The sequence below is a fragment of the Tenacibaculum xiamenense genome (assembly GCF_964513065.1).
Classification (GTDB): domain Bacteria; phylum Bacteroidota; class Bacteroidia; order Flavobacteriales; family Flavobacteriaceae; genus Polaribacter; species Polaribacter xiamenense.
Genome location: NZ_CAZEQU010000010.1, coordinates 173,015 through 230,685 on the forward strand (window position 1 = coordinate 173,015; position 57,671 = coordinate 230,685).

Here is a 57,671-nt window from a genome sequence, read left to right on the forward strand (position 1 = left end):
TACACTTTTAGTTTACGGAAGATTTTACCGTAGTTTCAACCTTCTCTAGTAATTCATTAAATGGTAAACTATCTACCTTTATAGGTTCATGGGTAGTTATGGTAATTGGACTTCCTATTCCCAATGGATATTTTCCGTATTTAAACACTTTCCAAGAATTATTTATGGTCAAGGGAACCACATACGCTTCAGGATTGTATTTTACCAACATTTTTAAACCATTAGGTGCAAAATTCTTCGGTTTTCCTGTTCTACTTCTTGTTCCTTCAGGAAATATTACCGCTGACCATTTGTTTTTGTTTATCCTTTTAGCAAACTTACCCAATTCAGCCAAAGCCTGCTTTCCATCTTTTCTATCGATTAAGGCGGCACCTCCATGACGTAGGTTAAATGATACACTTGGTATTCCTTTACCTAATTCTTTTTTTGAGACAAATTTTGGCCAGTGTTTTCGAAAATGCCAAATAATTGGCGGTATGTCAAACAAACTTTGGTGGTTTGCTACAAATAATAATGTGGTGTTTTCAGGTAGTTTTTTATGGTTGATAAATTTCACTGGGTTTCCTAAAATTAGGAGTGATTTGACCAAAAACCAATTCATAATATTAACTACTTTTTGATGCCCTTTACTTCCAAAAAGCTTTAATCCAAGCCATTGTATTGGATGAAATATTAACAACAATAAAAAAAACACCAATGCAAATATTGGCGATAGGAGGTAACTAATTATTTTCACTTTTAATAGTTGAACTTAACTCAAGTTTCACATTGAACTTATCTAAAATAGCTTAACGATATTGCTTGAATCTCGTGATTATTTACAAAAATAAAAAATCCTGCCGAGGCAGGACTATTTTTTTAAGGTAAACCCTCAATATATGACTATTTTATAGTACATAGTTAAGATTGAAACCAATTACTCCATGGAATTCTTGATAATACTAGTACTAAAGCAATTCCGTAGAAAATAGCGAATGACTTGAATTTATCTTCACTTTTTACCTTTTTCTTGTGTTTTGACCATCCTATAGTAATTAATACAATAGCAATAATCATTGTTACAGGATGTTCAACAGCCAATAATCTTGCTGCCGATGCTTTCATTACCTCACCTCCATTAGCTTTTAAAGCTTTATACCAAGGAGACATAAAATACCACCCTAACCCAATTAACAATTGGATATGACTTGTAATTAATGTAAACAACCCTAAACGGAATTCTTTGTGAGTAAATTCTTTTTTCTGGATTAATCCTATTATTGCATTCACAACGGTATAAATTAATACAGCCAATACAATATATGCCCAATAGGAATGAACGGTTTTCATCATGCTTTTGCTAGTTTTAGTTCTTGCAAATTTACTGAATTTTGATCATTAAGGAAGCCTTAATATATAATATGAGTTAAAACAAAAAACCACCTCAAATGAGGTGGCTTTATAATATCTAATAATATTTTCTTAGAATTTATATCTAACAGAGAAGTTCCAAGTTGTACCAAATCCAAAAAATACTTTGTTGTCAGTATTTACTCCTCTAAAAGTATCAAAGTTTCCTCTACGACCAACAGCATAGTTTGTTGCAGATTCAGCAATGTACTCTTCATCGAATAAGTTGTTTACATTCAATCTGAAGTTTAAAGATTGATTTTTCTCTTTATTTACAACCCACTTGTAAGACATTCCTAAATCAGAAATTGTATATCCAGGTAACTGGATTGCTGGATCTAATTCTGTAGCATCATCGTTTAATGAATCATCAATTACTAAAGCAGAGAATAATCTGTCATTAAAACGTTGGTTATAATCGATTTTAAAGTTTTTCCAAGGCTTAACCTCGATACCGATTCTTGCCGTAGTTTGAGGTGAATTACCAACTTTTACATCATTTACATCTAAATCGATAGTACCAATTTGATTTTGGTCTTGATCAAATGCTGTACCAGTAATTCTATCTTGATATGTCCAGTCACCATAAGAGAACATACCTAAAAGCTTAACATCTTCAGTAACGTTATAAGAGAAATCTAATTCAACACCAGTATGTAACTGAGTAATACCTAATAAGTTTGCATTACCCTCATCACCTGTTGAGTTCTCAAAACCAATGTTAATGAATCTATCACTCCACTGAGTTCTATATAAGTTTAAGTTTGCTTGGAATCTTGGTGTAGTATAACCGTATCCTAATTCAAAACCTAATACCTTTTCATTTGTATAATCAGGGTTAAGATCGTTTCTGAAGTTTAAGAAGATCGCATCAAAAAATGGTTGTTTAGAATACCACCCAGCATTAGCGAAAACGTTGTGCTCTTCATCAATGTTCCAGTTGATACCTCCTTTAATATTTCCTCCCCAGATGTTAACCCAATCAGTTTCCTGAGCAGGATCTGAATCTAAGTAATTGAAGTAATCAATTCTTTTGAATCCTTGATTTGATAAACCTCCTTGGAAGAAAGCAGAAATATCATCGTTTTTATATTCTAACTGAGTAAATGCTCCATACCAACGTACTCTACCATCATTATGATAGTTAATTTTTTCTTCATCGTCAGTGCTTCTGAAAACATTCCATAAACTACTAATATCTGAACTATATTCAGTTGTTAATACATTTAAAGGTTGGTTAATATTATCGTTATCTCTATATCCATCAGCACCTAATAAGTTATCAATTCTTCTATAGTGAATTCCTGTATAAGAACGTAAGTCAATTCCAAAATCTAAAGTTAAATTCTCATTTAATTCAGTATTGAAGTTTGATAAAAGTCCATACCAGTTATGTGAATTTATAGAAGCTCTACGAATAGCACCGTTTCTTCTTTCTAATCCGGCTGGAATATCACCTGAACTTAATTCATCATCATTTACGATAAATGTTCCTGTAGTTGGGTCAGCAACGTTAGCATAAGAATAACCGCTAGCAAAGTTTCCTCCTTGACCAGAGTTTGCTTTAACAATCTCATCCCATTGAACAAGACCTGTAGCTGGATCTCTAAATCTACTTGAACTAGCAAAGTTTCCTCCCAAACGACCAATATCTCCAGTTCCTCCTCCACGTCCGAAAGATACATAAGCAGATGTTGATAAAGAAGACTTATCATTAATTTCCCAGTTCCAGTTTATCGAAGTAAGTGGTTTGTGGTAAAAATTCTTTCTCCAGTTAAACTCCTCACCATTTAAATAACCATGGTTGTAGTTATATTTAGTTCCATATTGTAAATAATCATCTAACGTAGCCATGTTAAAGAAACTTGTTGTTCTTTGGTTGTGCGTTTGAGGTGCTCCAGTTAACATGAATTGTAAATCATGATCTCCATCTCCTAACTCCCAACCTAAACCTACGAAATAATTATATCCTTGGAACTCTGTTCCATTTACATAACCATCTCCAGAAGTTCTACTTAATAAGAAAGAAGCAGCAAAACCGTTCTCGTTTTTACCAGTAGAATATGAAGCTAATGTTTTTAAGTAGTTGTCATTACCATAAGAAGCAAGAATTGTTCCTCCTTCTTTTTTATCAGTCGTTTTAGTAACAATATTTATAGTACCTCCAACTGAAGAAATTGCCAATTTAGAAGACCCTAAACCTCTTTGAACCTGCATTGCAGTAGTTACATCAGATAAACCAGCCCAGTTAGACCAGAATACTCTTCCGTTTTCCATGTCGTTCACAGGTACTCCGTTAATTAATACCGCAATATTTTCTTGAGAAAAACCACGAATATCAATTCTTGCATCTCCAAAACCACCTCCAGATTTAGTAGCGTATACAGAAGGCGTATTGTTTAATATTTCAGGAAATTCTAACGATCCTAACTTCTCTTGAATTTCAGAAGCCTTTATCGTAGAAACAGCTACAGGAGTTTCTCTTCCTTTAGCTACATCAATTAACCCTGTAACAACAACCTCCCCAAGAATATTAGAAGGCTCTAATTTAATTGTTCCCAAGTTACTTGAAGTATATGAAACCTCTTTTGTTTCATAACCGATGAATGAAACTAAAACTGTTCCTGAGTTTGATTTCGCATTTAAAATAAATTTACCGTCGAAATCGGTTGCAGCACCATTTGTAGTCCCCTTTACTACAACATTTGCTCCTGGTAATGGTTCACCCGCTTCGTCAACCACGGTACCAGTGATTCTGGTTTGTCCTAAAATAGTAGCCGTTACAAAAAATAACGCTACCATTAAAACGTTTTTAAGTTTTCTCATTGTCTAATCTAATTGTTATTAAATAGCTTGAGCAAAATTCTAATTTTTACTCATTCCCAATATTAACTTAATGTTAAGTTTTTTAACATTATTTTAAGTTTACAAAATAACTAATTTTTAGGACTTTAGCATTTTTTTTGCTAATTCTTTACCAAGTTCCACCCCAAATTGGTCAAAAGAGTACACATTCCATAAAACCCCTTGCACGAACACTTTATGCTCATACATTGAAATCAACATTCCTAAGGTTTTTGGGGTTAACTTTTTGATGGTAATTGCCGTTGAAGGTTTGTTTCCTGAAAAAACTTTATAGGGAAGTAAACGTGCTAAATCATCCAGCTTTCCATTTACCTTTAAATCTAAATGTGCTTCCTCTCTGGTTTTACCAAAAGCAAGCGCTTCTATTTGACCATAAAAATTGGCCATCAGTTTATTATGATGATCATTATCGCCATACAATGATTCTTCAAAACCAATAAAATCTGCTGGAATTATCTTGGTTCCTTGGTGCAATAGTTGCATAAACGAATGTTGCATATTTGTTCCAACACTTCCCCAAACAATGGTTCCTGTTTGATACGTAACTTCTTCACCATTTCTATCAACTCCTTTTCCATTACTTTCCATAAAAGCCTGTTGCAAATACTCAGGTAAATCTTTTAAATAGTGAGAATAACTAAAAATAGCTTCCGATTCACAATTCAAAAAGTTGTTATACCAAACACTTAATAATGATAATAAAACAGGAATATTCTGGTCAAAATCTGAAGTTCTAAAATGAATATCCATTTTTTCAGCTCCATCTAATAACTCTCTGAACTTGTCAAAACCTAAGGACAAACTAATACTAAGTCCAACAGCAGACCACAAAGAGAAACGTCCACCTACCCAATCCCACATTGGGAATATATTTTTTTTGTCTATTCCGAAATTTACAACGGCATCAATATTTGTTGACACTGCCACAAAATGTTTGGCTACATCAAAAACGGTTGCCGATTTTAAAAACCAATCTCTTATCGTATTAGCATTTGTTATGGTTTCTTGAGTTGTAAAAGTTTTAGAAACAATTACAAATAGAGTTGTTTCAGGGTTTATTTTTTTTAAAATTTCCTGAACATGATCGCCATCAACATTTGAAACAAAATGAGTGTTTAGTTTGTTTTGATAATATTTTAAGGACTCCACCACCATTCGAGGACCAAAATCAGAACCTCCAATTCCAATATTTACTATATCGGTTATTGGTTTGTCAGTATATCCTTTCCATTTACCTGAAATCACTTTTCCTGAAAAAGCTTTAATCTTTCTTAAGGCTGTTCTAATTTGAGGTTTAACATCTTTACCATTAACAATTACGGGCTCTTCAGAATTACTTCGTAAAGCAGTATGCAACACGGCTCTTCCTTCGGTTACGTTTATAATGTCTCCTGTAAAGTATTTTTCTATAGCATCTTTTAAATCGACATCATTAGCCAACGATAACAGATTGCTTAGTGTTTCTTTAGAAACTAAATTTTTTGAAAGATCTATATTGAAATCATCAAATTTATAAACAAACCCTTTCCCTCTTTCTTCATCCTCCTGAAAAAGTCGTCTTAAATTATAATGCTTTGCATTTTCGTAATGAGTTTCTAGGTTTTTCCAAGCTTCGGTTTTAGTCGGGTTAATATTCTTTAATGCCATGTGTTTTAATTAGTTGCTAGATTATCTTGCCCCAAAAATATAGAATCTACCTTTTTTACAAAATAAATACTGTCTAATTGTTTTTTAAATGGTTCTATATATTTAAAATATCGAGGTTTAATAGTATCTGCCAAAGGTTTTGCCGAAGGAAGTTTTTCTCTGAAAGGGTCAACTTGCACTCGATTTTTCCAAAAACGATAACACACATGAGGTCCACTAGTATTTCCTGTCATACCAACCCAACCAATAATATCTCCTTGTTTTACATAATCACCCACACGAACCTTCCTTCTTTTCATATGTAAATATTGAGTTGTATATGTACTATTATGCTTTACTTTTACATAATTTCCATTCCCTCCTCTTCTCGCCGACTCAACAACAGTTCCACTTGCGGTAGTCATAATTGGTGTTCCATAGGGCGCAGCAAAATCTGTTCCTCTATGAGGTCTAATTTTATTTCCGTAAAGTTTAATCCTTCTTCGCAAATTAAACCTCGAAGAAATTCTGTATTGGAATTTTATTGGAGACTTTAAGAAAGTGCTTCTCAGCATATTTCCTTTTTCATCATAATAATCCGCTTCGTTTTTAATGGTATCAGCAATAAATTTATAGGCATATAAATCTTCTCCTTTATGATTAAACAAAGCTGCCTTTACCTCACCATAACCAACAAAGACTGTATCATTGATAAACTTTTCTTCATAAATAAGTTTGAAATTGTCTCCTTTCTGAAGGCGATAAAAATCTAAGGTCCAAGCATAAATATCAGCAACTGTATTGGTTAATGAGGCATGCAAACCCAAACTATCCATTGTTACGGAAAGGTTCGAATTAATTTCACCTGCTATCTCTTTTTCTATAACTTTTATTTTCTTTTTATGCTTGAAAGCAGAAATAATGGAGTCCTTAAAGTCAATAATAGTTGCTTGCACTCTGTTGTGTTTATAAATAAAAACCTGTGCTTTTTGAAGTGAGTCCTTTGATGTTAAAATCGTGTATGGTTTACCAGTTCTGACTCTTCTAACATCAAACGTATCTTTTATAGTAGTAGCAATCTTGTTAATTTTAGGGTACATCACGTGATGTCTATCTAAAATAACACCAAAACTTTCGCCCTTTTTAATGGTGTCGTTAACCATATTAAACTTATCCAAATTATACCCAAAAAACATAATGGGCTCGGGCTTTTTTACTTCTTTTATTTCAGTAATTTCCTTTTTATCTTCTTTTTTACAAGATAAAGTAATGCATAAAGTGAGTAGTAGTAGGTATGTTATTTGTTTCAAAAAGAGCTGTTTTTTATGACCATTCTCGCAAAAATACAAATATTTACATTTGATTTTTACATTTTAACAACTCATAAACAACTTATTACTTGGTAAATGTAATCTCGAAAGGATTAGCCAAGCCTTTATATGCCTCTAATTCTGCTCTTAAAGACCCTACAGCTAAAGAGGCCTTCATCTTAATTGGTATTTTATTATCATCAGCAGTAATCCAAACAGTAACACTTTCTTTGGCCTTAAACACTCTTCCTGCTTGTACTAATGGACGGAATTTTTGAGTTTTTACTTTTCCAAATTTAGTTTTTAACGTTTCATACCCTAAAAACCTCAACTTAAACGGATAACTCTTATCATCAAAAAACATAGATACTTTTATTTCCTCTCCTTTTTTCATACTTTTTGTATCATGATTTCTCAAAAAGTAAAATGTCGAAATCATATCTTGAGGGCTTCTTACAGATATAATACTATCTTTTTGTTTAATAAAATCCTGAACGTAGGCAGTGTTATTATCGTAATTAAAGGTTATATTTCTTTTCTTCTTATAACCTCCTTCATCAATATCCCTAACAAATAAATAAGGTTTTACATTTTTTGGTGTAAAGTAACTTTCATATCTATCATTCACCTTAAAGAACCAACTAATCATGCCGGAAGTCCATCCTTTTCCAATTGCATGAATTACTTTTTTTCCTTTAAGTGTTTTATTTTTTAACTCTAAAGTAGCGGTTCCTGCTCTCAAAAAACCACTATAACTCATTCTATATTTTAGCCACTCTCCTCCCTTAAACGCAGTAGGTACTTCTTGGGCGCTCATATTTAACACCAAACATAATAAAGCTAAAAAAGTAATATATTTTTTCATCTGTATTTTTTTATCGTTCCACATGAAACAAAATATTTAATTCCATGGTCTTCAAACTTATGAATTTTGATAAACAATTTCTATTCCATTCTTTTCAAAATTCCAAAACTTACCAATATTATAACATTAAAAAGCTCTTTCAAGTATAAAAACCAAACATTTATACCTAAAAAACAAACACTTAAGACATTTACACAAATCAAGCTTCATCGATTCAATAATTTTATCGAGCTTCTTTTAATTTACTCTACTACAATAAGATCGAAGTTTTTATAAAAACTTCTAGCTATTTCTAACCAAAATAAATAACGAAAATTTCAAATTATGAAAACAGATCAATCTGTAGTATCAAACCCTGTCATTCCTTTTTTAAATAAAATTCTTGAAGGTTTAGTTCCTAAAATTAATACAATTGTTGACAAACTAATTGTTTCCGAAGGTTATGATCCTTGGAAAAATATCGATAGTGGCAAAGTAAGTCCTGGTAGTATTAACTTAGGAATATGTAGTGCAACAGTATACGCCGAATACTATTTAAAAAACCTTACAGGTTTGAGTTCTTTAGAAATCACAGAAGCGGAGGTTGTTTCTCTTAATTCTATAGCTGAAGAGCTTGCTAAACACCCAAACCAAAATGAAGTTCCCGCCATAAAAAAGGCCATGGGCTTTTCTAATTTACAAAATAATAGTAGTGATGATCTTTCCGGGAATATTGCTATTGAAGCTCGTCTAAACAAAAGTCTTTCTTTACAGTTGGGTGGTTCTGTAGGAGCCAAATGTGGTTTTATACACCCTTCTGTTGGTCTTGGTGGCTCTATTTCCGTTAATAGTATAACTGGAAGTGGAAGCGGTAACATATCTGTAAGTGCTGAATCAGGAAAGGTTTGCTTATCTAAAATTCAAATAGAAAATTTATCATTTGACTTTTCTAATATTGATGTAAGCATTAATGGCTTGGGCATTTTTAATGTAATTCTAGATCCATTAGTTAACTTATTCAAAGGAGTAATTAAGGATAAAGTATTGCCTCAAATTGAGAGTTTAGTTAAATCAAAATTAAATGATGTAATCTCAGGAGAATTGCCTCAATGTTTGGATTTATAAAAAAATACTCCAGACTATAACTAATATAGTCTGGAGTTTTAAGTTGTATTCAAGAGTTTCCACTTTAGAATGTACCCCAATTTTTAAGCTCTTCTTCGCTCCATAAATATGGAAAGAAAATTCGTCTTTGATATTTTGGATGTAAATATTTTCTCCAGTTACTACCTCCTGTAGCCTCTAATGCTGTATCGTCACCTCCTAAATACTTTCCAGCAGCATTGTAATGAGCCATTACCCATTTAACATTAACGGTATAGTCGTAATGACGCATGGCTTCGATTAGTTCTTTATTTTCTTTAGTTTCTTTTGGTAATTGCTTAAACTTTGCAGACAAGTTACAGTCTCTGTAATCTTCCATAAAGTCAATGAACTCTCCCATATACTTTTTCTCAAAAAGTTTTAGCAACGTTGTCTTTTGACCAGTCGTGTAATTCTTTCCAGCCGCCTGCCAATACAAATGATCATAGGCATTTTTAAAAGATGAGCTTCTATCAATTGTATCTCTAAATCGAGAATCAATTAAATTAATTAATTCAGTTGATGCAAACTCAACCTTTCTATATTGAGCACTCTGAAAACCACTTGCAGGAGTTAAAGCGTTTCTAAATTTTAAATATTGTTCAACATCCATTCCGTCAGCCATTACTGAAAACGAACTACAAAGCATGTCAAAATATCTGCTGATTCTTGTTAAATGTTTCGAAAATTTTTCTGCAGAAATTTCATCAGATTTAGCAACCTGATCAATTTCCCATAAAATCATTTTAAACAACAACTCATTTACTTGATGGTACATAATAAAAACCATCTCATCTGGCTCTGTTGTTCTAGGTATTTGTAAGCCTAATAAAGCGTCTGTTTGTATGTAATCCCAATAAGTAATTGGTTTACTCCAAAGAAGCCCCTCTAACATAGTTTCTGTAGAGACCCCTAGCTCATTATATTTATCATCAATGGCCTTTAATAATTCCTCTTTGTTCATGTTTCAAAATTACAATAATTGTTAATCATTTACTCGCTTACGAGCATTTAAATATTTGCCAAACTTCTAATTTTAACTGAATCATTTTCTTCAGTAGAAAACATTTGGCATTTCTCATATGTAGTAATATGATTAAGAAAAAGGAGATTTTATGTTTATATATCGATCCATTCTTTTTGAAAACAAAAAGCCAAGAAACTAAATATTATTTAATTCTTGGCTTTATTTTCTTACATTCTATAATTGTTATAGAGTTCCTCTTAATTGTTGCTCTCTTTCAATAGATTCAAACAACGCTTTAAAGTTTCCAGCTCCAAATCCACGAGCTCCCATTCTTTGGATAATTTCAAAGAATAAAGTCGGTCTATCTTCTACTGGCTTGGTAAATATCTGTAATAAATACCCTTCTTCATCCGCATCAACCAAAATAGATAACTCCTGTAATTTAGCTATATCTTCTTTCATTATTTCCATATGAACTCCTAACCTTTCAGGAATCATATCATAATATGATTGAGGTGGTGGTGGCAAAAACTCTACTCCATTTGCTTTTAGCTGAGCAACTGTTTTGATAATATCATCCGTTGCTACTGCTATATGCTGCACACCTTCTCCTTCGTAAAAGTCTAAATACTCCTCAATCTGAGAACGCTTCGCTGCTTTCGCTGGTTCATTAATTGGAAATTTCACCCTTCCATTTCCATTACTCATTACTTTACTCATAAGTGCTGAATACTCTGTATGAATTTGCTTATCATCAAACGATAAAAAGTTTTCAAACCCCATTACATCTTCATACCATTTTACCCAAGTATTCATTTGACCCCATCCAACATTTCCTACCATGTGATCAATATATTTTAAACCTGCACTTGGTGGATTGTAATCTGGATTCCAATCAATAAACCCTGGCATAAAAGTTCCTTTATAATTTTTACGCTCAACAAACATATGCACTGTTTCTCCATATGTATAAATTCCTGAACGTACTACTTCTCCGTGTTCGTCTTTTTCAACTGTTGGCTCCATGTAAGACTTCGCTCCTCTTTTTGTTGTTTCTTCCCAAGCCGAACGAGCATCTTCAACCCATAACGCAACAACCTTTACACCATCACCATGCTTAACAATATGGTCATTCACTGGAGATTTACTGTTCAATGGAGTTGTTAATACCAAACGTATTTTATCTTGAACCAAAACATAGCTTACTTCATCTTTCGATCCAGTTTCTAAACCTTTATATGCTAAAGATTGGAAACCAAAAGCTGTTTTATAAAAATGTGCAGATTGCTTTGCATTACCTACATAAAATTCAACGTAATCTGTTCCTAAAAGTGGAAGGAAATCTTGAGCTCCTTCAAATATTTTTTCTAAACCGTAGTTTACTGATTTTATTTCTTTTGACATGTGTTCTTAAATTTGATGTTTTTGTTAATTAGAAAATAATCTTTCTAAAACTAATTGTACAAAGAGTAAGATTACTCTAACCAAGATTTATAATAATCTTCATCAGCTATTTTCATAGCTTCCTCTGTTACCATTAATGGCTTAAATGTATCAACCATTACTGCTAACTCCTCAGTCTCTTTTTCTCCTATACTTCTTTCAGCCGCACCAGGATGTGGTCCGTGAGGAATTCCTGCTGGGTGCAATGAAATATGCCCAGGAGCGATATCATTTCTACTCATAAAGTCTCCATCAACATAATATAGAACTTCATCAGAATCGATATTACTGTGGTTATAAGGAGCTGGAATTGAGTCAGGGTGATAATCGTATAAACGTGGTACAAAGCTACAGATTACAAATCCGGCACTTTCAAAAGTTTGGTGAATTGGAGGTGGTAAATGAATTCTACCTGTAATTGGCTCAAAATCATGAATAGAAAAAGCATAAGGATAGTTAAAACCATCGTACCCAACTACATCAAAAGGATGAGAAGCATAAACCATTTCAATAATCTCGTTCTTCTTCTTAATTTTAATTAAGAAATCTCCTTTTTCGTTATGAGTTTCCAATTCTTCAGGACGACGAATATCACGTTCACAATAAGGGGAATGTTCTAATAACTGCCCAAACCAGTTACGGTAACGCTTTGGTGTATATACTGGACTATAAGACTCTACGATAAACAAACGATTATCTTCATCGTTGAAATCTAGTTTGTAAATCATTCCTCTTGGAATTACTAAATAGTCTCCATATTTGAACTCAATGTTACCTAACATTGTACGTAACTTACCAGATCCTTTGTGTATAAAAATCACCTCATCAGCATCCGTGTTTTTGTAGAAATAATCTTCTGTAGATTTTCTAGGTGCTGATAAAATCACATTACAATCACTATTGGTAAGTACAACTTTTCTACTCTCTAAATAATCGTCAAATTGAGGTACTTGAAAACCTCTAAAACGATATGATTGAATATTGTTTTCTTTGGCAACTTTCGGCGCAACACTATATTGCTTCTTAATTTCCTTGACCATAGTAGGTCTATACTCATGATACATATTTGTAGACATACCATCAAATCCAATAGTACCAAAAAGTTGCTCGTAGTATAAATCGCCATTCTCCTTACGGAATTGTGTGTGGCGTTTTGGTGGAATTTTTCCTAATTTATGATAAAAAGGCATAATTTTTTCGATTTAAAGATTATTATTTATTGTATTTCTCTTTAAATCAATGTCACTCTGGATTTCTCTTAATGAGAAACTTCAAAAGTATTAATAAGCCCTCGTAAGCCTTACAAGCCATCATAATTTTGTATTCTTCTTACAAATATACAGATTTATTCAATGTTTTCTTAAGCAATTCAGCATCAATAGATCACAGTTTTTTATTTAAAACCACTCTAAACAACAGTGATCTAGCCAGAAACAATGATCGGTAATATTATTATTTAAATTTATTCTAAATAAATTTTGCCGTTAAAAGATATTGAAATAGTTTTGCGGTTAATTTTAAATTAATCTAAATAAAATGAAAGGAACAATTTCTGCTATTCTATTTTTTTTAGTAATAGCAAAATCCGTTGCTCAAGGGGGGCAAGTAAGTGGGGTAATTGTTGATAACAACGACCTACCTGTAGTGGGTGCCAATGTACTCGTTAAAAACACTTCCAAAGGAACTCAAACCGATATAGACGGTAATTTTGAATTAACTATTACATCTTTTGAAAATGTAGAATTAATTATTTCTTCAATAGGGTTTAAAACCAAAGTAATACCTGTTAACAAATCAGAAAACTTAAGAATTACTCTATATGAAGGAAATGAAATCTTAAATGAAGTCGTAATTGATACTGATCGAAAAAACAAATTCTCTCGTAAACAAACAGCTTATGTTGCAAAGTTACCTTTAAAAAATATTGAAAACTCTCAAGTATATAGTACCGTAACAAACCAACTTTTAATATCTCAATCAGTAGTAAGTTTTGAAGAAGCCTTAAAGAACACAACAGGTGTTGAAAAATTATGGTCTTCAACTGGTAGAGGTGGCGATGGAGCGGGTTTTTACTCAATTAGAGGGTTTTCTGTTCAACCGCAATTAGTAAACGGTGTACCAGGAATAACTAATGGATTTATTAATCCAGATAATGTTGAGCGTATCGAAGTAGTAAAAGGACCTTCTGCAACATTATTCGGAAGCACAGTTACATCATACGGTGGTTTGATTAATATAGTAACTAAAAAGCCTTATAAAGGTACTGGAGGAAATATCACTGTTGGAGCTGGTTCTTTCGGATTCAGTAAAGTTACTGTAGACTTCAATACCAACTTAGAAAGTAATGAAAACATATCATTACGTTTTAACGCTGGATACCAAACTGAAGACAGTTTTCAAGATGCTGGATTTAGAAAAGCATTGTTCTTAGCTCCAGCTTTATCATACAAGGTAAATGATAGATTAACTCTTAACTTCAACTATGAGTTATCTTCAACTGACCAAACAAACCAAACATTTTTGTTCTTTAATAGATCAGCACAATTGCCTTTTAGCAATATCGAGGAACTTAATTACGATCGAGAAAAATCATTAACTAACAATGATATTTCTATAAAAAACCCAACTCAAAACTATAGAGGTGAAATTGCTTATAAAATTTCAGACAAATGGTCTTCTCAAACGGTTGTTGCTGGAGGTAATGCAAAATCAGATGGAATTTATACATACCTATGGAATCTAGCCGATTGGTCAGTTCCAACAAATCCTAGAGTTTTACCTGCTTTTAGTTTGAATGCTCAAAGATCAGATTCTGAAACGAATACATTTAACTTACAACAAAATTTCTCTGGTGATTTCAAAATCGGAACGGTTCGTAACAGAGTTGTTATTGGATTAGATTATTTAGAATCTCAAACATTAGACAGAAGTTCAGGGTGGGCTTTAATCAATGTAAATTCTCCTCAAGGAGATTTATTAAGTGGTTTACCTGCTAGTGCCGCTAATGTTAATACACTTTTAAGCGGTGTTGCAAACATCGATACAGATATTAATCAAAATATATTAAGTGGATATATCTCTGATGTTGTAAACGTATTACCAGAGTTATCGTTCATGGCAGGAGTTCGTTTCGACAGATTTAACTATAAAGGAGACGCTAATGATCCTTCTGATGACGACAAAGAATATGTTGAATCTACCTTCTCTCCAAAATTCGGAGTTGTTTACCAACCTATCTTAAACAAATTATCTGTTTTTGCTAACTACCAAAACGGTTTTACTTATGTTAATCCAGAAATTGTTCCAATCGATATTTCAAATCCATCTGCAGGAACAAGAATTCAATCGTTCGAATTAGAACAAGCAAACCAGTTTGAGTTTGGAGTAAAAACAAACTTATTCAACAACAAATTAGAAACAAGTGTTAGTTATTACGACATTACTGTTGATAATAAGGTTATGGGTTTTGGTGCTAACAAGCAACAAGATGGAAAAATAAATAGTAAAGGTATTGAGTTAGAAGTAAGCGCAAACCCTGTTGATGGTTTAAACCTTAGAGGAGGTTTCAGTTATAACGATAACAAACTTTTAGAATCAGCATCAAGACCTGATTTGATTGGAAGAAGAATTGCAGAAGCTGGTCCAACTACATCGTATAACTTCTGGAGTGACTATAAATTTAAACATGGAATTGCAAAAAACTTTGGTTTAGGTTTCGGGTTTAATGGAGTAAGTGATTATGATACCATGATAGATTATCCTGCATCTGGTGGTTTCGATTTACCAGCCTATACAATTTTTAATGCCTCAGTTTATTATGAAGTTGAAAAAGTAAGAGTTAGTCTTAAAGCAAATAATTTAACTGATAAAGAATACTATAGAGGTTGGAGTACATTAACTCCTCAGGCACCAAGAGTTCTTCTAGGAACCTTAACCTATAAATTCTAATTAACCATTTATTGATCTAATAAAACTCGTTAAATAGCAGACCCCAGAATATTTCTTCTGGGGTTTTTCTATACTAGAAATAGAGCAAACTTTTAAAAAGCAATAATCTCTATCAAAAGTGACTTACATATTCGCACCTAAAAGTCAGGCAATCAAAACAAAACATTTTCTTTATTTAAATTTAATCTAAACAAACTTTGTTTTTACCTCGTCATAAAGTATTTTTGTAGACTTAATCATTTATTAAATCTAAATAAATAAAATGAAAGGACTTTTAAACGCCATTACTTTTTTATTAATAATGGCTAATACTGTAGCTCAGCAGGGGGAAATTGGAGGTACAGTTGTTGACAACAACAACGACCCTATACCGGGGGTTAATGTTTCAATTTTAGGAACTAAGCTTGGAACACAAACCAATATTGATGGTTATTTTGAAATTAAAAATGTGCCAAATGGATCACAAGAAATCGAAATTTCATATGTTGGTTTTAAAACTAAAACTCTTTCAGTTACAGCTCCTTCTAGTAACTTAAAAGTAGTATTATACGAAGGAAATGAAATACTGCAAGAGGTTCAAGTCGTTGGTAGAAACAATCAGTTTTCACGTAAAAAAACTGCATACGTTTCAAAATTACCTTTGAAAGACCTTGAAAACTCTCAAGTTTATACTACAGTTACTTCTGAGCTTTTAGACTCTCAAGTTGTAACTAATATTGACGATGCTTTAAATAATGCTACTGGAATTAGCAAATTATGGGAAGCTACTGGACGTGCACCTGGAGAAGGAACTGGTTATTTCGCTTCACGTGGTTTTGCTACACAGCCTCAACTTGTTGACGGTATGCCTGGTTTTACATTAAGTGCTGTTGACCCTTCTTATATCGAAAGAATTGAAGTAGTTAAAGGGCCTTCTGCAACATTATTTGGAAGTACAGCAACTTCATTAGGAGGGCTTATTAATGTAGTTACAAAGAAACCTTATGAAGGATTTGGTGGAAGTGTTTCTTACACGACTGGTTCATTTGGAACACATAGAGTTTCTGCGGATATTAATACTCCATTAGGAGGCAAAGGTGGTCCTTATTTCAGATTAAACACCTCATATTTGACCCAAGATAGTTTTCAGGATGCTGGATTTAGAAATACATTTTTCGTAGCGCCTTCGATTTCATATAGAGTAAATAATAAGTTAAATGTTTCTTTTGGTCTTGAATATGCAAGAACAAAACAAACGAATCCATCAATGTTATTCTTAAGAAGAGGAGTTCCTTTATTAGCTAAGAATACTGACGAGTTAAATATTGATCCTAAAAAATCATTTACATCAAACGATATTCATTTAACAAGTCCAACATTTAATACAAGAACTATTATTGATTATAAAATTTCAGATCAATGGACTTCTCAATCTATTTTTGCAAGTAGTTATTCTGAAGCAAAAGGATATTACCAATACCTAATTGATGGTGGTGCATTAGCTTTTCTTCGATTAAACAGTTTACTTACTGATCCAAATCTTCAAACATTATCTCCTATTTTAACACCACTTGTTCAACCAATGTTAACAGAGGCAAATGGGTTGTTACAAACTGAAGCGTTTACTCGTATTTTCGATAAACGCGATGCGAATGCTTCAAATTATAATTTCCAACAAAACTTTATTGGAGATTTTAAAGTTGGTGAGTTAAGAAATAGATTGGTTGTTGGTTTAGACTTCGTAAGCAGATCTCAGCATTCAAGAGTACAAACTGGAAATCCAGTAGTAACTACAACATCTAATTTTCCTCAATTGTTAGGGTTCTTTGCTGATCCACAATCAGTATTCCCTTTAATTCCAGATAATGCTGTTCCTACGTTAAACGCAACTGGACAACAAATCGCAGCTGGTTTTAACGCATTCCCTTATTTCGATGCTTTCATCAGCGCACAAGGAAATGTTATTCCGTCTAGCTTTACACCGGGTGCTACATATTCTCCTTCTACTGAGAATTTAGAACAAGTTTTCGGACAAATTCCAGTAAATAGTGTAAGAACAAACTCAAAAACCTACGCAGCGTATGTTTCTGATGTATTAAATGTTACAAAAGACTTAACGGTAAACTTAGGTTTACGTTTAGATCACTTTGAACAAAATGGTAACGAAGCAACGCCAGATGATGATTATTCTAAAACTACATTATCTCCACAAGTTGGATTTGTATACCAAGCGATACCAAGAAAATTATCGCTTTTCTCAAACTATCAAACAGGATTTATAAATGTTGACCCAGTTATCAATGTTGATGGAAGTACTACCAATTTCCAACCTGTTAAAGCAAACCAATTTGAAGGGGGAGTTAAAACCAACTTATTTAATGGAAAATTAAACCTTGGCGCAAGTTATTATCATATAACTGTAAATAATAGAACAACAACTGACCCACAAGCTATTCTATTAGTAAATCAGATAGATTTAAAAGAAATAGTAAGTAAAGGAGTAGAGTTTGAAGTAAACGCAAACCCTTTAAATGGTCTTAACTTAAGAGCATCTTATTCTTATAATGATAGTCAAATAACGGATCCTACTAGTGAAATTGCTGGAAGATCTGTTACTGAATTATTAAATAGAAGACCAGAAGAAGCGGGTCCTCAAACCGTATACAATTTTTGGGCTGACTATAAATTCCAAGAAGGAAGCTTCTTAGAAAATCTTGGGTTGGGTGCTGGTTTCAATGGAGCATCAGAACATCATACCATTAATAACGCTATTACTGGACAATTTACACTTCCTAGCTATACCGTTTTTAATGCTGGAGCATATTACGACGCTGAAAAATTCAGAATCGGATTAAAAGTAAACAATTTAACAGACGAAGTTTATTATAAAGGTTGGAGTACTGTAAATGCGCAAGCTTCTCGCGCCTTCTTAGGTACACTTACCTACAAGTTTTAACAAAAATCGGACTCCGAATATTCATATTCGGAGTCATTTTACTATTACTAACAAAATGATAAACCTACTTATTATAATTACTCTTATTGGATGTTATGCAATTTATAGCACTTCGCAAAAAACATTTGTGCCACAAAAAACACATGTTGAAAGTTGGATGCAAAACAATCGAAGTCTTTCAAAAATCATAGGATTAATTAATCTTATGGTTTCGTTGTTTATAGCCATTTCTCTATTTGGGCGAACTTCTGGTATTTTAATATGGATTCTTATTACTATGACATTACTCAGTTTATTAATTGTATTGGTTCCAACAAAAAAAATAACCCTTATTGACATATCCTTCATTTTCGCCATTTGTTTAATCTTAGAAAATCTACTTTAACTATGCCTGCTAATCAAAAATTCTTAACCAAATCACCATGGCAACAATTCGCTAAAATTTCCGCTGGGATATTAGGCGGTTATATTATTACAGCCATACTACATATGATACTTGCTATCTGGGTTCCTTTACATAATGAAGTTCTTATTACTTCCATTTTTACACTATTTATTGTTTGGTGCATTTTACTAATTGTACCCTATTTGTTTAAAAATGGCTGGAAAGCTTGGGGTATTTATGGAGTATCTATTATTCTACTCTATGCCTTATACTTTATTGCAAATAAAGCCAACCCGTTTATATAATGAGTGCAAGAAATTACAACGTATTTTTTAACACACATACCATTAGTGGTATTGTGATAAGCATTGCATTATATGTAATTTTTTTCGCTGGAGCTTTCTCTCTTTTTAAAGAAGAAATTCAAGTTTGGGAGGAAGGCAATCCTATTAGCTATACCAAGAGAAACGACATTAACTTTGATAAGATACTTGACAGCTTAAATAATCGATACGAGCTGCATGGAAGAGACTTAAGACTAATTCTAGGTGAAAAGTCGGATAAAATGTACTTATCTATGGGAGCGAGTAAAGATTCACTAGCTTCCGAAAAAGGTAAACAGCCAAATTATTTTTATGTAAATATAAATACTGTTGAAACTGAATCTTATCTTGAGCAATATAGTTTGGGAGAGTTTCTTTTTCGCCTTCATTTTTTCCAGCAATTACCAACCATAGGTATTTACCTAGCTGGCCTTGTTTCTTTTTTCTTTTTATTTGCTATTGTAACTGGTATTATTGTTCATTGGAAGAAAATAATTCCAAATTTTTTCACCTTTAATCCAAAAGCAATCTTAAAGAAAGTTTGGACAGATGCTCACACTGCTTTAGGTGTTATTGGATTACCCTTTCAATTTATTTTCGCAGTTACAGGAGCTTATTTCGGTATTGGAATTCTTGTGTTATTGCCCGCCAATTTCTTATACAATGGTGACCAAGTCAAATTAATGGACCACTTACGCCCAGAACGAAAAAGCTATGAATGGATTGCTCCATCAGACCAAGAAGTTCCTAGTTTTAACAGTTTCGCTAAGAAAACAATTGACGAATGGGGCAACTTTCACTTAACAAATGCCTACATTAAAAACTATGGTGGCGTTAATATGAAATATATAATGATTGGTGAGTTAGAAAGTCACGATCGTTTTATTGGAACAGGAAGGGTTACTTATGATGTAAACTCAGGTAAAATAGATGCTATTAAAAACCCAAATCGTTTAAATTATGCGGAAGACATTCAACGTGTTGTAAGCAGGTTACACTTTGCAGATTTTGGTGGTACTTCATTGAGAATAATCTACTTTATTCTTGCCTTTATAACCTGTTTCGTCATTATTACTGGAGTACTTATTTGGATAGAAGCTCGTAATAAAAAAAGTATGAGCTTAGCACAACGTTTGTATACCGCTAAAGTCGGTCATATTTATCTTGCCATATGCCTATCTCTACTTCCCGTTACGGCATTAGCTTTTTTATTTGTGAAACTCTCTAATGGATATTTTGCAGATAAACAAAATGCTATTTACTATTTCTATTTTATTACTTGGTTATTATTTACCCTGTTTTACAGGTTTAAAAGAGACAATTACTTTACAAACAAATCAACATTATTATTAGGCGGTATTTTTGGTTTATTAGTCCCTATAAGTAATGGTATCATTTCTGGTAATTGGATTTGGAATACCTATATGAACAACCAGTTCGATATTTTGTTTATCGACTTGATTTGGATTGTTATTTCTTCACTTGCTCTTATTATTTACTTTAAAATAAAACCAAGTATCAAGGAGAAAAGTGCCTTTACTTTTGCTCCAATTGATTATAAAAACCTAAAGGCTTTAAAAGAGGAAGAGGCCCTAAAAAAGCAAATCCCTCAAGATGAAACTTTAATTAACGATAAAAACTACATACCTATGAGAACTAAAATTTCTCTTTTATGGATATTTATTGCCATTGGATTTATTCTACATCATGTTTACGGACTCGCTCTGATATATTTCAAAGAATCCGTTTTAATTGAAGGTAGCACTGGAGAAACACCTTTTTGGGCGCATCAGTGGAGAATTTTAATGGAAGGACTAGCATTAACTTTTGGATTATTAAGTTTAGAAATTTCTAAGAAGTGGTTTATACAAATCTCTTATGTATGGGCAATAATCGTTGGATTATTTAACGTTTACCATGTTATTACCGCGATTATTTATGAGGCTTCTAACATATCTGAAATTTTGATTTTACTGTTATTGGTTATTGCGAGTATATTCTTAATTAAGAATATTAATCAATGGCGTAAGAATTAATTTAATACCATAAGTGAACTATGGAACTTACAAAGGAAGAACTTCAAGAATTGGAAAATCAATTAAGTTGCCCAACCGGAAATAAAGGAATAGAAACGGCAACTTTAATGAATGACACAAACATTGGTATGACAAAATCGTCAATCGATGCGCTCCAACTCGTTAATAACGATGTGGTTCTGGAGCTTGGACATGGTAATTGTGGTCATCTCAATTATTTACTAGAAAAAGCTGAGAAGCTGAGCTACACAGGTTTAGAAATTTCTGAAACCATGAAACTTGAAGCTGAAAAACAAATTCGTGGTAAAGAATTATCTTCTGAGGTTTCCTTCAAATTATATGATGGAAAAAAGATTCCTATTGAAGATAAATCCATTCATAAAATATTTACGGTAAACACTTTGTATTTCTGGAAAAACCCTATTGAGTTTTTAAAAGAAATTTCAAGGGTGCTTTCTGAAAATGGTATTTGCATCGTAACCTTTGCTCAAAAAGGTTTCATGCAAAAACTTCCTTTCGTAGGAGATAAATTTAGATTATACAATACAACAGATTTGGAGCTATTGCTAAAAAACTCACCTTTAACAATTAGTGAATTAATTCACCAAACAGAAAAAGTTAAAACTAAAACAAACACACTAGTTGACAGAGATTTTACAATAGCTATTTTAAAACATAGATTATGAGCAAAACAATAGGATTAATTTACGGATCAGATACAGGAATGACCGAAGAAATCACTCACAATATTGTCGATGAGTGGAGCAATACTGAAATAAAGGTTATCGAGGTAAGCAATGCCTCAGTGACTGACTTTGAGGAGTTCGATTTTTTAATACTTGGTTTATCTACTTGGTATGACGGAGATCTTCAAAGTGACTGGGAAAGTTATTTCGATGAATTTAAAACTATTGATTTCACCGGTAAAACTGTTGCTCTTTTTGGTTTAGGAGATCAATATGGCTATGGTGAGTTTTTTATCGATGGTGTAGGCATGCTCGCGGAGGTAGTACTTGAAAATGGAGGAAAAATCATTGGGCACTGGCCTATTGAAGGTTACGATTTCACCGAATCAAAAGCTGAAATAGAAGGTAAAGATTTATTTTACGGACTCGCTATTGACGAAGATAACCAGCCAGAATTAACGCAAGACCGTGTAAAAGAGTGGTTAAATCAATTGCAAGAAGAAGGCTCTTTTAATTAAAAAATTATATCATTAACCCCAACCATTTACGTTGTTAATAATTCCTTTTACGTTATGATTTGATTGAGCAACTGAAATAATTTTGCGGCAATAGTCTGCATATGAAAAATTTCAAAAAAATTTCTCGTTCAATACATGAATGGTTGGGGATAACTTCAGGTTTAATTGTTTTTATTGTTTCTTTATCAGGAACACTATTTGTGTTTTGTGATGAAGTTATAAGTATCAGTGCTGGGGAAGCAAAATATGTCCAGTATGATGGTACTACAAACAAGAAGTCGTTTGAGGAGTTACTAAATAATTTCAATGAAAAATACCCCGAAAGGGAACTCTTTTATTTTGACGATTATAAAGACTCTAACAGAAGTTTTAGAATTGCTTCTCATAAAAAACTAAAGGACTTTACCTTCACTTATGCAAACCCGTATACAGGTGAGTTTATAAAGGATTCTAGGTCTTATTGGGTGTTCTTCTATATTGCTGCAAAGATTCATTCTCAAATTTTATTAAACAAAACAGGACAAACAATTGTAGGAATATCCACAATTATTTTCTTTTTTGAGCTAATAACTGGTTTGATTTTATGGTTTCCGAAAAGGTGGAATAAAAAATCAAAACAAGCCTCTTTTACCATAAAAAAAGGAACTAAATGGAAACGTAAAGTATACGATTTACACAAAGTACTTGGCTTTTATGTGTTAATACCCGCGCTATTAATAACAGTTACAGGCTTAATTATGTCTTTTAAAATATTAAATGATGTAACTCAAGAAGTTTTTGGTGGCACTCCTAATGGACATGAATTGGCTGAGAAATACTATCCAAAATTTGAAGAAGGAAAGCAATTAGTTTCACTAAATACCATTGTTAATAATTTATACCTATTAAACCCAACTTCCAATCAAGTTAGAATAGGATTTCCTTTTTCAAAAGAGACAAAACCCTATTATTTTGGTGTAGCAGCCGAGGAGATAGGTTTAAAAACATGGAAAAATGGTCATGCCATTTTAATAAACGGCTATACTGGATATCCCTTAGAAATGCCAGAGAAAATAGCTAAACACGAAGTCATTGAACAAACAATTTTTGATCTTCATTGCGGTTTCTGGATGGGAATGACTGGTAAAATTATTACGTTTTTATCTGGGTTAATCTGTACCAGTTTACCTGTTACTGGATTTATCTTTTGGTTCAGCAGAAAAAGAAAAAGAAAAACTTCTAAAAAACATCAAAATTAAATAGATATGAAGTAGTACAAATCCATTTTAGGTAACAGCTTTTATAATTCCTAATGAAAAAGCTCTATCAACATAAACAACATAGAATTGGTGTAAAATAAATGCCGTACCCGTAACAATACCACTATGAATATTATAGTAGCGTGAAGACCATTAAAAAACCCTTATTGCTTTAACCAATAGTATTGAGTAGGGTCTACTCAAATAAGTTTTTTCATTGTTTAGTATATTGATTCCTTATATTAGGAATCAGTATGCTTTTTTGTTTTTAAAAAAATGAAATGATACATTAATCCTACCAAAATACTTCCCCCTACAACATTTCCTAATAAAACAGGAATTAAGTTATTCAACATCCCTGAAATGCTTAATTCTTTTGTTAGTATATCTATTTCATAAGAGTTTTGAAGTAATAATCCCATTGGAATTATAAACAAGTTGGCAATACTATGTTCAAATCCTGCTGCGACAAATAAAGTTATTGGAAAAACAATTGCTAAAATTTTATCTGTAACAGTTTTTCCTCCCATAGCCATCCAAACCCCTAGACAAACTAAAATATTGCATAACAAACCTCTAAAAAAAGCGGTAGTAAAAGGCAATGAACATTTTGCTTCAGCCATTTTCACATAAGCTTTTGCTATAGTCCCGTTATTCATTTCAAAATGCCCTGAGAGGTAAATCATGAATACCAAACTTAATGCTCCGATCATATTACTAAAAAAAATGATCACCCAATTTCGAATCATTTGCTTTGTGGTAACCCTTTTCTCTGCCCAAGCAATTGCAATTAAATTATTACCCGTAAAAAGCTCGGCACCAGCTACAACTACTAAAATCAGTCCCAATGAAAAAACGAACCCTCCAAAGATTTGTTTCGTTGCGAAACTGAAGGTTTCATCTGATTTAACAATAGTATAAAACAAAGCCCCTAGTCCAATAAAGGCACCAGCTAATATTCCTAATAAAAAACTAATGATAAAAGGCTTTTTAACCTTCTTTACGCTAGAATTTAAAGTTTGTTGTACAATTTCTTCTGGAGTATATGCACGTGTAGACATTCGTCTTCAATTTTGCTTAGCTCTCTGGAGCCAGTTCAACTTCTAATCCATCCAATTCTGGAGTCATTTGAATTTGACATCCTAAACGACTATTATCTTGAACATCAAAAGCTTCAGCAAGCATTGCATCTTCATCATCAGTCATTTCAGGCAGTTCATGGTCAGAGTTCACATAACATTGACAAGAGGCACACATTGCCATTCCACCGCAAATTCCGATGGTTCCTTCAGGTGCTAGTTCGTATGAACGAACCACTTCCATTAAATTCATTGCCATGTCGGTAGGTGCTATTACCTCGTGAGTAACACCATCTCTATCTGTTATTTTAATTGTGATATCTTGATTATCCATGATATATTGCTAATATATGCTGTTTTAAAAAAGTTGCTCTAAAGGAATTATGGCGACAAAAATAATCAAAATAATGGCTAAAACTCTTAACCAAGTAGCAGGAGTTTTATCCTTAAACTGCAATTTTATGATTTCGAACCTCAAAAAGTCACTTGAACTTGTAAAAACAGGTTGTTTTAATGCGTGTTTATAGAGCTCTTTTCTTTTTTGTGGATATTCAAGATACTTCAAATAATAAGTTAACAGTACCAAAACGGCTAAGATTAATACATCCATGTTTCTAGCAAAATATTCCATAGTAATTACGTTTATATAGTATTTTCTTGTTCTTTTAATTTTTTTCTTAAAACCTTTGCTCTTTTATCTTCTCCATCATGACTCCACCCTGGTGAATTAAAAATGTAGTTAAGTTTATCACTCCACTTATCCGCTCGCTGAACATCTTTCCAAATAGCAGTATATTCATGAGTAGCCACCTTCATTGGATTGAAAGTTTCAATATTAACAGTAAGTCCATAAACAGGCTTATCCAGTTCCTTTATTTCTTCAGAGAAAGTACCAAATAACCGATCCCAAATAATCAATACTCCTGCATGATTGCAATCTAAATATCTAATATTTGAAGCGTGATGAACACGGTGATGAGAAGGTGTATTAAATATAAACTCAATTATTTTCGGAAGCTTGTCAATTAACTCCGTATGAACAAAAAATTGATAAATTAAACTAACTCCCATCATGGTAAAAATCATTAATGGGTCAATTCCTAATAATGGAATCCAAATCCAAAAAAAGAACTTATGAATTCGCTCTCCTACTCCTTGTCGCAGTGCAGTTCCAAGATTCATATATATAGAAGAATGATGTGAAACATGACCTGCCCATAGTAGTCGTACTTCATGGTTCAATCGATGAAACCAATAATACGAAATATCATCAGCAAAAAATAATAATAACCAAGCCCACCATTGACGTTGAACAACATCTTTGAGTGGGCTTATTTCATGTAAATAGAAAAATGCGACAAATGCCAAAACTTTCGGAATAAACTCTACAATTCCAGAAAAAAGCATCATTAAAAGCGATACTCCAGTATCTTTGCCATAGTACTTTTCTTTTGCAAATTGATACTCTACCAGTATACAAATAAAAAAAAGAGGTAAAGCAAAGTACAATAATTTGTCTTGCGACAATTGTGCTACATAATCTAAGATATTCACGGGTTTAAATTTTATTAATTAGCTGGTCTTAATATAATTATTAAAATTAAAACCTTGAATACCTGTTCAATTTTTTTTAGTTGATTGCTTTAACAACAGCCTTTGGAGCCTCTTTTTTAGTTCCATCAAAACCTTCAACTCCACCTACAGTAGTATACTTCATTACATATTTTTTGTCTGGGTGTATACGTTGATAAGCACTCTGACACATTAATGTTGCTTCATGGAATCCACATAAAATCAACTTTAATTTACCAGGGTATGTGTTTACATCACCAATAGCATAAATACCAGGAACATTAGTCTGGTAATCTAAAGCGTTATTCACCTTTATTGCATTCTTTTCAATTTCTAATCCCCAATTTGCAATAGGTCCTAACTTAGGAGCCAAACCAAATAAAGGAATAAAGTGATCAGTTTTTATTGTAAAAGGCTCTTTATCTTTTTGTTCTACCAACGCTCCTTCAACTTTACCATCTCCGACAATTCCTTTAACTTCAGCTGGAGTTATTAAGTTTATTTTTCCTTCGTTCTTCAACTCTTGAACTTTATCAACAGAATCTAAAGCACCTCTGAACTCATTTCTACGGTGAATTAAGGTTACTGATTTTGCCACATCTGTTAAAAAGATTGACCAGTCTAATGCGGAATCTCCTCCTCCGGCAATTACTACATCTTTATCTCGATATAATTCTGGTTCTTTAATCATGTATTCAACTCCTTTGTCTTCGAAATCTGCAATATTTGGAATTGGAGGTTTTCTTGGCTCAAAACTACCCAAACCACCTGCTATGGCTACAACAGGAGCTTGATGTTTTGTACCTTTATTAGTTGTTACGATAAACGTTCCATCTTCCTGCTTTTCAACAGTATCAGCTCTTTCACCAAGAGTAAAACCAGGTTCAAATTGCTTAATTTGTTCCATTAATTTATCCGTTAAATCTCCGGCTAAAATTTCTGGATAAGCTGGTATATCGTAAATAGGTTTTTTAGGATAAATCTCGGAACATTGCCCTCCTGGTTGTGGTAAAGCATCAATAAGATGGCAACGTAATTTAAGTAATCCTGCTTCAAAAACGGTGAATAATCCAGTAGGACCGGCACCGATAATTAATATATCTGTTTTAATCATTTGTTGTACTAAAATATTCTTTTTTATACTGAGATTCCTGTCTTAAAAAATTAAGACAGGAATATTTTTTATTAGCAATAGCCCATGCAACTGCCAGTTCAATACAGCAAAAACAAATACTTATATTACAACCTGTATTGACTAATCTATTCTTTTCAAACGATATTTTTCTAATTTTAGAATAGAAGAATATCTTTTCAGAAAGCAAAGAAAGCAGTTAAGCTACGTTTATTACTTCTTTTATTTCTGGAGCATATTTTTTAATGGTTGCCTCCACCCCATTTTTCAATGTCATTTGGTTTACTGAACAACCACTGCATGCTCCTTCTAACTGTACTTTCACTGTGTCTTCCTCAATAGATAGAAGTTTGATGTTTCCACCGTCACTTACTAAAAAAGGACGAATTTCTTCTAAAGCTTTCTCTACGTTGTTTTTCGTTTCCGCTGATGCCATAACACCCCCACTTAACCTTCTCCTTAGAGAAGCAACTCAAACCGGGTATTTGAGTTTTTAGTTAAACAAATTTTCTACTAATATTTTCTCTATAAAAATACACTTTATTTCGTACTACAACCACTCATTGTTGTAATTCTTACAACTTCCGTTGGTGGAAGGTTTGCATTTCTTTTTAATAATTGAGAAACCATTTCCTTAGTAACACTTTCAAAAGCATTTGATAAAGGAGTATTTTCCTGTAATGCTACAGGGTGTCCAACATCACCTGCTTCTCTAATACTTTGAACTAATGGAATTTCTCCTAAAAAGCTAGTTTCAATATCTTCTGCCAAATCTTTCGCTCCACCTTGTCCAAAAATGTAATATTTGTTATTTGGTAGTTCTTCAGGTGTAAAATACGCCATGTTTTCAACAATTCCTAATACAGGAACGTTAATACTTTCTTGTTGGAACATTGCTACTCCTTTTTTAGCATCTGCTAAAGCTATATTTTGAGGTGTACTTACAACAACAGCTCCGTTAATTGGCACTGCTTGAACAATTGATAAGTGAACATCTCCCGTTCCTGGAGGTAAATCGATTAACAAGAAATCCAACTCTCCCCAATCTGCATCAAATATTAATTGTTTTAATGCTTTTGAGGCCATTGGTCCTCTCCATATAACCGCCTGATTTGGGCTAGTAAAGAAACCTAATGATAATAGTTTTACACCATAGTTCTCTACAGGTTTCATTTTTGAGCGTCCATTAACGTTTGTAGCCAAAGGCTTCTCTTGTTCTACATCAAACATTAAATGTTGCGACGGTCCATAAACATCGGCATCTAAAACTCCAACCTTAAAGCCCATTTTTGCTAAAGAAACAGCTACATTAGAGGTAATTGTAGATTTTCCTACACCTCCTTTTCCAGAAGCTATTGCAATTATATTTTTAATATTTGGAATTTCTTTTCCTCTAATTTGAGTTGGGTCTTCTTTTGTTTCAACCTCAACTTTTACGTTAACTTTTACCTCAAGCTTTTGATTAACATGCTCATGAATAGCTTTTATAATTTCAACCTCTACCTTTTTCTTTGCTTGTAGAGTAGGGTTGCTAATGGTTACATCAACCACAACCTCTTCACCAAACACAACGACATTCTTTATGTTTTCGTTTTCAACTAAACTTTTTCCCTCACCTGGAGCTGTTATTGTTTCTAACGCTTTGTATATATCTTGTTTCTTAAAACTCATTTCTGCTATTCGCTTTATATAACTAGTCCTACACTAATTTTTAATACATTCTTATAGTTTACAAAGATACGCTATAACACTTAGACTTTAAAGTCTTTACATTGGTAATATTTATTGGTTAATTACTCTTATTTATAACGCTTATTTTGGCTTTAAGTTTTGGCCGAAAACAAGTTGCATATTTTTTTTATATCTTAACTAGCGATGGAACTTATAAATCAAATAAACACTTTTGCTTATCCTTTTGCTATTCCCTTTTTTATTTTACTACTTTTTATTGAAATTTACTTAGGATATAAAGACAAAAAACAAACGCATAAAAAACAAGATTCATTAACTAGTATAAGTACCGGAATTATATTTTTCGGAATAAGCTTATTAACAAAATCAATAAAACTTATTATCTTTTTCTGGATATACGATAGCTTCAGCTTTTTTAAGATTGACTACACCCATTGGCTAAGTTGGACTATTCTTTTCTTTTTAGATGATTTTACCTTTTATTGGGGACACAGAATAGCGCATACTGTTTCTTTTTACTGGGCAAGTCATGTAGTACATCATTCTTCTGAAAAATTTAATCTTTCAACTGCCGTAAGAAAAACTTGGACTTATGATGTTACTGGACATTTCTTATTTTGGTTTTGGCTACCTTTATTAGGTTTTCATCCGTTACAAGTATTTGCGGTTAAAACATTGAATTTTATTTATCAATATTGGATTCACACCGAAAAAATTAACAAGCTTCCTGCGTGGTTTGAGTTTGTTTTCAATACCCCCTCCCACCACAGAGTTCATCATGGTTCCGATTTAAAGTATTTGGATAAAAATCATGCTGGAGTATTAATTATTTGGGATAGAATATTTGGAACCTTCCAAGCTGAAGAAGAACGACCTACTTACGGATTGTCTTCTAATATTAAAACATATAATTTAATCGATGTCGAATTTCATGAATGGAAAAACATGCTGAAACGTGTTCGAAAAAGTAATAGCTTTAAAACCGCTTTACAATATTTAACTAAGCCTCCAGGTTGGAGCCATGACAAAAGCACCTTAACTACTAAAGAGTTAAGAGAAAAAACCTCAAATAAAAAATAAGTTTATAATTCTGTATTCGGATCCCAAAAAACTTCGTTAAAGTTTTGTATTTGATTATCGACAACCTCAATTCCTTCACTTTCCAGTAATTGCTGCATTAAATTTGTTCCTTGAAAATGATGTTTGCCAGTTAATATTCCTTTTCTATTTACCACTCTATGAGCCGGAACTTCTTCCTCTAAAGACCCAGAATTATTCATTGCCCATCCTACCATTCTAGCAGAGCGTGCTGCACCTAAATACTTTGCAATAGCACCATAACTAGTTACTCTTCCATAGGGAATTAACCTGGCTACTTTATATACTTTTTCAAAAAAATTATCTGAATCTCCCATAGGCTAAAAATACAACATTATGGCAGAATAGCATGCAACCGCTCCAGTGGTTCCTCCTATAAATAAGTTAAAGTATTTTACCTTTTCCAACAATTTATATTGGTATTTATTTGCTAAGATAACATATGCTATTAATGCCATATATACTCCCAAAACGGTTCCTGCAGTATAAATAATCAATGAAACAATATCGTTCATAATATATCCTTGAGAATTATAATAACTATACCCAACAATAAAAAAAGGAATAGCAAACATGTTAATTAAAGAGAGAGTAAGCCCGAGAAAGAAACTATTCTTTTTGATTTCTTTGTGATTTGAGCCCTTTTTGCTTAGTCCTTTATAAATAAAAACCAACGAGATTAAAACGAAAACGACAATAGCAACTTTCTTTAATATTACCAGTAAACTGGGCACTTGCTTTAAATAAGAAACAATTAACAATGCTATAAACAATTGAATAGCCACTACCAATGCCACTCCTAAAACAAACTGTTTTGCAGCAGCTTTACTTCTTTGCAATCTAATTTTGCTAGCGGTAATATTGAGCATACTTGGAGGAAGGTATCCTAAAAAAGCCGTTACAAATCCAAGTAACAAATACAATAAAATCATTATAGAGTGTTAATACTTCACTCTAAATTTGACGTATGTAATTGGCTTTCCTTGCTCTAAATATTGTTTTTCGTAAAAAGTTTGAGTACTAATAACCTCTTCAGGAGAGTAATGGTTCTTATAAACATCGTGATTTGCATGCAGTACTTCATGCCTTTCTCCATGTAACAATCCTAGTGTATACCCATGCATAAATTCACTATCTGTTTTTAAATTGATAGTACCTTCAGCCGTTAAAATATGATGGTATTTTTTAAGAAATTCTGAATTGGTAAGACGATGTTTTGTCCTTTTATATTTTATTTGAGGATCTGGGAAGGTGATCCATATTTCAGAAACTTCATTTTCAGCAAAAATAAAATCTATTAATTCTATTTGAGTTCTAATGAAAGCAACGTTATTCATGTCGTTTTCAATAGCGGTTTTTGCTCCTCTCCAAAAACGAGCCCCTTTTATATCAATTCCGATAAAGTTTTTATCAGGATTTTTTTCTGCTAAGGCAATTGTGTATTCTCCTTTACCACAACCCAATTCCAATACAATCGGATTATCATTTTTGAAAAAAGTACTCCACTTTCCTTTGTACTGAAAATCAGAAACAACTTCTTCTCTAGTAGGCTGAATTACATTATCAAACGTTTCATTTTCCTTGAAACGTTTTAATTTATTTTTACTTCCCAAATGTAAGTGAATTAAGCTCTGTCTTCTGTTCCTTCACGCTTAAATTTTAGCGCTTGACTCATCCAGTATCCTAATAATAAGATAAGTATTAATAAAAACACCCAGTTGATAGCGTTAGAAGTCCACCATCCAGCATCTCCTTTTGCTAAAGTAAGACGAATCCATTCAAATGGCTTGAATAACATTCCAAATAAATCTCCAATTAATCTAAAAATATTTAATCCTAACATAACTTGATTATCTTTACGACTGCAAAAATAATAAAACAATCGATGTTAGCCAATTTTTTCAGCAAATCTAAACCTGTTAATTTTGTAGTACTCTTCTTACTATTTTTAGTCTACTTTGGTATCACCTTATTTTTGAAGAATATTTCATTTTTTTCTGCTGGAAAAGAAGTATTTCTGTTTGTTGTTGTATTTTCTATTTACAACTTTATTATTTTAAAAAACGAGGTCACTTTTGACAACAGTTTTGCCTTTCTCTTTTATGTCATACTCATAGGCTTCTTTATAAAGTATATTGAGATAAACTCTATTTTTTACGCCAACTTAATCTGCTTATTACTTTTCAGAAAAGCATATAGTATACAAACTTCTAAAAAGGTGTATCAAAAGCTTTTTGATGCTGGATTATGGTTAGGTATTTCATTTATTCTTGAGCCATATACTTTTATATTCATTTTCTTACTTTATATAGCGATATATCTGCACAATCAAATTAATTATAGAACCTTAATTATCCCTGTTTTAGGTTATTTGGTTCCTGTTTTTTTATATTATGCTTATTGTTTTTGGTATGATCGTACCGAACAATTTTCAAGTCTTTTTTCTTGGAAAATTGTATTTGACTACAACTTATACTCCTCAAGAAACTTTCTATTTTCCATCTTTTTTATTGGAATATTTACATTTTTGTCCATCATACTTAAATCACCAAGAACCCTATCCATACTTAATAAATTCAGGAAAAATTGGATACTTATTTTAGTACATCTTATTCTTTCTGGAGTTGTGTTTTTGCAGGTTCCTGAACGAACTGGTGTAGAGTTTATGTACCTTTTGTTTCCAACTTCAGTTGTTCTTGCAAATGGTATTGAGCTAATAAAAAAAAGGTGGTTAGCCGATATTTTTATTCTGCTTTTCTTGATTTCTTCGTTTGTATTGGTGTTTGCTTAAAACAGCTTGTTACATTTTTGCTCCAAAGGCTAAATCTCCAGCATCACCAAGACCAGGAACAATATAACCTTTATCATTTAAATCCTTATCAATTGCAGCAATCCAAAGCTCCGTATTTTTGGGAAAGTTTTCTTTTACATGAGCCACACCCTCTTCCGAGCCAATTACAGAAACAATATGTATTTTTTTAGGAGTACCATATTTTAAGACACCTTCAAGCACAGCTACTAAAGATTTCCCTGTTGCTAACATTGGATCAATTAGTAATAAAGTTTTATTTTCGATAGATGGAGACGCAAAATATTCAACAACTATTTCAAAGTTTTCATCATTTGTTGGGTGATGACGATACGCAGAAATAAATGCATTTTCTGCATCATCAAAGTAGTTTAAAATTCCTTGATGCAAAGGAAGTCCAGCTCTAAGAATGGAACATAAAACTAAATCGCTTTCAGGAATCGCTATTTCTTTTTTACCTAATGGTGTTGTTGTAACAATTTCCGTATAATTTAATTTTTTACTTAACTCATATCCCAAAATTTCACCAATTCTTTCGATATTCCTACGAAAGCGCATTGCATCTTTTTGAATAGAAACATCTCTAATTTCAGCTAAAAATTTGTTTAGAATTGAATTTTCTTGAGATATGTGATGTATGTTCATTTAAAATCTTCTTTAGGAGTGATTAGGCTAAGTTAAAAAGCTTCTTTGAAAATTACGAGACTGAATCGATTTATTTTACAAATTGCTTCAGAAAATCAATTAGACCTTCTTTATTTTCAATATGGCTCATATGACCATCTGGAAATTGAATAAGTTTCGTTTTGGTTCTTTTTGCTTCTTCCGCTACAACATGATAATTCAAAACAGGGTCCTTCTCACCTACAATAATAGCCCTCTTTTCAATTAGCGTTAAAACTCTTTCATTATTTACTCTCAACATCATTCCTTCGTTAGCAGCCATATACCCTCTTACCGAAGTTTGTTTAGCTTGCTCCAAAACCTCCTTAATTTCTTCTGAAAATTTTTCCTTTGAACCTTCAGCAAACAAATTCGGTATTGCAGCTTGAATTAATTTCGAAAGATTTTTCTTTGCTATTTCATTCGCTCCTTTACGAATTCTTTTTCGTTCCTCGGAATCTTCTTGTGAAGTGGAGTTCATCAAACAAATTCCTTTTATATTTTTAGGAAATAGTTTTGCAAACTCTAATGCAACATATCCCCCCATTGAATGACCTATAAAATAGGATTTACGAATTCGAAGTTTTTTCAATACAACTTCAATAGCTTGCGCCATTTCTTTCATTGAATGTACATAACCAATACTCTCTGTTTTTCCATGTCCCAGCAAATCAATAGTAATAACACGATTCCTTTTTAAAAGAGCTTCCGATACTTCTTTCCACATAGACTGATTTTCTAAAAATCCATGCAATAGTACCACAGCACTTCCTTTTCCTTGGTCAGTATAAAAAACTTCTGATTCCTTATATTTTACAATCATTTTTAACCTATATTCGGACAAAGATAAATTTGTTACCGTATGAACAAAACTAAAGAAGTATTTATAATTGGGTTTGCTTTATTTTCAATGTTTTTTGGAGCTGGAAATCTTATTCTACCTCCTTCTTTAGGTAAAAGTGCGAGTGATTCATGGTTTTTAGTAACAATAGGTTTTTTTCTTACCGCTGTTATTATTCCGTTTTTAGGAATTTTAGCTCATGCAAAACTTCAAGGAACGATGTATGATTTTGGTAAAAAAGTAGCCCCACTTTTTAGTACCATTTATTGCATTGTGGTTTATATTATTTCCGTTGCCTTACCAGCTCCTAGAACTGCTTCGGTAACACATGAAATGGCCATTGAACCATACTTTGAAATCAATTCTTTAATTACAAGTTTTATTTATTTTTCGTTAGTCTTTGTTTTCACCTTAAACAGGTCAAAAGTATTAGAATTGCTAGGTAAGTTTTTAACTCCACTTATTATTTTTATTTTGCTAGCGATCATTTTTATTGGAATATTCAATCCTCCAGGAAATATGATTGCCAGTGAGTTTTCAACACCTTTGGTTAGTGGTATTTTAGAAGGATATCAAACTTTTGATGCTATTGGTGCTATCGTTGTAGGAGGTGTGCTTGTAATTTCCATGAACTTTAAAAAAGATGCTTCATTCAAGCTAAAACAACGTTTCATTACCAAAGCAGGAATTATTGCTGGGTTAGGCTTGTTAATCATTTACGCTGGCTTAATTTTTAACGGTGCTTTATTTAGCGGAGTTTTTAAAAAAGGAGCAACAAGAGCAGAAGTTCTTTCTTCATTGAGTATGCAAACATTAGGCAATATTGGTTCGACTTTATTGAGCGTTTTGGTTGCCTTAGCCTGTTTTACTACTGCAGTTGGAATTATAACCGGAACTGCCGATTATTTTAAGGGGCTGTTTAAAAATTCACCTAGAGCCTATTTTATAACAGCATTAGTGGCATGTATTTTAGGTGTGGCTATGGGACAGCTTGATGTTCATAAAATAATTGTTGTTGCAATTCCTGCATTAATGTTTATTTATCCCATAACCATTATGCTTATTATTTTAAATGTATTACCGGTAAAATTAGCGAGTTCATTAAGCTTTAAACTTGTGATAATCATCACCTTTATTTTTAGTATTCCTGACTTTCTACAGTTTTTTATAGATGCTGAAACATTAGCGCCAATTAAAAATACAATACCATTAGCACAGCACCATTTAGGATGGGTAATCCCTGCCTTTGTCGTGTTAGTTTTGGTTAATATTTATGAACACTTACAACCAACAAAAAAACTCACTTAAAAGTGAGTTTCTATATTTTTTATTTGAACTAAATTTTAGTTAAATCGATACCCGACGTTTACTCCCACTCTTGGCACAACTGCATAAGAATCTGAAGTAAACATGTTTCTACCAATTCCGACATAAGCACCAACTACTAAACCTCCGTTAGAAACATATTTTGAACCCGCAGCAATTCCTATGGCTCCATCTGTATACTCTCTTGAATCCTTTGTTCCAGAATTAATGCCTAAGAATATTTCTCCAAAATGATTCCAGTTTCTGTTACTTGTAAAATAGTGACGAAAATAAGGTGTAAACATTTGATCTTCATTATATCTGAAATCGGCACTTTCCTTCTCAAAATTAAAAAGTGCTGACAAACCTACCGACGACTGATCGCTAATGTAATATTCGTAAGAAAGTTCTAAGGTTTTTAATATAATTCCATCAGCAATATCAATTTTTACTTCCTGCTGAGCGTTTGCAAATGTACCTGCAAATAATACAAGGGCTACAATTAGTTTTTTCATCTGTTACTTTTTTTATTTTTGATTTTGTTTTTATCTTATTTAAAGACTTATTCTCCGCAATTATTGTACCACAAAAATACTTAAAAAATGGCTTTTAATTGTACAGTTCCTGAATGTATTGTGGATGAACCTTCACTTTTTCTTCCAAAGTAATTTAACGACAGATTTAAAATCGATGTTATCTTTTGGTTCCATAGTAAGTTCCAGGTATAGTTTCTTCCAACCTGCAACCCTTCTAACATCTGATATCCTACAGGAGAATTTGCATTCCCGTTAAAATTATTGATAAACATATTGGCATCTGCTGATAGTTGATTTTTCTTTGGGCTTAGGAAAAAATATGATACTCCTAGCTTCTGTAGCTGTAACTTTTCAAAATCTTGTTCAATATTTTCTTTGTCTTTTAAATGATAGAAAAAAGAAAACTTATGGTCTTTATTATATAGAAAGGTTAGTTTAGGCTGTACTTCTTTAATCTGAATATTATAATTTCTATTGGCTAAATTTTCGGTTTGCAATCGATTTTCAGAAAGTGCTCCCTGCGCTTCAAACAACCAAAATTTGGTTAGTTTATGTTGAAACTCTAGTTGATGAATGAGCGAGTTGTTTTCTTGAGTTCCTATTGAAAACTGCTGTTTGTTTCTTGATTTTCCATAAGAATAGGTCCAACTATACTTTTGTAAACTTCTATTAAAATAAAAGTTATTCCTTATGTTAAATGTGAGCCCTAACAATTCATCTCCATCCATATGAAAGGGGTTCCAATGAAATCTACCCTCTTCTTTTAATCGTTCGTTATCAATGGTAACATAGGTTTGATTGTAAAAATGTGATAACAGCCTACTCATACCTTTTTTAGCTTTCCAAATTTGAGGATTCAGTGTAACAGACTGTTTCCATTTTACGCGCTGTGTTGGTACAAATCGAATATTAGGAAGAGCCACTCGTAAATATGTGGCTTGATCTTGAAACTGCGCCACTTCAAACTCATTAAATTGTTGCTCTCCATCATTATTATAATCAATCCAAGTATAGTATCCCTGACCTGGCTCGGTTTTTATGTATACAAAATCTTGTCGCGCAATATTTCCTGAAGTAGTTTCATAACTAGTACCAAGGGTTAAAAAGTTATTGAAAAAACGTTGGTTATAAGCTATCCTAGAATTAAGTGCTTCTTCGTTTTCTTGAAACTTATTATTGGTAATTCTGTAGTTTGCATAAACCGATAAATTGGTTCTTTTGTTTTGAATAAGTTTGCTATTTACATAAAAGGTTTTTCGGTTATTTATCTGTGTAAACGCATTTGACTTTATACTATCATTTGTCCGATAGTTTACTCCTACTTTCACAAATACTTTGGTTGAATCTCCTATTCCATAAAATCCTTCAACTTCATTAAAACGATGACTTAAACCATCGAAATTGTTTGTTTCTGTCAATTTTCGCGAATTCGATTCAAGATTTACTAATCCTCCTAACCACGATTTGCGAAAGCTCCTTATCACTTTCGATTTTATTCTGTAAAAATTATCATTTCTTGAATTCGTAGCGTTGCTCAACCAACTTCCATCTAACCAAAAATTAGTTTTCTCCTTTTTTATGTTGGTTTGAATAACATGTTTATTTCCTGAAAAGTTATTCGAAAAAGAAAGGTGCTGAAACTCGTAAGCCAATGTCGTATTCTTTTTATTATCAAAAGTCAATCTTGCCCCTAGCTCATGTTGATCTCCAATTCTATTTTCTAAATTCCAATCTCTGTTAAATTCGACCGCTTGAAAACGTTGTACTGTTTGAAAATTATTCTGAATGAACTTATAATTGATCTTACTCGAAATATTCCATGTGTTGTCAGTTATTTGTTGTTGCCATCCAACTTTTGCGGCAACTCTTTTATTTTCCTGATCATCAATTGTTGAAAATAAATTCTCATCATTATCACTAAGTGCCAACTCAGCAGACAACTCTGTTTTCTTTGAAGGTTTGTATGTAGAATTCACCACAGCCACTTGTAATTTCGTTGGAGCAATCAATTGAACAATCGGGCTAAAAGCTCCTAAATTCTCACCAACATATTTATAAATTGTTCCTATGGCAATCGTTTTATCTACCTCATAATCTCCTCTATTTTGCCCAACGTTTGTAAAAGTGACTGTATACACCTCATCATTTTCATTGGTGGTGTATTCAAAAGTTTCTTCAGTACCTACTAGTGTTTTTTTATACTGAATTCTGTTAGCCGAGAACTCATCAGCAAAAGCACTTGGTGTTACCATTTTACTTGGATCATTTCCTGCATTTGCTAAGACTTGTTTTTGGGCATCTGTAAGACTTTGCTGTACTGGTTGATTCTTGGCATCGTTTTCATTGTAGAAAAACCCAGATATCGAAAACGAATCATTTTTATATTCCGATTGTCCATAGGTAATGAATCGCGTATAATTTCTATCAGCATATTGAAATTCTATTCGAATACGCATATCATTGGTAATTGGATAGGTAGTGTTAAATCGAATTTCGGCTAAATTATAATCAACTATATAATCCTTATTTTCTCCTTTTTCAATAGCAACTCCATTTACAAATACACGCTCACTACCCTCAATCATAATAATTGCCGATTCATTGTTCGATCCAAAAATTTTATACGGTCCTTGGTTTCCCTCCACACCAACAAAGTTGAACACGGAAAACTTTCCTCTAACAATTGCTCCGGACGCCCCTGCACTTACATTATCATTGAACTTTGCCCCTACTTCAATACCTGAAACCTGTTTGTCAAAATTTAAAAAGTAGCTATTCTTATTGGATAGGCTAATGTCTCCTCCTTTTAGATTCCAATTTTTACTATACAACTCAACAAATATCCGATCAAAATCAGTAATATTCTGCGAATACCCGCTTTGCTGTAAAGGGAAATTCGTATCAAAAATATTCGCTCTTATCCCCACCTTTTCAGAGAGTTTTCCTGAAATAGTTAAATCGAGTGTAGAATTGGTCACTGCATTTTGATTGTTTCCACTGGTGAGCCCACGAGTAATAAAGCCTTGAGTTTCGAGACCATCAAACAACTTAATGTCTTTTGCTTTTTTATTGGTGGTTTCGCTATATAATTTGCCTGTATTTTTAGTGCTTTCAACAATTAATCGTTTGTCAAAAGGCACATATGTTTTTGTTAGGAAATCGGGATATCTGTAGTATTCAACAATAATTTCCGGGTACTTCTCTTTGTCAATGGTTAACTGAGACAATCCAAAATCGATTTTATATTCGCTTTGAGGTATTATCTTTTTCTCTTTAGAAGTGAACACTTTGAAATCCTCGGGATAGATACTTACGCTATCTATTTGAACAGTGTTTTCTTGTACTTGTATTTTCTTAGAACGAAACTCTTCGGATTTGTTTTGAGCGTGACTGGATATAATCACGAAAAAACAGAAAACACAAAAGATTTTATTCATCATACGTACCCCCAAATTACCAATTAAAATCTACTACAGTTTGGTATTTCTTTAAAATTAAACGTTTCCCCAAGCTTTTTATTTTTACTGAACTTATTCCAAAACTCAGATAAATAACATAATTAACAAAAATAGGAATTATATGTAGTCATGAAACTTAATCTCTTACCCGACAAGTGTAGAATATTTGGAATAAGACTTATGGCTTTTATTTTTGATATATCGAACTTTAAGTTTTTTATACCAAAAAAGGTTTAAACTAATTGACAATAGACAAACAAAAAAGATAACAACGGCATACATATCAATTGATTTTTTTGCTAATTCTACATTTAATGAATAGACAAAAAATATAATTGGAAACACCAATCTTGATACCACAAACCCGAAAAAATCAATTCTTATCAAATTGTACTTATATCTTTTATAGGTTTTGTAATCTCCTTGAATAATGGATAAGATATTATTAAAAACTGATGTCACAGGCATCACTAGCAACCACAACACATAAGATTCATAGTACGACAAGTTTTCTATATATAGGATTGCTATCGCAAAACAAAAATGATGTAAAAAAAGACTCGTATCAATTAACTTAGCTCGGATTTTTTCTAATAGAATAAACAGAAAAAAGGCAGCACTAGCAAACATTAAATGATGATTTAAAGTTCCGTATCCTAAATCAGTAAAATACATTTGATTGCCTAGGTAAATAATAGAAATCACTGGGATTACACTATAATATATCATTGATAGCGCCATAATTCTCTGGTTTCTTTTTCTAAACCACTTTCTCCTTCTTAAGAAAAAAATGAATAAATAAACCATGCACCAAATAAAAAAGTAAAACGGAAGTAAAAAATTGTTAGTCATTAGTTGTTTGGTTTTTGGCAAAAGTTCACCACTATAAAACTTATTCCGATAAAGCTTTAAATCAATTCAAGAAACAAAAAGTTTTTAAAAGTTTAAATAGACAATACCCCCGAACTTAACCTCAGGAAAAGGAGGGGTAGATGAAACTATAAGTAGCCTTATTAATAAGGACATCTTAAAAATAAACTGATTAATTATAGTTTAACCGCATAAATAGTACCATCAGAGCTACCAAAATATATGATGTCATTTTCTATAAATGGAGTTGAAAGAATAGAACCCAGTGAATGAATTTGTTTTTCGGAAGCTTTAAAATCGTCTCCGTAAAGCTGGAAGCTCTTTTTGAAATGTCCGTTTTTATCGTAAATTAAATCGTAGTTTTTCTTACTGCTTTCTGTTTGAAATTCGTATTTCCTTTCTCCTGTTTTAATATCTAGCCCTATAATTTTTCCATCAAAACTTCCAAAATAAATAATGTTGTTATAGATAACTCCTGAACCATAAACTCTCATTTGCAAAGGCGCCGTCCATTTTACAAAACCAGTTTCTTTGTCAACTGCATAAAACAAATGAGCATCAGAAGTTCCAAAATATAAAGTCCCTTTATGCTCTGTAGGTACCGCAACTATCCAACCACTTTTTTCTTTCATATTCCATAAACCAGTTCCTGTTTTGGCATCAATGGCATACATATTATAATCTCGACTTCCAAAATACAGTGCTCCATCTTTTAAGAGCAATCCTTTTTGAATTTCACCCTTCGGAAAATATTTAGCTCCTACTGTTTTAAATTTCCAGATTAGTTTTCCTGTCTCTTTTTTTAAAGCATAGACATGTCCATCAAAACTTCCCACATACAAATACTCATTATCTAAAACTGGAGATGCATGAACTGGACCATCAGTTTGAAACTTCCATTGCAATTTTCCAGTTTTACTATCAATTGCATATACAAATCCATCGGCACTCCCCCAATAAATTGTCTTGATATTTCCTATTGGAGAAGAAAGATAATAATCCCATAGATCGTACATTTTTTCTTCTTGGGCAGTGAATTTCCAAACAAGACTTCCTTTGTCTTTATCTAGGGCATATAAGTTTCCATCAGTACTAGAGAAATAAATCAAATTATTATGAATATATGGAGTTGAATGTACAGCTCCCTTCGTTTTGTATTTCCAAATTTGCTTCCCTGTTTTTTTATCAAGTGCGTATAGATGTTTATCTCCACTACCTATGTACAAAACATTATTTTCAGTAACAGGTGAAGAATACACTCTATTACTAGTTACAAATGTCCAAATGGGTTTATTTTGACTATGGATTGGTAAGCTGGCAAGTACATAAAGTACTAGCAGAATTCGTAGTGTCATATCGGTTTGGTTAGTTGTAGCTATTTCAATTACAATAGTACAGGAAATCTGTTAGAATTAAAATCTTTATTATTAAAGAGTAGCCTTTTTACACTTTTATTTCTCTTCTTTTTTGATTTTTAAAATATTTTTCTTACTTTTAATCTATCTTGTATATTAATTTATTCCCCTAAAAATGTCTTAGCATTTCAATTATAGAATCCCCTGAGACATTTTTTCTTTTTATTCAACCCTAATTTTTTATTAGTTTAATATCGACAATTCGGTCGAAAATAGACTCTTTTCTTAATATCTAACTTCAATGTATATATAGAATGACTTTTATTCAATAAAAGCATAGAAGTAATAAATTTTGAGGATTACATGTAATATGCTGAAAAAATAAAAAAGCTACCAAAACGTTATGAGGGGGGATGTTCTGGTAGCTTGTTGCTTTTGTTTTCTTTATTTTTTAAAGGGGGAGTAATTAATACGTTGGGGAGAATCATATTAATTACACTGCAAATATATAGCTGAATTCCGCACAAAAAGTTGGTGAAGTACTTATGTTGTATGCATGTAGTAGAAATGGCGTACGATATAACTACCTTATTTACTGAAACATACACTTTACACTATATTTATGATTTAAAAACTCATTTTTTTGAGTTTATTTAGACCTCTGGATTGTGGTTCCGGCGGTCAATTGGATCGTTTTTAAATGCTATTTAATTTACTCGTTAATAAGCAATAAAACTTCAACTACGTATTACCCACACCCACAATTTGTGTCGCAGCCCTTGCTTTTTTTAGACTTCCAGAAGAACTTTCTTACTAAAAAAAATAAAGCTCCAACAACTGCGATATATGTTAATACTTCTTGCATTAACTTAAAATTTGATATGATATTAAAGCTGAAACATATGCTAAAACTCCCATTCCTATTAATTGAATCATAGGCCATTTCCAGCTCTTTGTTTCTCGTTTTACTATGGCCAAAGTTGCCATACATTGCATTGCAAAAGCGTAAAAAAGTAGTAAAGATATTCCTGTGGCAAAGTTAAATCGTTTCTTTCCCGTTTTTGCATTTACTTCCGAAGCCATTCTTTCTTTGATTGTCGTGGTATCATCGTCGTCACTCTCAACACTATAAATGGTTGCCAAAGTACCTACAAACACCTCTCTTGCGGCAAAAGAAGCTATTAACCCAATTCCTATTTTCCAATCGTATCCTAATGGTTCAACAGTCGGTTCAATTACCTTTCCCATTACACCTAAATAAGAGTTTTCCAGTTTACCTGATGCTATTTTTTGCTCCAACTCTGCTTCCGAAATACCTGCATCAGCATATTTTTCGGTTACTTCTTTCTCTACATTATCAAAAGAAGAGGGCCCATGAGAACCCAAAAACCATAAAATTATAGAGATCGCTAGGATTATTTTACCTGCATCAAAAAGGAACGATTTTGTTTTCTCAAAAACTTCTAAGAAAATGTTTTTGGCAGATGGTAATTTATAGTCTGGCATTTCAACCACAAAAAAGCTATTGCTCTTAATTTTAAGCTGCTTGTGTAAAATTATTGCGGCGATTACCGCCGTGGCAAATCCTAAAATATACAAACCAAGTAAGGTAAGTCCTTGCAAACTAAAAATTCCAAACAACTTTTTATTTGGAATGATTAACGCTATTAAAATAGCATATACAGGTAATCGAGCTGCACATGTTGTAAAAGGTGTTACCAATATGGTGATTAAACGTTCCTTCCAACTTGAAATAGTTCTGGCGGCCATTACAGCTGGAATTGCACAAGCCGTTCCAGAAATTAAAGGAATCACACTTTTACCATTCATTCCAAAACGACGCATAATTTTATCCATTAAGAAAACAACCCTGCTCATATAACCTGTTTCTTCCAAAATGGCAATAAACAAAAACAGAATTGCTATTTGTGGAATAAAAATAACAACGCCACCAATACCAGGTATAACGCCTTCCGTTAATAAATCGGTAAACATGCCTTCTGGCAATATTCCTTTTACATAATCTGCTATATCTGCAAATAATCCATCAATGAAATCCATTGGTGTAGAAGACCATTCGAAGATTGACTGAAAAATTAAGAGTAGCAGTCCCGAAAATATTACATACCCAAATATTTTATGGGTAAATACCTTATCTAACTTACTTCTTAAGTCAGATGCTTTTTCTTTGTCAACACTATACGTTTTCTTTAAAACTTCATTGATTCTTTGGTATCTATATATTGTTTCTTTGTGTTGATATCTCTTTTGTTTTGAAACGTCTTTTTTAAATGAGTTTAATCCTTCAATCTCCTCTGGCAATAACTTAACATCGTGGTTTTTTGTTAACATTAACCATAACTCATATATTGTAAAACGGCTACTTACTTTTTCTAAAGAAGAAAAATATTCAGTGTCAATTTTTTCATTAAAACTTTTAAAATTAGAATGCGTATTTAACTCTGAAAAATCGGCGATGCTTTGTTTTAATTCTTGAATCCCTTCTTTGGTTCGAACGGAAATTAGAACAACCTTGGTTTGTAATTCAGTTTCCAAAGCGTCCAAATCAATCGAAATTCCTTTTTTACCCATTTGATCCGCCATATTAACAGCAAGAATCACAGGAATTTCCAGATCTTGAATTTGAGAAAATAAAAGTAAGTTTCTTTTTAAGTTTTCTACATCCGCTACCAATACAATCACATCAGGAATATCATTAGAATTATTGCTCAACAACGACTTAAGTACGATGCTTTCATCAATTGATGTAGGGTTGATACTGTAAGTTCCAGGCAAATCCGTAATTAAAGCAGAAGTGGTACTATTTAATTTTGATACTCCTTGCTTTTTGTCAACCGTTACTCCTGGATAATTACCAACTTTCTGATTCAACCCCGTTAACTCATTAAACAATGATGTTTTACCTGTATTCGGATTTCCAATTAAGCTTACTTTTAATTTATTACTCATTGTTTATTTTTAAATTTTAGTAACTATAATTTGGCAAGCGGTTTCTTTACGAATGGCAAGATGGCTTCCATTAACGCATATATACATTGGATCATTTAATGGAGCTATTTGTAGTAGCTCTACCTCGGCACCAGGCAAGCACCCCATTTCTAATAACTTTAATGGTATTCTATCCAAGCATTCCTCAGATACGATTCCTTTTTCTCCGATTTGTAGCGTAGCGATTGTGTTCAAAAATAATAACGATTTGGCTAGCAAATATACCAAAATAGAACCATTCTAAACTTATGCAGATACAATAACCTTGTAATTTAACACCAAAATAATCTGTACAAAAGATTCTTTTTAAACTCTTTTTGTAAAGAGGTTAATTCCAAAACAACTTCAACCCCCTTAAAAATTAGGTTCAAAAATTTAATTAACTGCCCCGATTTAAGCATACGGGTATCTGTTAGATTCATAATTTATATTTCGAAGCAAGCCTCGGAGGAATTGAGCCCTTGGTTATCGCTCTGCGATTAAATTAATTTCTAAACATGGTTTCTGATTCTGAAGAAAATCAACACAGAATAAACCTTTTACTCCTATTCAAATGATTGCTGGCGACTTACATCTGCCTTCAAAAAAACAGTAAAAATTAAACAGATGAAACCGTATATTTGTACTATGACTTTTGAAGACATTATCGGACAAGAACATATTAAAGAGCATTTAAAAAAATCTGCTGAAAATGGTAGAATTCCTCATGCGCAGTTATTCATCGGAAAAGAAGGAACTGGGGGGTTACCTATGGCAATAGCTTATGCTCAACATATTTTATGTAGCTTTTCAGATAATCCAGAAGCTTGTCAAATAAAGTGTAAAAAACTTCAACATCCAGACTTGCATTTTGCTTTTCCTGTTACAACAACAGATTCGGTAAAAAGCCATCCTGTTAGTAATTTATTCTTGGAAGAATGGCGTTCGTTTTTAGCAGAGCAACCTTATGGAAGTTTATACAACTGGCTTCAACATATTGGTGTTGAAAACAAACAAGGTCAAATTGGTGTTGATGAAGCCGAAGATGTTGTTAAAAAACTTCAATTAAAGTCATACGAAGGAGGTTTTAAAATTATGATTATTTGGATGGCAGAAAAAATGAATATTGCTGCCTCAAATAAACTTTTAAAGCTTATAGAAGAACCTCCAAGTAAAACTATTTTTTTATTAGTTGCCGAAGATGAAGGGCAAATTATCAATACGATTAAATCGAGGTGCCAAGCTTTGCATTTCCCTGCTTTAGGTGAAGACAATATTGTAAAAGCACTTGTAAAAAATGAAGGCGTTAATGAAAATGAAGCGTTGAAAATAGCACACCAATCGGAAGGTAATTATAACAAAGCAGTACATATTTTTCATAACGATTCAAACGATACTATCTACGAAGAGTGGTTTATTACTTGGATTCGAAGTGCTTTTAAAGCTAAAGGAAACGCAGCTGTAATTCAAGATTTAATTGGATGGTCGGAAGCAATCGCTAAATCAGGAAGAGAAACTCAAAAGCAATTTCTCCAGTACTGTTTACAGTTTTTCCGCCAAGCGCTATTATTGAATTATGGAACTCCCGACTTGGTATTTTTAGAAACTAAAACCTCTAATTTTAACCTAGCTAAATTCGCTCCTTTTGTTCACAGTGGAAATATTTTAACTATTGAAAAAGAAGTAAGTGATGCTCAGTATCATATTGAAAGAAACGGGAATGCTAAAATAATTTTGTTAGATTTATCCATTAAACTTACTCGTCTTTTGCATGCAAAAGAGGAAAAAATCAATTAGTAATGGCAACTAATCTATCATATTTTCAATTTCGAACTCCCTTTCAAAACAGCTTAAAAAGACACATAAAACCACTACCATTTTTCATTTTATTAGTATTGGTTTTAACCGTAATTACTGGGTGTAATTCTTCTAAAAAACAAACTAAAACTTCATCAGAAACAAAATCGGCGCAATTTTTGCTGCAAAAGTTCATGATCGGGGACTGGGAAACATCATATATCAAAATAACCTATCCAACCTTTAAAAAATCGGATAGCACTTATGTGTTTGAAGATGATTTTAGCAAACCAAACTCTGGAAAAGCACAATCTACTTATAAAGAAGATGGCACTTTTTCCGCTTGGTTTTTGTTAGCAAACAAGAAAAAAGTAGGTGAAACTACTGGAAATTGGAAAACAAAAGGGGACAGTTTATTTGTTGACTATCAATATCAGGGAAAACAAGTACAAGCTTGGTATGCCATTCAACCAACTGAAAAAGGTTTTCAAGGTAAAGTTATATACGATTGGGATGATGACACCGAGTTCGACGATGAATTATTAATGAAAACTAAAAGACTAACTAACAATTGACATTTTTTAACAACATCTCTTTAAGGACGAGAATATTTTTATCAATGATACTCTTGGTATTATTGACATCAATGCTCATAGTTTATGTAACTGTATATCAATACGAAGAACAAACTAAAGACTATAACAAATCACGATTTGGAAGAAAAGAACAGGCAACTGCTCGCAATATTAAAATAGAGCTTGGCAAAACCACCTACCCTGTTACTTCTAAGAACCTTCCAAAAATATTTCAGGACAAGATTTATGAAATAGCTTCAGTGCACAATGTCACAATTTCTATGTACGATATGCAGGGGAAACTTCTGAAATCATCTATTCCTTATAATTTTGATCAAGCCAAAGAAATTCCTTTACCCGAGAAAACGGTAAAGATTTTAGCTATCAATTCAAATCACAGAATTGAAAAAGACACTGTAGTTGATGGTATAAAACATAAATCATCATTTACATACATTAATGATTCGAGATTCAAAAGAATAGGAATTTTAGAGCTTCGAATAGCTCAAGATAATTCTGATCAAATCAAGGAACTTGAAGAGTTCCTATCAAGACTTACCTTGGTCTATGGCCTAATGCTTATTCTAGCAATTGTATTAGCCTACTTCCTTTCGAGTTATATCACAAGATCCATTAAAACGATAGCTGAAAAAATTAAAGAAACTCGATTAAATCAACGCAATGAAAAAATAATTCTCCATGCTGCCAGCTCAGAGATTATTTCTCTTGTTGAATCGTATAATAACATGATTGATCAGCTTGAAGAAAGTGCTGTAAGACTAGCAAAAAGTGAACGTGAAGAAGCTTGGAAAGAAATGGCGAAACAAGTAGCACATGAAATTAAAAATCCGCTTACACCAATGCGCCTTACTGTGCAAAGTTTTGAAAGAAAATTTAATCCTGATGATCCTAAAATCAAAGAAAAAGTTGCGGAATATAGTTTAACACTTATACAGCAGATAGATGTTATGAGTTCTATTGCATCTGCCTTTTCTGATTTTGCAAAAATGCCAAAACAAAAGAAAGAAAAACTAAATGTAAACGATGTCGTTAAACACTCTTTAGACATTTTTACTGAGGATTATATTGAATACATCACTAATGAAACAGAACTATATGCTAGCCTGGATAAAACCCAATTAATACGAATTGTAACCAACCTAGTTAAGAATGCTACACAAGCGATGAAAAACGATGGAACACCTCCGAAAATTGAGGTAAAAGTTGGTTCCGAAGGCAATAATGTTAAAATTTCAGTTTCTGATAATGGAAAAGGAATTCTTGATGAAAACAAAGAACTAGTATTTGAACCGAAATTCACAACAAAAACGAGCGGTATGGGATTAGGGCTTCCAATGATTAAAAAAATCATAGAAACCTATGATGGTACAATTAGTTTTACTTCAACTGAAGGTATTGGTACCGTTTTTACCGTAATTTTACCTAAAACATAGTATTGTATTATATTGACGAAATAAACTAAACAAAACATGAGTTACGAAAATATCTTAATTAAAAAAAAGGAAGGTTTAGCAACGGTTACCATTAATCGTCCAAAGAAATTAAATGCCTTAAACAAAGCCACTATTGAAGAGCTTCATACGGCTTTTGAAACACTAGAAGACGATGCAAATATTAAAGTAATTGTTGTTACAGGAAGTGGTGAAAAAGCTTTTGTTGCAGGAGCAGATATTTCAGAATTCGCTAATTTCTCTCCAGAAGAAGGCGCTAGGCTGGCTAGAAAAGGACAAGAAATGTTGTTTGATTATGTAGAAAATTTATCAACTCCAGTAATCGCTGCAGTAAATGGTTTTGCTTTAGGTGGTGGTTTGGAACTTGCCATGGCTTGTCATTTTAGAATTGCTTCCGATAATGCAAAAATGGGGCTTCCAGAGGTTTCTTTAGGAGTGATTCCTGGTTATGGTGGAACACAACGTTTACCTCAACTTGTTGGAAAAGGTAGAGCTATGGAATTGATTATGACCGCAAGCATGATTGGTGCTTCTGATGCAAAAGATTACGGACTTGTAAATCACGTAACTTCTCAAGAAGAATTATTGGGGCTTGCAGAAAAACTTGCTTCAAAAATTATGAAAAACTCATCGGTTGCCATCGGAGCAGCAATTAGAGCTATTAATGATAATTACAGAGATGGTGTGAATGGTTATGACACAGAAATAGCAGAATTTGGAGATAGCTTTGGCACCGAAGATTTTAAAGAAGGTACAACTGCTTTCTTAGAAAAAAGAAAGCCTAATTTCCCAGGAGCTTAAAGCTGTTTTTCAAAGACAATTTTAGTCTGATTTACAGCATTTGTATATACATTGATGATATTAAATCCGTTTTTGAGATTTAATATCATCATTGGTTTAAAGGCATTCATAGATTTCGTTCTTGCTTTTTTGTACCCTTGATTTTTAGCCGTTTTATGCTGCAACTCCATCAACTTTTGCCCTATCCCAAACTTTCTATGTGTTTCTAAAACACCTCCTACCCAACTATACATTGTTTCTTGATTGTATCGGTAGCCTATTTTAAAACCAATAGGGTTCTCTTCCTCAAATGCTACAACTGCAAATACGTTTTCCTTCGTCTTAATCCTGTTTTTAAAGAAGTCGATATCTGGAGAATCGAAAATAGTAGTATATAAACTCAGTAAAGTCATTAGTTGATTTTCGGTAAAAGTTTCTGAGATAATTTGATAGCTAAAATCTTTCATAAAAATAAAAATAGCACTTAAAAAGTTTTTAAATGCTATTTCTTTACTTAAGGGGAAAAAAAAGATTTTTTTTCTTGGGAATACTTGCCAAACATAGCGTTATTTTATTAAAAAACAAAATTTAACATAAATCTTATTATAAAATAATATTAATTTAACATTAAACCCCATCCCATTCTTTATAAAATTGTTTAAGGAAACTTTCCATAAAATTATGTCTTTGCAAGGCTATTTCTTTTCCTGTTTTTGTGTTCATTCTATCTTTTAACAAGAGTAGTTTTTCATAAAAATGATTGATTGTTGGCGCTTTGGACTTTTTATACTCTTCTTTGGTCATATTCAAGTTAGGAGAGACTTCTGGATTGTATAACTCTCGATTCTTAAAACCTCCGTAATTAAAACATCTGGCAATACCAATAGCTCCAATGGCATCTAATCGATCGGCATCCTGAACAACATCTAACTCCAAAGAGCTAAACTCTTGGTTAAAATTACCTCCTTTAAAAGAAATGTTCTTTATGATATTTTCAACATGCACAATTATCGACTCCTCTACATTTTGACCTTCCATAAATTCACGTGCTTTCCTAGGTCCTACTGTTTCATCTCCTCCATGAAATTTGCTATCAGCAATATCATGCAACAATGCACCCATCGCTACGATAAAACTATCTACATTTTCTGTTTTCGCAATAGTTAACGAGTTTTTATACACACGCTCAATATGAAAAAAATCATGACCTCCTTCTGCTCCTTTCAAGGTATTTTTTACAAACTGAATTGTATTATCAATAATTGTTTTTTTGTCCATAAAGCAAAAATATAGAAAAGAACTCATCTTCACTTTTTCTATTTCCTAAAAAACAAAAAATCAAGGTGAGTTCAATAAAAAAATCCTGAGTTATTCACTCAGGATTCTTATTTTTTGTGTTTAACTTATTACTAAGCTAACACTGTATTTTTAATTAAGTCATTTGCTACTAAATACTCAGCAATTTGAATTGTATTTGTTGCAGCACCTTTTCTTAGGTTATCAGCAACAATCCACATATTTAATGCATTTTCTCTTGATAAATCTCTTCTGATTCTTCCAACGAAAACCTCATCTTTTCCTTCAGCAAAGAAAGGCATTGGATACTGATTGTTTTCAATATCATCTTGAACAATTACTCCATCAGTTTCAGAAAGAATTGATCTTACATCCTCTACTTCATAGTGAGAATCGAATTCTAAGTTCACTGCTTCTGAGTGTCCTCCTACAACAGGAATTCTTACTGCAGTTGCTGTAACACCGATACTAGGATCTCCTAAAATCTTATGAGTTTCTCTCACTAACTTTAACTCCTCTTTCGTATAACCAGCTTCTTCAAAAACATCACAGTGAGGTAATGCATTTTTATGAATTTGGTATGGATATGCAGCTTCTCCTTCAACTCCATTAGATTCGTTTTCTAACTGACGAACAGCTTTAACTCCTGTTCCTGTGATTGATTGATAGGTAGAAACTACTATTCTATTGATTTTATATTTTTCATGTAATGGAGCTAATGCTAACACCATTTGAATTGTAGAACAGTTAGGGTTTGCAATAATTTTATCATTCTCCGTTAACTCTCCTGCATTAATCTCTGGAACGATTAACTTCTTCGTTGGATCCATTCTCCAAGCTGAAGAATTATCAATTACTGTAGTTCCTACTGCAGCAAACTTTGGAGCCCATTCTAAAGAGGTTCCTCCTCCAGCAGAAAATAAAGCTACATCAGGCTTCATAGAAACCGCTGTTTCTAAACCAACTACTGTGTAATTAGTTCCTTTGTACTCTATCTGATTTCCAACTGAACGTTCAGAAGCAACAGGGATTAATTCTGTTACTGGAAAATTTCTTTCAGCTAATACCTGTAACATTACATTACCTACCATTCCGGTAGCTCCTACAACCGCTACTTTCATTTCTTTATTATTTTATTTTTTTAATGATCGATGTAACCTTTAAATTCTGTCGTAATTTGAACTCGCTAGTTACATATTTTCGAAATTGATTTTTTTCTAAAACTTGTTATTTATGTATAACAATTACAAAGGTTTAAAAAAATCGCTTTGGTTGTATATTAATTTTCTTTTTTTTTATTCTAAGTTTAAAATCTTATCAAAAATAAATTAAAAGTGATATTTCAAACAATAAACCCCAAAAAATCAGTACCTTTGCCGCGTTTTTAAAAAACATTAAATATTTGTTTAACTTAAAAAGGTATAGCATGCAACTGTACAACAAGTTAAGCGCTAGTGAACGCGCAAAATTAATTGACGAAGCGGGAGAAGACCGTCTTACCATTTCTTTCTATCAATATTACAAAATAGAAAACCCTACATTATTCAGAAACAAACTCTTTATCGAGTGGAATGAACTTGATGTTCTAGGTAGAACCTATGTTGCCAACGAAGGAATAAATGCACAAATTTCTGTTCCAGCAAAAAAATTCTTAGCTCTAAAAGATCAACTAGATTCAATTTCTTTCTTAAAGGACATTCGTTTAAATGTAGCTGTTGAACAGGACAACAAATCATTTTTAAAGCTAAAAGTGAAAGTTCGAAAGAAAATTGTTGCAGACGGATTGAACGATGATACTTTTGATGTAACTGATAAAGGTGTTCACTTATCGGCTAAGGAATTTAATGCAATGCTCGAAGACCCAAACACGGTTTGTGTTGATATGAGAAATCACTATGAAAGTGAAATTGGGCATTTTGATGGTGCTGTAACTCCTGATGTTGATACATTTAGAGACTCATTAGATATTATTGAAGAAGATTTAAAGGATCATAAAGAAGATAAAAATCTTTTAATGTATTGTACGGGAGGTATTCGTTGCGAGAAAGCTTCAGCCTACTACAAACACAAAGGTTTTAAAAACGTATTCCAACTTGAAGGAGGAATTATAGAATATACTCGTCAGGTAAAAGAGGAAAAATTAGAAAACAAGTTCAAAGGTAAAAACTTTGTTTTCGATCATCGCCGCGCAGAGCGCATCTCTGATGATGTTATTTCTAAATGTCATCAGTGTGGAAAACCTTGCGACACTCATACCAATTGTGCTAACGAGGCTTGTCATTTATTATTTATTCAATGTGAAGAATGTAGAATAGAAACTGAAAATACTTGTTCTAAAGAGTGTCAAGAAATTATTCAACTTCCATACGAAGAACAAAAAGCTTTGAGAAGAGGTAAACAAGCTAGCAACAAAATTTTTAAGAAAGGTCGTTCGGAAAGTCTAAAGTTTAAGGATTAACATTATGCAAAAGATAGAATTAATGGCCCCTGCTGGCAACTTCGAATCGTTGCAAGCTGCTTTAGACAATGGATGTGATTCGGTGTATTTTGGTGTTGAGCAATTGAATATGCGAGCTAGAGCATCAATCAACTTTACTTTAGATGATTTAGAGGAAATTTCTAAGCGATGTAAAGAGAAAAATGTTCGTACATACTTAACCTTAAATACTATTGTTTATGATCATGACTTATCAATAGTAAAAACATTGATCAAAAGAGCTAAGGAGGCCGATATTTCTGCTGTAATTGCCATGGATCAAGCGGTAATTTCAATGGCAAGAGCTGAGAATATGGAAGTGCATATATCAACTCAAATAAACATTACCAATATTGAAACGGCTAAGTTCTATGCAATGTTTGCCGATACCATTGTTTTAAGTAGAGAACTTAGTTTACGTCAGGTTAAAAAAATCACAGATCAAATTGAAAAAGATGAAATCAAAGGTCCATCTGGACGTTTGTTAGAAGTTGAAATTTTTGGTCATGGTGCGTTGTGCATGGCTGTTTCTGGGAAGTGTTATATGAGCTTACATTCACATAACTCTTCAGCTAACAGAGGCGCTTGCAAACAAAATTGTCGTAAAAAATATACTGTTATCGATCAGGAATCGGGATTTGAAATGGAACTCGATAACGAATACATCATGTCTCCAAAAGACTTATGCACTATTGACTTTTTAGATCAAGTTGCAGACGCTGGTATCAAGGTGTTAAAAATTGAAGGTAGAGGTCGTGCTCCAGAATATGTTGCCAAAGTAATTAAATGTTATCGTGATGCTATAGATAGCTTGTATAACGGTACTTATGATAAAGAAAAGGTAATTAGTTGGATGCAAGAGCTTGAAAAAGTATACAACCGCGGTTTTTGGAACGGATATTACTTAGGTCAAAAACTAGGTGAATGGAGTAAAGAACCTGGTTCGCATGCTACTCAAAAGAAAGTATACTTAGGTAAAGGAGTTCATTATTTCCCAAAAGCGGAAATTGGAGAGTTTAAAATTGAAGCTTATGATGTTTCTGTTGGTGATACCATTTTAATTACTGGACCTACCACTGGTGCTCGAGAAATGGAGCTAATGAGTATGTTTGTAAATGATAAAAATGCGCAAAAGGCTACCAAAGGAGATGAAGTAACTATGAAATTGGATTTCAGAATTAGACCTTCGGATAAATTATACAAGATTGTTAAAACTGAATTTGCTTCAAACTAATGGTAGTTATCACATTACAACGTAACAAATGCATTGGATGTAATTATTGTGTTGAAGTAGCTCCGTCGCAATTTCAAATGTCTAAAAAAGATGGTAAGTCGGTATTGCTTCATTCCTCTGAGAAAAAAGGTTTTTTCACAGTAAAATCGCATGACGATAGTATTTTCGACGCCTCAAACGAAGCAAAAAAAGCTTGTCCTGTAAAAATTATCGAGGTTAAACAACGATAATTCAAACTCAAAAAATAATTAAAAAGCATCTTTTAACAAGGTGCTTTTTCTTATTAAATAGAATGGGTTTAAATACTTTTTTTATAGGTTTTCCGTAACTTTGCAGAAGCATTGTTATATGCCTGATATAATTGTTTAACAATACATTTTTCTCGTGAAAAAGCGCTTTCCTTTAATAGTCAAAATCTCTATAATTTCTGTTTATTTAATTTTTTTAGCGGGTTCTGTTGTTCGCATGACTGGATCTGGAATGGGATGTCCTGATTGGCCTAAATGTTTTGGTTATTACATTCCTCCTACTTCAGAAGAACAAATTACATGGCACCCTAATTCAAGCTATAAAAAAGGGATGATTATTGTTAAGGATGAGGCTTTATTTGTTGCCGAAAGTGATTTAACTACAGGGAAAAGTTTTAATGCTTCCAACTGGGAAAAATATACCAAGCATGACTATGCTAAGTTTAATAAATACCATACTTGGACAGAATATATAAACAGGTTAGCCTCTGTATTGGCTGGGTTTGTTTTTTTATTTTTAGTTTACGCGGCGTCTAAATTCTGGAAAGAAAATAAAACAATTCCTTTATTAGCTTATACGGCCTTTTTCTTGATGCTTTTTGAAGCCTGGCTGGGTAAAACTGTTGTGGACACCAACTTAAAACCGACTATTATTACCATACACATGGTTGCTGGTTTAGTAATTATTGCTTTGCTTTTATGGTTACATTTTATTGTTAGAGAATCTAAGGAACATACTGTTAAATACAATAGTTTATTTAGCAAATTACTAATAGCCTCAGTTGTTTTTTCTTTGGTCCAAATAGCTTTAGGAACTCAAGTACGCCAGTTTATAGATCAACAAGTAAAACTTCATGGTTTTGAAAATAAAGAGTATAGTTTGATGGATCCAAATTTTAAATTTTATTTTCATCGCTCTTTCACCATTGCCATTGTATTAGTGAACTTAGGAATGTTTTATCTGAACCAAATTAAAGATTTAGGATATAAATTGGTGAACTGGATTGTTTTCTTAATTTTTCTTGAAACAATCACTGGAATTTTAATGTATTATGCTGATTTTCCTTTAGGTACGCAAGCAACTCACCTTTTAGCCGGTGCAATATTATTTGGGTTACAGTTTTACTTGTGGTTACAAAGCAGAAAATCTGTTATCAGTGAAGAACAAAATAACATAACGGAATAGTAAAAACAATGCTCTTACAAGACAAATCATCTTCATATTAATGATCTAAAAGCTCCAATCCTTTTTGAGAGTTGAAAAGCAAGTAAAATATAGTTTTCATTTTTCAAATCGTAATTTTTTGTAGTCTTATTTGAATTAGACTGGCAAAAACTTCGTCTTAAATGTCAACTTTCAATTCACAACGAAACTAATCTTTCCATTTCATACTTTCCATCATTCGAACCATATCTTTTTTGATATATTCAACGGCAGGATAAATAGAATCGTAGTTAGGTTTTGCATAGAAAAACAGGGACCCCTTAATAAAATGGCGAGCACTATCGGTAGCGTGAAACTGCACCTGTGAAGCAGCATTTCCTTCAATATGACATAATTTTCCATATACTTTATGTTCAGTATTAGAAAAATCTCTCCATGAGATATTATCAGCCTTTACTGTATGTTCTAAAACCAGTTTCTCAGCTTCAATAAATAACTCACGTAAATTATTATTAACAGGTCTATAAGTAATATCAACTGAAGCTTTTAATTCAGGATACATTACTTTCAACCATTTTTTCGGTAACTCTTTAATAGATGTGTTTTGACCTATTTCGAAAACATAAGGTCTTTCAATTCCTAATATATTATACTCTTGAACAGGATAATCTAAACTCAAATAAGCCTTCGGCTTTGGAATACTTTCATCTCCACAGCTCACTAAAATTGCCATAATAAACAGCAACATCATTCTACGCATTTCGGGTAACTTTTACTTGTTTTATACGTCGTTTATCTAACGCTTCAATAGTAAACGTATAATTACTAAAATTTATTCTCTCTCCTTTTTTGGGAAACTTTCCTGAAGCCTCCAAAATTAATCCAGCTAGGGTTTCGCTTTCTCCTTTTTCTTCTTCAAATTTATCCTCATTGTCATCTTCCATAACTCTACAAAAATCTTTGATAGTTATTTTTCCTTCAAAAATATAATTATTTTCATCTAACCTTGAATAAAACAAATCTTCATCATCAAATTCATCATTAATATCACCTACAATTTCCTCGATAACATCTTCAAGCGTAACAATTCCACTGGTTCCTCCATACTCATCAACTACAATAGCCAAATGATTTTTCTTTTCTTGAAACTCTTTTAGTAAATCATCAAGCTTTTTATTTTCAGGAACAAAAAATGGTTTGCGAACCAGCTCTTGCCATTTAAAATTTGTTTTGTCTAAATGAACCAATAAATCTTTAGCATACAAAACCCCAACTATATTATCAATATTTTCTTGATAAACAGGGTTCCTAGAATACCCATTTTTTAAAATAACTTTTAAAACCTCATCGTAGCTAGCACTATCAGAAATGGCGCAAACGTCGGTTCTGGGTTTCATAATTTGGACCGTTTCGGTATTTCCAAAGGTTACAATTCCTTCGAGTATCTTTTGCTCTTCTTTGGTTGTTGCGTTATCGGAAGTTAACTCAAGTGCTTGGGAAAGCTTTTCAACGGATAAATTATTGTTTTTGTTTCCTAATTTATTTTCAATAACACTGGTTAACTTAATTAACGG

At 32.6% G+C, this 57,671-nt stretch carries 54 protein-coding genes (1 of these 54 cut by a window edge); 20 read left to right on the forward strand and 34 right to left on the reverse strand.

The window, feature by feature from the left end:
* Positions 1-7: 7 nt before the first annotated feature.
* From ACKTTV_RS02720 to ACKTTV_RS02745, 6 genes are all read right to left on the reverse strand, one after another.
* Positions 8-736: a lysophospholipid acyltransferase family protein gene (locus ACKTTV_RS02720; protein WP_408029270.1), complete on the reverse strand. Its 729-nt coding sequence runs from the start codon at positions 734-736 to the stop codon at positions 8-10.
* Between the two features lie 164 nt (positions 737-900).
* Positions 901-1,329, reverse strand: a complete 429-nt coding sequence (locus ACKTTV_RS02725) for a hypothetical protein (RefSeq protein WP_408029378.1) — start codon at positions 1,327-1,329, stop codon at positions 901-903.
* Positions 1,330-1,461: 132 nt separating this feature from the next.
* Complete coding sequence (locus ACKTTV_RS02730; protein WP_408029271.1) at positions 1,462-4,215, reverse strand: TonB-dependent receptor; 2,754 nt, start codon at positions 4,213-4,215, stop codon at positions 1,462-1,464.
* 117 nt (positions 4,216-4,332) lie between these two features.
* A complete protein-coding gene (gene pgi, locus ACKTTV_RS02735; protein WP_408029272.1) occupies positions 4,333-5,901 on the reverse strand; it encodes a glucose-6-phosphate isomerase in 1,569 nt (522 codons plus the stop codon).
* Positions 5,902-5,906: 5 nt separating this feature from the next.
* A complete protein-coding gene (locus ACKTTV_RS02740; protein WP_408029273.1) occupies positions 5,907-7,190 on the reverse strand; it encodes a peptidoglycan DD-metalloendopeptidase family protein in 1,284 nt (427 codons plus the stop codon).
* Positions 7,191-7,275: 85 nt separating this feature from the next.
* A complete protein-coding gene (locus tag ACKTTV_RS02745; RefSeq protein ID WP_408029274.1) occupies positions 7,276-8,055 on the reverse strand; it encodes a DUF3108 domain-containing protein in 780 nt (259 codons plus the stop codon).
* 324 nt (positions 8,056-8,379) lie between these two features.
* Here ACKTTV_RS02745 and ACKTTV_RS02750 point away from each other — a divergent pair, with 324 nt between their 5' ends.
* The gene (locus ACKTTV_RS02750; RefSeq protein WP_408029275.1) at positions 8,380-9,159 is read left to right on the forward strand and encodes a hypothetical protein; all 780 of its coding nucleotides are present in this window, start codon (positions 8,380-8,382) and stop codon (positions 9,157-9,159) included.
* Positions 9,160-9,223: 64 nt separating this feature from the next.
* On the opposite strand, the gene ACKTTV_RS02755 is transcribed toward ACKTTV_RS02750, so the two are convergent.
* From ACKTTV_RS02755 to ACKTTV_RS02765, 3 genes are all read right to left on the reverse strand, one after another.
* Positions 9,224-10,141 (reverse strand): tryptophan 2,3-dioxygenase family protein, encoded by a 918-nt coding sequence (locus tag ACKTTV_RS02755; RefSeq protein ID WP_408029276.1) that lies wholly within the window; start codon positions 10,139-10,141, stop codon positions 9,224-9,226.
* Between the two features lie 246 nt (positions 10,142-10,387).
* Positions 10,388-11,548, reverse strand: a complete 1,161-nt coding sequence (gene hppD / locus ACKTTV_RS02760) for a 4-hydroxyphenylpyruvate dioxygenase (RefSeq protein ID WP_408029277.1) — start codon at positions 11,546-11,548, stop codon at positions 10,388-10,390.
* Between the two features lie 71 nt (positions 11,549-11,619).
* The gene (locus tag ACKTTV_RS02765) at positions 11,620-12,777 is read right to left on the reverse strand and encodes a homogentisate 1,2-dioxygenase (RefSeq protein WP_408029278.1); all 1,158 of its coding nucleotides are present in this window, start codon (positions 12,775-12,777) and stop codon (positions 11,620-11,622) included.
* Between the two features lie 346 nt (positions 12,778-13,123).
* Here ACKTTV_RS02765 and ACKTTV_RS02770 point away from each other — a divergent pair, with 346 nt between their 5' ends.
* The 8 genes from ACKTTV_RS02770 to ACKTTV_RS02805 all read left to right on the forward strand — a co-directional run bounded on the left by ACKTTV_RS02770 (position 13,124) and on the right by ACKTTV_RS02805 (position 23,656).
* The gene (locus ACKTTV_RS02770; protein ID WP_408029279.1) at positions 13,124-15,535 is read left to right on the forward strand and encodes a TonB-dependent siderophore receptor; all 2,412 of its coding nucleotides are present in this window, start codon (positions 13,124-13,126) and stop codon (positions 15,533-15,535) included.
* A gap of 262 nt (positions 15,536-15,797) precedes the next feature.
* Entirely contained in the window at positions 15,798-18,470 is a 2,673-nt protein-coding gene (locus tag ACKTTV_RS02775; RefSeq protein WP_408029280.1) for a TonB-dependent receptor domain-containing protein, read from the forward strand.
* A 55-nt stretch (positions 18,471-18,525) separates the two neighbouring features.
* Complete coding sequence (locus ACKTTV_RS02780; RefSeq protein ID WP_408029281.1) at positions 18,526-18,855, forward strand: hypothetical protein; 330 nt, start codon at positions 18,526-18,528, stop codon at positions 18,853-18,855.
* Positions 18,856-18,857: 2 nt separating this feature from the next.
* Positions 18,858-19,160, forward strand: coding sequence for a hypothetical protein (locus tag ACKTTV_RS02785; protein ID WP_408029282.1), 303 nt, complete (start codon positions 18,858-18,860; stop codon positions 19,158-19,160).
* On the forward strand, positions 19,160-21,214 hold the full coding sequence (locus ACKTTV_RS02790) for a PepSY-associated TM helix domain-containing protein (RefSeq protein WP_408029283.1): 2,055 nt from the start codon (positions 19,160-19,162) through the stop codon (positions 21,212-21,214). Before ACKTTV_RS02785 ends, ACKTTV_RS02790 begins: the two co-directional genes overlap by 1 nt.
* Before the next feature lie 20 nt (positions 21,215-21,234).
* Positions 21,235-21,900: a class I SAM-dependent methyltransferase gene (locus ACKTTV_RS02795; RefSeq protein WP_408029284.1), complete on the forward strand. Its 666-nt coding sequence runs from the start codon at positions 21,235-21,237 to the stop codon at positions 21,898-21,900.
* Positions 21,897-22,418 carry a flavodoxin gene (locus tag ACKTTV_RS02800; protein ID WP_408029285.1) on the forward strand — a complete coding sequence of 174 codons (522 nt, stop codon included), beginning with the start codon at positions 21,897-21,899 and terminating at the stop codon, positions 22,416-22,418. Before ACKTTV_RS02795 ends, ACKTTV_RS02800 begins: the two co-directional genes overlap by 4 nt.
* Positions 22,419-22,519: 101 nt before the next feature.
* Complete coding sequence (locus tag ACKTTV_RS02805) at positions 22,520-23,656, forward strand: PepSY-associated TM helix domain-containing protein (protein WP_408029286.1); 1,137 nt, start codon at positions 22,520-22,522, stop codon at positions 23,654-23,656.
* Positions 23,657-23,898: 242 nt separating this feature from the next.
* Here ACKTTV_RS02805 and ACKTTV_RS02810 read toward each other — a convergent pair whose 3' ends face one another.
* The 7 genes from ACKTTV_RS02810 to ACKTTV_RS02840 all read right to left on the reverse strand — a co-directional run bounded on the left by ACKTTV_RS02810 (position 23,899) and on the right by ACKTTV_RS02840 (position 29,110).
* Positions 23,899-24,717, reverse strand: a complete 819-nt coding sequence (locus tag ACKTTV_RS02810) for a formate/nitrite transporter family protein (RefSeq protein ID WP_408029287.1) — start codon at positions 24,715-24,717, stop codon at positions 23,899-23,901.
* Between the two features lie 16 nt (positions 24,718-24,733).
* Complete coding sequence (locus tag ACKTTV_RS02815) at positions 24,734-25,069, reverse strand: 2Fe-2S iron-sulfur cluster-binding family protein (protein ID WP_408029288.1); 336 nt, start codon at positions 25,067-25,069, stop codon at positions 24,734-24,736.
* Positions 25,070-25,093: 24 nt separating this feature from the next.
* A complete protein-coding gene (locus ACKTTV_RS02820; protein ID WP_408029289.1) occupies positions 25,094-25,366 on the reverse strand; it encodes a hypothetical protein in 273 nt (90 codons plus the stop codon).
* Between the two features lie 11 nt (positions 25,367-25,377).
* Positions 25,378-26,289, reverse strand: a complete 912-nt coding sequence (locus ACKTTV_RS02825) for a sterol desaturase family protein (protein WP_408029290.1) — start codon at positions 26,287-26,289, stop codon at positions 25,378-25,380.
* 76 nt (positions 26,290-26,365) lie between these two features.
* The gene (locus ACKTTV_RS02830; protein WP_408029291.1) at positions 26,366-27,421 is read right to left on the reverse strand and encodes an NAD(P)/FAD-dependent oxidoreductase; all 1,056 of its coding nucleotides are present in this window, start codon (positions 27,419-27,421) and stop codon (positions 26,366-26,368) included.
* A 217-nt stretch (positions 27,422-27,638) separates the two neighbouring features.
* Positions 27,639-27,875 (reverse strand): NifU family protein, encoded by a 237-nt coding sequence (locus ACKTTV_RS02835; protein WP_408029292.1) that lies wholly within the window; start codon positions 27,873-27,875, stop codon positions 27,639-27,641.
* Between the two features lie 104 nt (positions 27,876-27,979).
* Complete coding sequence (locus ACKTTV_RS02840) at positions 27,980-29,110, reverse strand: Mrp/NBP35 family ATP-binding protein (protein WP_408029293.1); 1,131 nt, start codon at positions 29,108-29,110, stop codon at positions 27,980-27,982.
* A gap of 204 nt (positions 29,111-29,314) precedes the next feature.
* On the opposite strand from ACKTTV_RS02840, the gene ACKTTV_RS02845 reads away from it, so the two are divergent.
* Positions 29,315-30,211 (forward strand): sterol desaturase family protein, encoded by an 897-nt coding sequence (locus ACKTTV_RS02845; RefSeq protein ID WP_408029294.1) that lies wholly within the window; start codon positions 29,315-29,317, stop codon positions 30,209-30,211.
* A gap of 2 nt (positions 30,212-30,213) precedes the next feature.
* On the opposite strand, the gene ACKTTV_RS02850 is transcribed toward ACKTTV_RS02845, so the two are convergent.
* Genes ACKTTV_RS02850 through ACKTTV_RS02865 form a run of 4 tightly spaced genes read right to left on the reverse strand, consistent with a single transcriptional unit; the run spans position 30,214 to position 32,072 of the window.
* Positions 30,214-30,546, reverse strand: coding sequence for an MGMT family protein (locus ACKTTV_RS02850; RefSeq protein WP_408029295.1), 333 nt, complete (start codon positions 30,544-30,546; stop codon positions 30,214-30,216).
* A gap of 3 nt (positions 30,547-30,549) precedes the next feature.
* Entirely contained in the window at positions 30,550-31,161 is a 612-nt protein-coding gene (locus ACKTTV_RS02855) for a hypothetical protein (RefSeq protein WP_408029296.1), read from the reverse strand.
* A gap of 9 nt (positions 31,162-31,170) precedes the next feature.
* On the reverse strand, positions 31,171-31,842 hold the full coding sequence (gene trmB, locus ACKTTV_RS02860; RefSeq protein ID WP_408029297.1) for a tRNA (guanosine(46)-N7)-methyltransferase TrmB: 672 nt from the start codon (positions 31,840-31,842) through the stop codon (positions 31,171-31,173).
* A gap of 11 nt (positions 31,843-31,853) precedes the next feature.
* Positions 31,854-32,072 carry a DUF6341 family protein gene (locus tag ACKTTV_RS02865; RefSeq protein WP_408029298.1) on the reverse strand — a complete coding sequence of 73 codons (219 nt, stop codon included), beginning with the start codon at positions 32,070-32,072 and terminating at the stop codon, positions 31,854-31,856.
* Positions 32,073-32,114: 42 nt separating this feature from the next.
* Here ACKTTV_RS02865 and ACKTTV_RS02870 point away from each other — a divergent pair, with 42 nt between their 5' ends.
* Positions 32,115-33,020, forward strand: a complete 906-nt coding sequence (locus ACKTTV_RS02870; protein WP_408029299.1) for a DUF6427 family protein — start codon at positions 32,115-32,117, stop codon at positions 33,018-33,020.
* Between the two features lie 9 nt (positions 33,021-33,029).
* Here ACKTTV_RS02870 and upp read toward each other — a convergent pair whose 3' ends face one another.
* Together upp and ACKTTV_RS02880 are read right to left on the reverse strand one after the other, a co-directional pair.
* Positions 33,030-33,683, reverse strand: coding sequence for a uracil phosphoribosyltransferase (gene upp, locus ACKTTV_RS02875; RefSeq protein ID WP_408029300.1), 654 nt, complete (start codon positions 33,681-33,683; stop codon positions 33,030-33,032).
* A 70-nt stretch (positions 33,684-33,753) separates the two neighbouring features.
* Positions 33,754-34,524 (reverse strand): alpha/beta fold hydrolase, encoded by a 771-nt coding sequence (locus ACKTTV_RS02880; RefSeq protein ID WP_408029301.1) that lies wholly within the window; start codon positions 34,522-34,524, stop codon positions 33,754-33,756.
* Positions 34,525-34,563: 39 nt separating this feature from the next.
* Between ACKTTV_RS02880 and brnQ the strand changes: the two genes are divergently transcribed.
* Positions 34,564-35,850, forward strand: a complete 1,287-nt coding sequence (brnQ, locus tag ACKTTV_RS02885; protein ID WP_408029302.1) for a branched-chain amino acid transport system II carrier protein — start codon at positions 34,564-34,566, stop codon at positions 35,848-35,850.
* A 35-nt stretch (positions 35,851-35,885) separates the two neighbouring features.
* On the opposite strand, the gene ACKTTV_RS02890 is transcribed toward brnQ, so the two are convergent.
* The 7 genes from ACKTTV_RS02890 to ACKTTV_RS02920 all read right to left on the reverse strand — a co-directional run bounded on the left by ACKTTV_RS02890 (position 35,886) and on the right by ACKTTV_RS02920 (position 45,270).
* Entirely contained in the window at positions 35,886-36,362 is a 477-nt protein-coding gene (locus ACKTTV_RS02890; RefSeq protein ID WP_408029303.1) for a DUF3575 domain-containing protein, read from the reverse strand.
* A gap of 80 nt (positions 36,363-36,442) precedes the next feature.
* Positions 36,443-39,823: a hypothetical protein gene (locus ACKTTV_RS02895; protein WP_408029304.1), complete on the reverse strand. Its 3,381-nt coding sequence runs from the start codon at positions 39,821-39,823 to the stop codon at positions 36,443-36,445.
* A gap of 162 nt (positions 39,824-39,985) precedes the next feature.
* Positions 39,986-40,582: a hypothetical protein gene (locus tag ACKTTV_RS02900; protein ID WP_408029305.1), complete on the reverse strand. Its 597-nt coding sequence runs from the start codon at positions 40,580-40,582 to the stop codon at positions 39,986-39,988.
* 305 nt (positions 40,583-40,887) lie between these two features.
* On the reverse strand, positions 40,888-42,066 hold the full coding sequence (locus ACKTTV_RS02905; RefSeq protein ID WP_408029306.1) for an outer membrane protein assembly factor BamB family protein: 1,179 nt from the start codon (positions 42,064-42,066) through the stop codon (positions 40,888-40,890).
* A gap of 748 nt (positions 42,067-42,814) precedes the next feature.
* A complete protein-coding gene (locus ACKTTV_RS02910; protein WP_408029307.1) occupies positions 42,815-43,009 on the reverse strand; it encodes a FeoB-associated Cys-rich membrane protein in 195 nt (64 codons plus the stop codon).
* Complete coding sequence (feoB, locus tag ACKTTV_RS02915) at positions 42,931-45,036, reverse strand: ferrous iron transport protein B (RefSeq protein ID WP_408029308.1); 2,106 nt, start codon at positions 45,034-45,036, stop codon at positions 42,931-42,933. Before feoB ends, ACKTTV_RS02910 begins: the two co-directional genes overlap by 79 nt.
* Before the next feature lie 9 nt (positions 45,037-45,045).
* Positions 45,046-45,270 carry a FeoA family protein gene (locus ACKTTV_RS02920; protein WP_408029309.1) on the reverse strand — a complete coding sequence of 75 codons (225 nt, stop codon included), beginning with the start codon at positions 45,268-45,270 and terminating at the stop codon, positions 45,046-45,048.
* A gap of 432 nt (positions 45,271-45,702) precedes the next feature.
* Here ACKTTV_RS02920 and ACKTTV_RS02925 point away from each other — a divergent pair, with 432 nt between their 5' ends.
* Genes ACKTTV_RS02925 through ACKTTV_RS02940 form a run of 4 tightly spaced genes read left to right on the forward strand, consistent with a single transcriptional unit; the run spans position 45,703 to position 49,699 of the window.
* A complete protein-coding gene (locus tag ACKTTV_RS02925; protein WP_408029379.1) occupies positions 45,703-46,851 on the forward strand; it encodes a DNA polymerase III subunit in 1,149 nt (382 codons plus the stop codon).
* Between the two features lie 2 nt (positions 46,852-46,853).
* Positions 46,854-47,426: a hypothetical protein gene (locus ACKTTV_RS02930; RefSeq protein ID WP_408029310.1), complete on the forward strand. Its 573-nt coding sequence runs from the start codon at positions 46,854-46,856 to the stop codon at positions 47,424-47,426.
* Between the two features lie 44 nt (positions 47,427-47,470).
* Positions 47,471-48,880, forward strand: coding sequence for a sensor histidine kinase (locus ACKTTV_RS02935; RefSeq protein WP_408029311.1), 1,410 nt, complete (start codon positions 47,471-47,473; stop codon positions 48,878-48,880).
* 36 nt (positions 48,881-48,916) lie between these two features.
* Positions 48,917-49,699, forward strand: coding sequence for an enoyl-CoA hydratase/isomerase family protein (locus tag ACKTTV_RS02940; RefSeq protein WP_408029312.1), 783 nt, complete (start codon positions 48,917-48,919; stop codon positions 49,697-49,699).
* On the opposite strand, the gene ACKTTV_RS02945 is transcribed toward ACKTTV_RS02940, so the two are convergent.
* From ACKTTV_RS02945 to ACKTTV_RS02955, 3 genes are all read right to left on the reverse strand, one after another.
* Positions 49,696-50,145 (reverse strand): GNAT family N-acetyltransferase, encoded by a 450-nt coding sequence (locus tag ACKTTV_RS02945; RefSeq protein ID WP_408029313.1) that lies wholly within the window; start codon positions 50,143-50,145, stop codon positions 49,696-49,698. The genes ACKTTV_RS02940 and ACKTTV_RS02945 overlap by 4 nt on opposite strands.
* A gap of 160 nt (positions 50,146-50,305) precedes the next feature.
* The gene (locus ACKTTV_RS02950; protein ID WP_408029314.1) at positions 50,306-50,956 is read right to left on the reverse strand and encodes an HD domain-containing protein; all 651 of its coding nucleotides are present in this window, start codon (positions 50,954-50,956) and stop codon (positions 50,306-50,308) included.
* A gap of 131 nt (positions 50,957-51,087) precedes the next feature.
* Positions 51,088-52,095, reverse strand: coding sequence for an aspartate-semialdehyde dehydrogenase (locus ACKTTV_RS02955; protein ID WP_408029315.1), 1,008 nt, complete (start codon positions 52,093-52,095; stop codon positions 51,088-51,090).
* Positions 52,096-52,400: 305 nt separating this feature from the next.
* Here ACKTTV_RS02955 and trhO point away from each other — a divergent pair, with 305 nt between their 5' ends.
* From trhO to ACKTTV_RS02975, 4 genes are all read left to right on the forward strand, one after another.
* Complete coding sequence (trhO, locus tag ACKTTV_RS02960) at positions 52,401-53,432, forward strand: oxygen-dependent tRNA uridine(34) hydroxylase TrhO (protein WP_408029316.1); 1,032 nt, start codon at positions 52,401-52,403, stop codon at positions 53,430-53,432.
* 4 nt (positions 53,433-53,436) lie between these two features.
* Positions 53,437-54,684 (forward strand): peptidase U32 family protein, encoded by a 1,248-nt coding sequence (locus ACKTTV_RS02965; RefSeq protein ID WP_408029317.1) that lies wholly within the window; start codon positions 53,437-53,439, stop codon positions 54,682-54,684.
* Entirely contained in the window at positions 54,684-54,914 is a 231-nt protein-coding gene (locus ACKTTV_RS02970) for a ferredoxin (RefSeq protein WP_408029318.1), read from the forward strand. The genes ACKTTV_RS02965 and ACKTTV_RS02970 overlap by 1 nt, the downstream gene beginning before the upstream one ends.
* A gap of 154 nt (positions 54,915-55,068) precedes the next feature.
* Positions 55,069-56,118 (forward strand): COX15/CtaA family protein, encoded by a 1,050-nt coding sequence (locus ACKTTV_RS02975; protein ID WP_408029319.1) that lies wholly within the window; start codon positions 55,069-55,071, stop codon positions 56,116-56,118.
* A 187-nt stretch (positions 56,119-56,305) separates the two neighbouring features.
* Here the strand turns inward: ACKTTV_RS02975 and gldD are convergent, their stop codons facing one another.
* Positions 56,306-56,857: a gliding motility lipoprotein GldD gene (gene gldD, locus ACKTTV_RS02980; RefSeq protein ID WP_408029320.1), complete on the reverse strand. Its 552-nt coding sequence runs from the start codon at positions 56,855-56,857 to the stop codon at positions 56,306-56,308.
* Positions 56,850-57,671, reverse strand: partial view of a gliding motility-associated protein GldE gene (gene gldE / locus ACKTTV_RS02985; protein ID WP_408029321.1) — the 3' portion only. Its footprint extends 480 nt past the window's final position; 822 of the gene's 1,302 nt are visible here — the last part of the coding sequence; the start codon falls outside the window, past its right edge; the stop codon is at positions 56,850-56,852. Before gldE ends, gldD begins: the two co-directional genes overlap by 8 nt.

Coding starts and splice junctions, on each gene's coding strand:
- ACKTTV_RS02765 (WP_408029278.1), bottom strand. CDS start 12,777: ATGCCTTTTTATCATAAATTAGGAAAAATTCCACCAAAACGCCACACA.
- ACKTTV_RS02850 (WP_408029295.1), bottom strand. CDS start 30,546: ATGGGAGATTCAGATAATTTTTTTGAAAAAGTATATAAAGTAGCCAGG.
- ACKTTV_RS02820 (WP_408029289.1), bottom strand. CDS start 25,366: ATGGAATATTTTGCTAGAAACATGGATGTATTAATCTTAGCCGTTTTG.
- ACKTTV_RS02790 (WP_408029283.1), top strand. CDS start 19,160: ATGAGTGCAAGAAATTACAACGTATTTTTTAACACACATACCATTAGT.
- ACKTTV_RS02835 (WP_408029292.1), bottom strand. CDS start 27,875: ATGGCATCAGCGGAAACGAAAAACAACGTAGAGAAAGCTTTAGAAGAA.
- trhO (WP_408029316.1), top strand. CDS start 52,401: ATGCAACTGTACAACAAGTTAAGCGCTAGTGAACGCGCAAAATTAATT.
- ACKTTV_RS02775 (WP_408029280.1), top strand. CDS start 15,798: ATGAAAGGACTTTTAAACGCCATTACTTTTTTATTAATAATGGCTAAT.
- feoB (WP_408029308.1), bottom strand. CDS start 45,036: ATGAGTAATAAATTAAAAGTAAGCTTAATTGGAAATCCGAATACAGGT.
- ACKTTV_RS02730 (WP_408029271.1), bottom strand. CDS start 4,215: ATGAGAAAACTTAAAAACGTTTTAATGGTAGCGTTATTTTTTGTAACG.
- ACKTTV_RS02755 (WP_408029276.1), bottom strand. CDS start 10,141: ATGAACAAAGAGGAATTATTAAAGGCCATTGATGATAAATATAATGAG.
- ACKTTV_RS02810 (WP_408029287.1), bottom strand. CDS start 24,717: ATGTCTACACGTGCATATACTCCAGAAGAAATTGTACAACAAACTTTA.
- brnQ (WP_408029302.1), top strand. CDS start 34,564: ATGAACAAAACTAAAGAAGTATTTATAATTGGGTTTGCTTTATTTTCA.
- ACKTTV_RS02750 (WP_408029275.1), top strand. CDS start 8,380: ATGAAAACAGATCAATCTGTAGTATCAAACCCTGTCATTCCTTTTTTA.
- ACKTTV_RS02945 (WP_408029313.1), bottom strand. CDS start 50,145: ATGAAAGATTTTAGCTATCAAATTATCTCAGAAACTTTTACCGAAAAT.
- ACKTTV_RS02855 (WP_408029296.1), bottom strand. CDS start 31,161: ATGATTTTATTGTATTTGTTACTTGGATTTGTAACGGCTTTTTTAGGA.
- ACKTTV_RS02950 (WP_408029314.1), bottom strand. CDS start 50,956: ATGGACAAAAAAACAATTATTGATAATACAATTCAGTTTGTAAAAAAT.
- pgi (WP_408029272.1), bottom strand. CDS start 5,901: ATGGCATTAAAGAATATTAACCCGACTAAAACCGAAGCTTGGAAAAAC.
- ACKTTV_RS02925 (WP_408029379.1), top strand. CDS start 45,703: ATGACTTTTGAAGACATTATCGGACAAGAACATATTAAAGAGCATTTA.
- ACKTTV_RS02905 (WP_408029306.1), bottom strand. CDS start 42,066: ATGACACTACGAATTCTGCTAGTACTTTATGTACTTGCCAGCTTACCA.
- upp (WP_408029300.1), bottom strand. CDS start 33,683: ATGAACATACATCACATATCTCAAGAAAATTCAATTCTAAACAAATTT.
- ACKTTV_RS02940 (WP_408029312.1), top strand. CDS start 48,917: ATGAGTTACGAAAATATCTTAATTAAAAAAAAGGAAGGTTTAGCAACG.
- ACKTTV_RS02900 (WP_408029305.1), bottom strand. CDS start 40,582: ATGGCGCTATCAATGATATATTATAGTGTAATCCCAGTGATTTCTATT.
- ACKTTV_RS02970 (WP_408029318.1), top strand. CDS start 54,684: ATGGTAGTTATCACATTACAACGTAACAAATGCATTGGATGTAATTAT.
- ACKTTV_RS02890 (WP_408029303.1), bottom strand. CDS start 36,362: ATGAAAAAACTAATTGTAGCCCTTGTATTATTTGCAGGTACATTTGCA.
- ACKTTV_RS02745 (WP_408029274.1), bottom strand. CDS start 8,055: ATGAAAAAATATATTACTTTTTTAGCTTTATTATGTTTGGTGTTAAAT.
- ACKTTV_RS02910 (WP_408029307.1), bottom strand. CDS start 43,009: ATGGCCTATGATTCAATTAATAGGAATGGGAGTTTTAGCATATGTTTC.
- ACKTTV_RS02800 (WP_408029285.1), top strand. CDS start 21,897: ATGAGCAAAACAATAGGATTAATTTACGGATCAGATACAGGAATGACC.
- ACKTTV_RS02870 (WP_408029299.1), top strand. CDS start 32,115: ATGTTAGCCAATTTTTTCAGCAAATCTAAACCTGTTAATTTTGTAGTA.
- ACKTTV_RS02930 (WP_408029310.1), top strand. CDS start 46,854: ATGGCAACTAATCTATCATATTTTCAATTTCGAACTCCCTTTCAAAAC.
- ACKTTV_RS02830 (WP_408029291.1), bottom strand. CDS start 27,421: ATGATTAAAACAGATATATTAATTATCGGTGCCGGTCCTACTGGATTA.
- gldD (WP_408029320.1), bottom strand. CDS start 56,857: ATGCGTAGAATGATGTTGCTGTTTATTATGGCAATTTTAGTGAGCTGT.
- ACKTTV_RS02725 (WP_408029378.1), bottom strand. CDS start 1,329: ATGAAAACCGTTCATTCCTATTGGGCATATATTGTATTGGCTGTATTA.
- ACKTTV_RS02880 (WP_408029301.1), bottom strand. CDS start 34,524: ATGATTGTAAAATATAAGGAATCAGAAGTTTTTTATACTGACCAAGGA.
- ACKTTV_RS02805 (WP_408029286.1), top strand. CDS start 22,520: ATGAAAAATTTCAAAAAAATTTCTCGTTCAATACATGAATGGTTGGGG.
- ACKTTV_RS02845 (WP_408029294.1), top strand. CDS start 29,315: ATGGAACTTATAAATCAAATAAACACTTTTGCTTATCCTTTTGCTATT.
- ACKTTV_RS02785 (WP_408029282.1), top strand. CDS start 18,858: ATGCCTGCTAATCAAAAATTCTTAACCAAATCACCATGGCAACAATTC.
- ACKTTV_RS02865 (WP_408029298.1), bottom strand. CDS start 32,072: ATGTTAGGATTAAATATTTTTAGATTAATTGGAGATTTATTTGGAATG.
- ACKTTV_RS02770 (WP_408029279.1), top strand. CDS start 13,124: ATGAAAGGAACAATTTCTGCTATTCTATTTTTTTTAGTAATAGCAAAA.
- ACKTTV_RS02815 (WP_408029288.1), bottom strand. CDS start 25,069: ATGGATAATCAAGATATCACAATTAAAATAACAGATAGAGATGGTGTT.
- ACKTTV_RS02795 (WP_408029284.1), top strand. CDS start 21,235: ATGGAACTTACAAAGGAAGAACTTCAAGAATTGGAAAATCAATTAAGT.
- ACKTTV_RS02840 (WP_408029293.1), bottom strand. CDS start 29,110: ATGAGTTTTAAGAAACAAGATATATACAAAGCGTTAGAAACAATAACA.
- ACKTTV_RS02780 (WP_408029281.1), top strand. CDS start 18,526: ATGATAAACCTACTTATTATAATTACTCTTATTGGATGTTATGCAATT.
- ACKTTV_RS02895 (WP_408029304.1), bottom strand. CDS start 39,823: ATGATGAATAAAATCTTTTGTGTTTTCTGTTTTTTCGTGATTATATCC.
- hppD (WP_408029277.1), bottom strand. CDS start 11,548: ATGTCAAAAGAAATAAAATCAGTAAACTACGGTTTAGAAAAAATATTT.
- ACKTTV_RS02955 (WP_408029315.1), bottom strand. CDS start 52,095: ATGAAAGTAGCGGTTGTAGGAGCTACCGGAATGGTAGGTAATGTAATG.
- ACKTTV_RS02935 (WP_408029311.1), top strand. CDS start 47,471: ATGATACTCTTGGTATTATTGACATCAATGCTCATAGTTTATGTAACT.
- ACKTTV_RS02965 (WP_408029317.1), top strand. CDS start 53,437: ATGCAAAAGATAGAATTAATGGCCCCTGCTGGCAACTTCGAATCGTTG.